This is a genomic window from Erwinia piriflorinigrans CFBP 5888, from assembly GCF_001050515.1.
GTDB classification, from domain to species: domain Bacteria; phylum Pseudomonadota; class Gammaproteobacteria; order Enterobacterales; family Enterobacteriaceae; genus Erwinia; species Erwinia piriflorinigrans.
The window spans coordinates 864187-921857 of record NZ_CAHS01000015.1 but is presented as its reverse complement, the minus strand read 5'-3'; the positions used below and the strand labels follow the sequence as shown (position 1 = coordinate 921857).

General features: G+C 51.8%; 52 protein-coding genes, 6 tRNA genes and 1 other RNA gene (1 of these 59 running past the window's edge). 29 read left to right on the top strand and 30 right to left on the bottom strand.

Going from position 1 to position 57671, the window contains the following annotated elements; all coding sequences use genetic code 11:
• The first annotated feature begins 238 nt into the window (after positions 1 to 238).
• Positions 239 to 1687, top strand: coding sequence for an L-asparagine permease (gene ansP / locus EPIR_RS12310; RefSeq protein ID WP_048697448.1), 1449 nt, complete (start codon positions 239 to 241; stop codon positions 1685 to 1687).
• A 112-nt stretch (positions 1688 to 1799) separates the two neighbouring features.
• Entirely contained in the window at positions 1800 to 2384 is a 585-nt protein-coding gene (gene nudK / locus EPIR_RS12305) for a GDP-mannose pyrophosphatase NudK (RefSeq protein WP_023655741.1), read from the top strand.
• Positions 2385 to 2431: 47 nt separating this feature from the next.
• Here nudK and EPIR_RS12300 read toward each other — a convergent pair whose 3' ends face one another.
• The 4 genes from EPIR_RS12300 to EPIR_RS12285 form a co-directional block, all read right to left on the bottom strand.
• On the bottom strand, positions 2432 to 3379 hold the full coding sequence (locus tag EPIR_RS12300) for a Csu type fimbrial protein (RefSeq protein ID WP_023655740.1): 948 nt from the start codon (positions 3377 to 3379) through the stop codon (positions 2432 to 2434).
• A complete protein-coding gene (locus EPIR_RS12295) occupies positions 3376 to 5751 on the bottom strand; it encodes a fimbria/pilus outer membrane usher protein (protein WP_023655739.1) in 2376 nt (791 codons plus the stop codon). The genes EPIR_RS12300 and EPIR_RS12295 overlap by 4 nt, the downstream gene beginning before the upstream one ends.
• A complete protein-coding gene (locus EPIR_RS12290; RefSeq protein ID WP_240987359.1) occupies positions 5748 to 6497 on the bottom strand; it encodes a fimbrial biogenesis chaperone in 750 nt (249 codons plus the stop codon). The genes EPIR_RS12295 and EPIR_RS12290 overlap by 4 nt, the downstream gene beginning before the upstream one ends.
• A 336-nt stretch (positions 6498 to 6833) precedes the next feature.
• The gene (locus tag EPIR_RS12285; protein ID WP_048697445.1) at positions 6834 to 7355 is read right to left on the bottom strand and encodes a Csu type fimbrial protein; all 522 of its coding nucleotides are present in this window, start codon (positions 7353 to 7355) and stop codon (positions 6834 to 6836) included.
• Positions 7356 to 9409: 2054 nt separating this feature from the next.
• On the opposite strand from EPIR_RS12285, the gene EPIR_RS18745 reads away from it, so the two are divergent.
• Positions 9410 to 9547, top strand: coding sequence for a hypothetical protein (locus EPIR_RS18745; RefSeq protein ID WP_023655736.1), 138 nt, complete (start codon positions 9410 to 9412; stop codon positions 9545 to 9547).
• Here EPIR_RS18745 and EPIR_RS12280 read toward each other — a convergent pair.
• From EPIR_RS12280 to amiA, 5 genes are all read right to left on the bottom strand, one after another.
• Positions 9537 to 10052, bottom strand: a complete 516-nt coding sequence (locus EPIR_RS12280) for a Csu type fimbrial protein (RefSeq protein ID WP_023655735.1) — start codon at positions 10050 to 10052, stop codon at positions 9537 to 9539. The genes EPIR_RS18745 and EPIR_RS12280 overlap by 11 nt on opposite strands.
• 2113 nt (positions 10053 to 12165) lie before the next feature.
• Positions 12166 to 14166, bottom strand: coding sequence for a transketolase (gene tkt / locus EPIR_RS12275; protein ID WP_023655733.1), 2001 nt, complete (start codon positions 14164 to 14166; stop codon positions 12166 to 12168).
• Between the two features lie 71 nt (positions 14167 to 14237).
• Positions 14238 to 15188 (bottom strand): transaldolase, encoded by a 951-nt coding sequence (gene tal / locus EPIR_RS12270; RefSeq protein WP_023655732.1) that lies wholly within the window; start codon positions 15186 to 15188, stop codon positions 14238 to 14240.
• Between the two features lie 414 nt (positions 15189 to 15602).
• Positions 15603 to 16511: an oxygen-dependent coproporphyrinogen oxidase gene (gene hemF / locus EPIR_RS12265; RefSeq protein ID WP_023655731.1), complete on the bottom strand. Its 909-nt coding sequence runs from the start codon at positions 16509 to 16511 to the stop codon at positions 15603 to 15605.
• A 46-nt stretch (positions 16512 to 16557) separates the two neighbouring features.
• Positions 16558 to 17415, bottom strand: coding sequence for an N-acetylmuramoyl-L-alanine amidase AmiA (gene amiA, locus EPIR_RS12260; RefSeq protein ID WP_023655730.1), 858 nt, complete (start codon positions 17413 to 17415; stop codon positions 16558 to 16560).
• A gap of 209 nt (positions 17416 to 17624) precedes the next feature.
• Here amiA and EPIR_RS12255 point away from each other — a divergent pair, with 209 nt between their 5' ends.
• From EPIR_RS12255 to EPIR_RS12210, 10 genes are all read left to right on the top strand, one after another.
• A complete protein-coding gene (locus tag EPIR_RS12255; protein WP_048697533.1) occupies positions 17625 to 18050 on the top strand; it encodes a GNAT family acetyltransferase in 426 nt (141 codons plus the stop codon).
• A 15-nt stretch (positions 18051 to 18065) separates the two neighbouring features.
• Positions 18066 to 18527, top strand: coding sequence for a DUF2919 domain-containing protein (locus tag EPIR_RS12250; protein ID WP_023655728.1), 462 nt, complete (start codon positions 18066 to 18068; stop codon positions 18525 to 18527).
• A gap of 72 nt (positions 18528 to 18599) precedes the next feature.
• Positions 18600 to 19220 (top strand): RpoE-regulated lipoprotein, encoded by a 621-nt coding sequence (locus tag EPIR_RS12245; protein ID WP_023655727.1) that lies wholly within the window; start codon positions 18600 to 18602, stop codon positions 19218 to 19220.
• Between the two features lie 291 nt (positions 19221 to 19511).
• Complete coding sequence (locus EPIR_RS12240; RefSeq protein WP_023655725.1) at positions 19512 to 20528, top strand: sulfate ABC transporter substrate-binding protein; 1017 nt, start codon at positions 19512 to 19514, stop codon at positions 20526 to 20528.
• Complete coding sequence (cysT, locus tag EPIR_RS12235) at positions 20528 to 21361, top strand: sulfate/thiosulfate ABC transporter permease CysT (protein ID WP_023655724.1); 834 nt, start codon at positions 20528 to 20530, stop codon at positions 21359 to 21361. Before EPIR_RS12240 ends, cysT begins: the two co-directional genes overlap by 1 nt.
• The gene (gene cysW / locus EPIR_RS12230; protein WP_023655723.1) at positions 21361 to 22236 is read left to right on the top strand and encodes a sulfate/thiosulfate ABC transporter permease CysW; all 876 of its coding nucleotides are present in this window, start codon (positions 21361 to 21363) and stop codon (positions 22234 to 22236) included. The genes cysT and cysW overlap by 1 nt, the downstream gene beginning before the upstream one ends.
• Positions 22226 to 23314 (top strand): sulfate/thiosulfate ABC transporter ATP-binding protein CysA, encoded by a 1089-nt coding sequence (gene cysA, locus EPIR_RS12225; RefSeq protein ID WP_023655722.1) that lies wholly within the window; start codon positions 22226 to 22228, stop codon positions 23312 to 23314. Before cysW ends, cysA begins: the two co-directional genes overlap by 11 nt.
• A 79-nt stretch (positions 23315 to 23393) precedes the next feature.
• Positions 23394 to 24275 carry a cysteine synthase CysM gene (gene cysM / locus EPIR_RS12220; RefSeq protein ID WP_023655721.1) on the top strand — a complete coding sequence of 294 codons (882 nt, stop codon included), beginning with the start codon at positions 23394 to 23396 and terminating at the stop codon, positions 24273 to 24275.
• Positions 24276 to 24456: 181 nt separating this feature from the next.
• Positions 24457 to 25137, top strand: coding sequence for a response regulator transcription factor (locus EPIR_RS12215; RefSeq protein ID WP_023655720.1), 681 nt, complete (start codon positions 24457 to 24459; stop codon positions 25135 to 25137).
• The gene (locus EPIR_RS12210; RefSeq protein WP_023655719.1) at positions 25134 to 26486 is read left to right on the top strand and encodes an ATP-binding protein; all 1353 of its coding nucleotides are present in this window, start codon (positions 25134 to 25136) and stop codon (positions 26484 to 26486) included. Before EPIR_RS12215 ends, EPIR_RS12210 begins: the two co-directional genes overlap by 4 nt.
• A 149-nt stretch (positions 26487 to 26635) precedes the next feature.
• On the opposite strand, the gene EPIR_RS18915 is transcribed toward EPIR_RS12210, so the two are convergent.
• The 7 genes from EPIR_RS18915 to cysZ form a co-directional block, all read right to left on the bottom strand.
• Positions 26636 to 26809, bottom strand: a complete 174-nt coding sequence (locus tag EPIR_RS18915; protein ID WP_023655718.1) for a hypothetical protein — start codon at positions 26807 to 26809, stop codon at positions 26636 to 26638.
• Between the two features lie 119 nt (positions 26810 to 26928).
• Positions 26929 to 27474, bottom strand: coding sequence for a hypothetical protein (locus EPIR_RS12205; RefSeq protein WP_072066032.1), 546 nt, complete (start codon positions 27472 to 27474; stop codon positions 26929 to 26931).
• Between the two features lie 181 nt (positions 27475 to 27655).
• Positions 27656 to 28159 (bottom strand): PTS glucose transporter subunit IIA, encoded by a 504-nt coding sequence (gene crr, locus EPIR_RS12200; RefSeq protein WP_012440843.1) that lies wholly within the window; start codon positions 28157 to 28159, stop codon positions 27656 to 27658.
• Positions 28160 to 28202: 43 nt separating this feature from the next.
• Positions 28203 to 29930 (bottom strand): phosphoenolpyruvate-protein phosphotransferase PtsI, encoded by a 1728-nt coding sequence (gene ptsI / locus EPIR_RS12195; RefSeq protein ID WP_023655716.1) that lies wholly within the window; start codon positions 29928 to 29930, stop codon positions 28203 to 28205.
• A gap of 204 nt (positions 29931 to 30134) precedes the next feature.
• Positions 30135 to 30392, bottom strand: a complete 258-nt coding sequence (gene ptsH, locus EPIR_RS12190) for a phosphocarrier protein Hpr (protein WP_004158914.1) — start codon at positions 30390 to 30392, stop codon at positions 30135 to 30137.
• A 394-nt stretch (positions 30393 to 30786) separates the two neighbouring features.
• Positions 30787 to 31758 carry a cysteine synthase A gene (gene cysK, locus EPIR_RS12185; protein ID WP_023655714.1) on the bottom strand — a complete coding sequence of 324 codons (972 nt, stop codon included), beginning with the start codon at positions 31756 to 31758 and terminating at the stop codon, positions 30787 to 30789.
• 215 nt (positions 31759 to 31973) lie between these two features.
• Positions 31974 to 32735, bottom strand: a complete 762-nt coding sequence (gene cysZ, locus EPIR_RS12180) for a sulfate transporter CysZ (protein ID WP_023655712.1) — start codon at positions 32733 to 32735, stop codon at positions 31974 to 31976.
• 220 nt (positions 32736 to 32955) lie between these two features.
• On the opposite strand from cysZ, the gene zipA reads away from it, so the two are divergent.
• From zipA to EPIR_RS12165, 3 genes are all read left to right on the top strand, one after another.
• On the top strand, positions 32956 to 33885 hold the full coding sequence (zipA, locus tag EPIR_RS12175) for a cell division protein ZipA (protein WP_023655711.1): 930 nt from the start codon (positions 32956 to 32958) through the stop codon (positions 33883 to 33885).
• A 65-nt stretch (positions 33886 to 33950) separates the two neighbouring features.
• Positions 33951 to 35963: an NAD-dependent DNA ligase LigA gene (ligA, locus tag EPIR_RS12170; RefSeq protein WP_023655710.1), complete on the top strand. Its 2013-nt coding sequence runs from the start codon at positions 33951 to 33953 to the stop codon at positions 35961 to 35963.
• Between the two features lies 1 nt (position 35964).
• Positions 35965 to 36183: a DUF3820 family protein gene (locus EPIR_RS12165; RefSeq protein WP_023655709.1), complete on the top strand. Its 219-nt coding sequence runs from the start codon at positions 35965 to 35967 to the stop codon at positions 36181 to 36183.
• A 75-nt stretch (positions 36184 to 36258) separates the two neighbouring features.
• On the opposite strand, the gene EPIR_RS12160 is transcribed toward EPIR_RS12165, so the two are convergent.
• Positions 36259 to 37278: a bile acid:sodium symporter family protein gene (locus tag EPIR_RS12160; RefSeq protein WP_023655708.1), complete on the bottom strand. Its 1020-nt coding sequence runs from the start codon at positions 37276 to 37278 to the stop codon at positions 36259 to 36261.
• A 94-nt stretch (positions 37279 to 37372) separates the two neighbouring features.
• Here EPIR_RS12160 and EPIR_RS12155 point away from each other — a divergent pair, with 94 nt between their 5' ends.
• Entirely contained in the window at positions 37373 to 38293 is a 921-nt protein-coding gene (locus EPIR_RS12155) for a LysR family transcriptional regulator (protein ID WP_023655707.1), read from the top strand.
• Here the strand turns inward: EPIR_RS12155 and EPIR_RS12150 are convergent.
• The 6 genes from EPIR_RS12150 to EPIR_RS12130 form a co-directional block, all read right to left on the bottom strand.
• Positions 38290 to 38634, bottom strand: coding sequence for a FlxA-like family protein (locus tag EPIR_RS12150; protein ID WP_023655706.1), 345 nt, complete (start codon positions 38632 to 38634; stop codon positions 38290 to 38292). The genes EPIR_RS12155 and EPIR_RS12150 overlap by 4 nt on opposite strands.
• 166 nt (positions 38635 to 38800) lie before the next feature.
• Positions 38801 to 38925, bottom strand: a non-coding RNA gene (locus EPIR_RS18305) — RtT sRNA.
• 30 nt (positions 38926 to 38955) lie between these two features.
• Positions 38956 to 39031, bottom strand: a tRNA-Lys gene (locus EPIR_RS12145).
• Between the two features lie 4 nt (positions 39032 to 39035).
• Positions 39036 to 39111: transfer RNA gene (locus EPIR_RS12140), tRNA-Val, on the bottom strand.
• A gap of 30 nt (positions 39112 to 39141) precedes the next feature.
• Positions 39142 to 39217, bottom strand: a tRNA-Val gene (locus EPIR_RS12135).
• Between the two features lie 58 nt (positions 39218 to 39275).
• Positions 39276 to 39351: transfer RNA gene (locus tag EPIR_RS12130), tRNA-Val, on the bottom strand.
• Between the two features lie 258 nt (positions 39352 to 39609).
• On the opposite strand from EPIR_RS12130, the gene gltX reads away from it, so the two are divergent.
• The gene (gene gltX / locus EPIR_RS12125) at positions 39610 to 41019 is read left to right on the top strand and encodes a glutamate--tRNA ligase (RefSeq protein ID WP_048697441.1); all 1410 of its coding nucleotides are present in this window, start codon (positions 39610 to 39612) and stop codon (positions 41017 to 41019) included.
• 53 nt (positions 41020 to 41072) lie between these two features.
• On the opposite strand, the gene EPIR_RS12120 is transcribed toward gltX, so the two are convergent.
• Both EPIR_RS12120 and EPIR_RS12115 read right to left on the bottom strand, forming a co-directional pair.
• Positions 41073 to 41423, bottom strand: a complete 351-nt coding sequence (locus EPIR_RS12120) for a YfeC-like transcriptional regulator (RefSeq protein WP_023655704.1) — start codon at positions 41421 to 41423, stop codon at positions 41073 to 41075.
• A gap of 148 nt (positions 41424 to 41571) precedes the next feature.
• Positions 41572 to 42360: a formate/nitrite transporter family protein gene (locus EPIR_RS12115; protein ID WP_023655703.1), complete on the bottom strand. Its 789-nt coding sequence runs from the start codon at positions 42358 to 42360 to the stop codon at positions 41572 to 41574.
• 347 nt (positions 42361 to 42707) lie between these two features.
• Between EPIR_RS12115 and EPIR_RS12110 the strand changes: the two genes are divergently transcribed.
• Positions 42708 to 42783: transfer RNA gene (locus tag EPIR_RS12110), tRNA-Ala, on the top strand.
• Between the two features lie 51 nt (positions 42784 to 42834).
• Positions 42835 to 42910 (top strand) — tRNA-Ala (locus EPIR_RS12105).
• A gap of 238 nt (positions 42911 to 43148) precedes the next feature.
• Here EPIR_RS12105 and EPIR_RS12100 read toward each other — a convergent pair.
• Positions 43149 to 44333 carry a NupC/NupG family nucleoside CNT transporter gene (locus EPIR_RS12100; RefSeq protein ID WP_023655701.1) on the bottom strand — a complete coding sequence of 395 codons (1185 nt, stop codon included), beginning with the start codon at positions 44331 to 44333 and terminating at the stop codon, positions 43149 to 43151.
• A 441-nt stretch (positions 44334 to 44774) separates the two neighbouring features.
• Between EPIR_RS12100 and EPIR_RS12095 the strand changes: the two genes are divergently transcribed.
• Entirely contained in the window at positions 44775 to 46016 is a 1242-nt protein-coding gene (locus tag EPIR_RS12095) for an Nramp family divalent metal transporter (protein WP_023655700.1), read from the top strand.
• Between the two features lie 174 nt (positions 46017 to 46190).
• Here EPIR_RS12095 and EPIR_RS12090 read toward each other — a convergent pair whose 3' ends face one another.
• Positions 46191 to 47180 (bottom strand): aldo/keto reductase, encoded by a 990-nt coding sequence (locus EPIR_RS12090; protein ID WP_023655699.1) that lies wholly within the window; start codon positions 47178 to 47180, stop codon positions 46191 to 46193.
• A gap of 204 nt (positions 47181 to 47384) precedes the next feature.
• Between EPIR_RS12090 and EPIR_RS12085 the strand changes: the two genes are divergently transcribed.
• Positions 47385 to 49037 (top strand): alpha-keto acid decarboxylase family protein, encoded by a 1653-nt coding sequence (locus EPIR_RS12085; RefSeq protein WP_023655698.1) that lies wholly within the window; start codon positions 47385 to 47387, stop codon positions 49035 to 49037.
• Positions 49038 to 49202: 165 nt separating this feature from the next.
• Entirely contained in the window at positions 49203 to 50168 is a 966-nt protein-coding gene (gene glk / locus EPIR_RS12080) for a glucokinase (protein ID WP_023655697.1), read from the top strand.
• A gap of 26 nt (positions 50169 to 50194) precedes the next feature.
• Here the strand turns inward: glk and EPIR_RS12075 are convergent, their stop codons facing one another.
• From EPIR_RS12075 to EPIR_RS12065, 3 genes are read right to left on the bottom strand one after another with little or no spacing between them, the layout of a single operon-like run.
• Positions 50195 to 50914, bottom strand: a complete 720-nt coding sequence (locus EPIR_RS12075; RefSeq protein ID WP_048697440.1) for a LytR/AlgR family response regulator transcription factor — start codon at positions 50912 to 50914, stop codon at positions 50195 to 50197.
• 1 nt (position 50915) lies between these two features.
• On the bottom strand, positions 50916 to 52634 hold the full coding sequence (locus EPIR_RS12070) for a sensor histidine kinase (protein ID WP_023655695.1): 1719 nt from the start codon (positions 52632 to 52634) through the stop codon (positions 50916 to 50918).
• Positions 52612 to 52836: a hypothetical protein gene (locus EPIR_RS12065; RefSeq protein ID WP_023655694.1), complete on the bottom strand. Its 225-nt coding sequence runs from the start codon at positions 52834 to 52836 to the stop codon at positions 52612 to 52614. The genes EPIR_RS12070 and EPIR_RS12065 overlap by 23 nt, the downstream gene beginning before the upstream one ends.
• 120 nt (positions 52837 to 52956) lie before the next feature.
• On the opposite strand from EPIR_RS12065, the gene EPIR_RS12060 reads away from it, so the two are divergent.
• The 6 genes from EPIR_RS12060 to EPIR_RS12030 all read left to right on the top strand — a co-directional run.
• Positions 52957 to 53484: a GNAT family N-acetyltransferase gene (locus tag EPIR_RS12060; RefSeq protein WP_023655693.1), complete on the top strand. Its 528-nt coding sequence runs from the start codon at positions 52957 to 52959 to the stop codon at positions 53482 to 53484.
• Between the two features lie 119 nt (positions 53485 to 53603).
• Positions 53604 to 54833 (top strand): alanine transaminase, encoded by a 1230-nt coding sequence (alaC, locus tag EPIR_RS12055; protein WP_023655692.1) that lies wholly within the window; start codon positions 53604 to 53606, stop codon positions 54831 to 54833.
• A gap of 444 nt (positions 54834 to 55277) precedes the next feature.
• Complete coding sequence (locus EPIR_RS12050) at positions 55278 to 55724, top strand: universal stress protein (protein ID WP_023655690.1); 447 nt, start codon at positions 55278 to 55280, stop codon at positions 55722 to 55724.
• Positions 55725 to 55771: 47 nt separating this feature from the next.
• On the top strand, positions 55772 to 56581 hold the full coding sequence (locus tag EPIR_RS12045) for a hypothetical protein (protein ID WP_048697529.1): 810 nt from the start codon (positions 55772 to 55774) through the stop codon (positions 56579 to 56581).
• Positions 56582 to 56835: 254 nt separating this feature from the next.
• Complete coding sequence (locus EPIR_RS12040; RefSeq protein ID WP_023655688.1) at positions 56836 to 57117, top strand: hypothetical protein; 282 nt, start codon at positions 56836 to 56838, stop codon at positions 57115 to 57117.
• 521 nt (positions 57118 to 57638) lie between these two features.
• Positions 57639 to 57671, top strand: partial view of an SMP-30/gluconolactonase/LRE family protein gene (locus tag EPIR_RS12030; RefSeq protein WP_023655685.1) — the beginning only. It continues 852 nt past the right edge of the window; the window shows 33 of its 885 coding nt (coding positions 1-33); its start codon is at positions 57639 to 57641; the stop codon falls past the right edge of the window.

Genomic DNA, 57671 nt, shown 5'->3' with positions numbered 1-57671 from the left:
CTCGACAAAAATCACATAAGCTCACGATTTCCACCGTGGATATTTTGCGTCATTTGATCATAAGGGTTAGGATGCATCGCCGCATTTTTCCTGAGAAGGTCAGAGATAAAATTCCAGCCCGCAGGGGAATTGTTCAAACATGTGCCAACAGAAGCAAACGTTTGGTTGGCTGATAAGAAAAAGGATACCCGGGACAGGTAACCGCATCGTATTGTGGACAGGACAACTAGGACTAAAAATGAAAGCAGATAAAAAAACGGGCGCAGAAAAACGCGCTGCAAGAAGACGTTGGTTAAACTCTCATGACTCCGGTTACCATAAAGCGATGGATAATCGTCATGTGCAAATGATTGCCATCGGTGGCGCAATCGGTACGGGCCTGTTCCTCGGTGCTGGTGCTCGCCTACAGGCTGCGGGGCCTGCGCTGGCGCTGGTCTATTTAGTGTGTGGTGTTTTCTCTTTCTTCATTCTGCGTGCGCTGGGTGAATTGGTACTACATCGTCCTTCAAGCGGCAACTTTGTCTCTTACGCCCGCGAATTCCTCGGTGAAAAAGCTTCTTATGTGGCTGGCTGGATGTACTTTGTCAACTGGGCGATGACCGGCATTGTTGATATCACCGCCGTAGCGCTCTATATGCACTATTGGGGTGCATTTGGCGATGTGCCGCAGTGGGTGTTCGCACTGGGTGCGCTGGCGATTGTCGGCACCATGAACATGATTGGCGTAAAGTGGTTCGCCGAAATGGAGTTCTGGTTTGCGCTGGTCAAGGTGCTGGCCATTGTCATATTCTTGGTGGTTGGCGTAGTGTTTCTCGGTAGCGGTAAGCCGCTGGACGGTAACGCCACCGGTTTTCATTTGATCAGTGACAACGGCGGTTTCTTCCCCAATGGCCTGATGCCTGCACTGGTGCTGGTGCAGGGGGTAGTGTTTGCTTTTGCTTCCATTGAGCTGGTCGGAACCGCTGCGGGCGAATGTAAAGACCCGAAAACCATGCTGCCAAAAGCGATCAACAGCGTTATCTGGCGTATTGGCCTGTTTTACGTGGGGTCGGTGGTGCTTCTGGTTATGCTGCTACCGTGGAATGCTTATCAGGCAGGTCAAAGTCCTTTTGTGACTTTCTTCTCTAAACTGGGCGTGCCATACGTTGGCAGTATTATGAACATCGTGGTGCTGAGTGCCGCGCTGTCCAGCCTGAACTCAGGTCTTTATTCAACCGGTCGTATTCTGCGTTCAATGGCGATGGGCGGTTCTGCACCGAAATTTATGTCCAAAATGAGCGGTCAGCAGGTTCCATATATGGGGATTCTGGTAACCGTTGGCGTCTATATTATCGGCGTATACCTCAACTATATCGTGCCTTCCAGCGTGTTTGAGATCGTCCTGAACGTTGCCGCGCTGGGCATTATCTCCTCATGGGCGTTTATCGTGATTTGCCAGATGAAACTGCGAAAAGCGATTAAAGAGGGCAAGGCGGAAGATGTTAGCTTTAAGCTACCGTGGGCTCCGTTTACCTCATGGTTGACGCTGCTGTTCCTGTTCAGCGTACTGGTACTGATGGCGTTTGACTATCCAAACGGCACCTACACGATCGCATCGATTCCGCTAATCGCGGCGGTGCTGATCCTTGGCTGGTTTGGTGCGCGTAAGCGTGTTCATGCCCTGGCGCAGGAAGAACATAATCATTAATTAATACCGGCCGGTGCCTGCAATGGCACCGCCGTCATGATGATTATTTCGTCGCCACATGCGACAAAATTCACTAGAATCAAAGGCTGCCGATTGTTCCTACGGAGCCTGTATGCCAGCCAAGATTGACGTCATTAAAAACAAAATCCTGTCAGAAAACTGGTTTGTCCTGCGCAATTATACCTACGATCTCACCGCTCAAAACGGCACTGTCCTGCGTCATAAACGCGAAGTCTACGATCGCGGCAATGGTGCCACCATCCTGCTTTATAACCGCGAAAAAAACAGCGTCGTGCTGACGCGTCAGTTTCGTATTGCGACCTGGGTAAATGGCAGTAATCCCGGAGGAGAACTGATTGAGGCCTGCGCCGGACTGCTGGATGATGACTCGCCGGAAGAGTGCATTCGCAAAGAGGCGATAGAAGAAACCGGTTATGCCATTGGTGAGGTGGAAAAGCTGTTTGAGCTTTTTATGTCGCCGGGCGGGGTCACCGAATTGCTCCATTTCTTTGCGGCTGAATACAGCGAGGCGCAGCGTGAAAATGATGGCGGCGGAGTAGAGGATGAAGCCATCGAGGTACTGGAGATGACTTTCCCACAGGCTTGGGAGAGGGTAAAAGATGGTCGCATTAAGGACGGCAAAACGGTGATGCTATTGCAGCATGCATTGCTGGCGGGAAAGCTGCGCCTGGATTAGCGGTCGGCAAGCCTGTGGGGGCTTGCCGACCCGCCTGACCTGAACGGCTAGTAGCTTACGGTGACAATAATGGTATCCGTGTAAGTCCCTGCGGGTTGCAAGGTCTGATTGGGATTCATCACATACGTATAAGGGATGGATTGTGGTGTGCCGCTGCCGACAAAACTTTGGCTGTCTGTTGTAATGACATTCCCCTGGGCATCCCTGACCTGATATTGCAGGTAGTGGGTGCCGCTACTTCCGCTGGAACTCATCTGTCGCCAGTCGCCATCGCTGCTATTGTTGCTGATAAGGGTGACCCCGTAGTTGGCATTTAGCGTACAGCGCACGTTGACGTCACTGGTGACAGTGTTGAACTGCGAAGGTAGGCCGGCGCTACCGAAATTTACGTCTGGCGTACTCACGATATGACAATCATTCAGCACAATCAGCGTCACCGCTATCGAGGTGGTTGGCGTGCCGTTTGTGTAGTTACACAGAGGATATACGCCGGCACAAATGTTGTAATTCCATTGGAGCGTTAGCATATCGCTATAAACACCGGCCGGAACGTTAACGGCACTACTGGTTACCAGCGTAATTGGCAGGTTGGCAGTCGAAGAGTTGAGCAGTGCCGTCAACGCATTGCCATACCAGTTTATCGTACTGCCCAGGGTATAGTTTGACGAGCAGGTGGTGTTATTACAAATCGAATAAGGCACATAGGTGCCGGTGATGGCGTTATACAGGCGTGGGGTATTACCACTGGCATTGGCTGAAGTGAGAAAAGTGGCGTTGAGCAAGTTGTCTGGAGCCAGTTCAAAGAGTGCACTAAGGCCGGTACAACCGAACGTGTTGGTGACCGTGACGCTTTGTGGCGTGGTCTCCAGGGCAAGCGAGCTGATTGATCCGAAACTCGCGCTGCCGCTGGCAGCGGTACAGGCGGCGTAGCTCTTTCCGACCAGACTCAGCAGGAAGGTTAAGAGAAGAAGTGGCAAAATCCGTGGATAACTCATAGGTGGGTTTCCTGAGTTGCGGGCAGAGAGCAAATAAACGGCGCTAACATATTTTGCTGGCTGTTATGTTCCGGGAGCGTGAAGCTGTGATGGCAGTTGCCCTGCGGTAGCTGTACCACAATTTCATTATCGGTCCCCAGCTGGCTGAACCAGGTTTTACCGTCATAACCCACCACCGCGGTTTGACCGCTGTGCGTTTCAGTGACGAGGGTACCCACCGGGAGCGGCTGGTGGTTTTGGTCTTGCAGCGTTAAGGTCACCGAGCGAACACGCTTAACCGGGAATTCCACCAGCGTGCCGCTGGCCTCGCGTACGGAGACAGTCTTGTCGACTGTTGGCGTAGAGATATCCAGCGGTAAATTCAGCGGATCGATACCCAGTTTTGCCGGATACCAGGATGTTACCGATGGAATAAGCAGATGGCCCCTGCTATCCGTTTTACCTGCCAGCTGATTTTCAAAGTTAACTGGAATATCCGGGTAGCCGCTGGTACTGACCAAAATAAACGAGTCATAAATCTTATTAGAGGCAAATAACGCGTTATCCATATAGATGATTGAACCGCTTAAATCTGCCCACTGGCTGTTGTTGCTTCCCTCGCCAAACACGCCTCCGCTCAGGGTCGCATACGGGGACTTCCAGCCGATATCGGCCTGGTGGTAATCGGTATTACCGTGATCGTAAGCCAGGTTCCAGCCCAAGCCACCTGCTAACGGTGTGCTTTGACTCATGGTTACGCGCTCAACGTAATTCCCCCTATTGTTACGCTGAAGCCCGACGGTGGCGTTACGGTCCTGGCCCAACGGAATGTTTATCTGCATCAGTCCGCTATAACCGCTTTCACCCAGCGTTTTATTGAGGGCCACATATAAACTGGTATCGCCCCACAGGCTGCGGCTCCATGACACATTGGCCAGCCGGGTATGGCTATTGTCACGGGCTTGAACATCAAAGTATCCCAGTCCTAAAGTACCATTACCTTCGCCCGGTACTATCAGAGAGAGAGTCGCCTGATCGGACTGGCGGCTGAGCTGTACGCTGGTGCCCAGTGTGCTGATATCGCTGTAACCATCGGTGCGCTGTTGATGCTGCAAGGCGATACTGAACAGGTTGGTATTGTAGGAGTAGCCGGTGACTAACTGTGAACCGTTGTTATTGGCCTGGCTTTGGCTCCAGGCCACGCTCAATGTTCCCCAGCGGCCAACGACCATATCGCTGCCTATGCCAGCGAGACCGAGTCCTCTGGCTCCTTCGCCATGCGCTGACAGGGTGAGCTTATCATTAAGACCATAGCGCCAGATCCCACTGGCTACCCCTTCACCATAGTCGGCGCTGCTGCTACCATAATTTCTACGTATCGCACCAGTGGTAAAATCGAAATCGCTCAGACCTTTTTGCAAAAGTTGGTTAGACACATAAAACGGTATGCTGGTCGAAACCCGTCGCCCCAACGCATCGGTAGTGACCACCGTGGCCTCGCCTGCGCCATTGATATAAGGCACACTGGTCAGAGTGAAGGGACCGGCATTCAGTTCGTTGCTGCTGGCTTTTGAACCATTGATAAACAGATCGACGCTACCAGGCACCGCAGCCGTTCCTGACAGGTTCATTAGCGGATAGGTAATCAGATCGGGGCGAACGCTGAAATTGCGCGCGATGCGAAGACCGCCGATGCGCGTTGAATTACTCCAGGTCAGGGAATTGTTGATCACATCCCCAACCTGCCAGGCGATCATATTTTTCTCGTCGTTATATTTCCAGTTGGTGTCATAACGAAGATAGCCCTCACGTATATTGGTCTCAGAGTTCTTTGACCAGTTGTTACGCCAGGTACCGGTATTTGACAGACTTCCTGCCGAACTGAACAGGCGCTGCTCCAGCCAGGTATTTGTTGTGCTCTGTCCCCCTCGGGTATGCAGGCTGTAGCTATCATAGCCCAGTAGCAGTCCGTTACCGCTTTCTGCTTGCTGGTAGCCTATGAGCGATTGTTTGCCAACCATTTGTATCGGCAGCCAGTTTTCCGGTACGGTCATGACCAGTCGCTGTTGCCCACTGTCATAATGGGTGGTGACCTGCGGCAGGGTGATAACATCCACCTTGCCGCTGGCTGAATTTGCGCGAACATACATGCGTTGCAGCGCATCAGCGGGGACCAGATACTGACTGCCGTGCACCTCGACCTGCGTCAATCGATCGTCGCTCCGCCCGTTTACCACCAGCGTCAGATAGAGTATGTAGCTGGTGGACATGCTGTTGGCCGCGTGCGGTGCGGCAGGAAGCTGGCCATAATCGGCAGCCATCAGGTCACGCGTCCATAGCGAAAGCATCACCATTGTTGCCAGTTGGGTGGGTACCAGAATGTTTTTTCTCATAGGGCATTCTTAATGGCGACTGGAGGGGTATTATCTTGCAGTTGGGCATAGAGGGTCTGGCCGGAGGGTACCGAGCGACTTCCCGCTAACGGAAAGGCCATTTTTTGCCCCGGTAGCACATAGCCGAGGTATCCATTTGACACATTGAATGTCGCCTGGTTTTGCTGATTGCTGCGGCCCCAGAAAACATTACTTAGCCTGGCATGGACTGCTCCCTGGTTATGCACAGTGAGCCACGTTTGCCCCGCGCGCTGTGTCAACGCCCAAGTGAGCAGGGGTTGTGTGCTGTTAGGGGCATTAATATTCATACCAGAGTCTGAGGTAGAGTGCAGGCCTTCTCCGTTCAGGAATAGGGGCAGTAAATAACGCATCTGTACGTTGATGCCCACACGCTGCGGTGCTGCTGTGGGTTTAACGCCTGGAATTTCATCAATGATCACTCGAAAAGCCTCCTCTTTACCGGCGGGCACCGTGCCGGTGCGTATTAAACGTACCATTTGGCGTTGGCCAGCAGGCACATGAGCGAAAGGGGGGCTGGCGACGACCGTTTGTTGTTCGGCGAAACGATCGTTCTGATCCTGTTGTTGCCAGGCCAGGACGCGTATCTGGAGATCCACCGCTTGGCTGCCTTGATTTTCCAACCAGAGGGCCGATCCCTGTTGGTCAGCATCAATTTTTTGATAAATTGGCCATACCAATACAGAAGCCGCTGCCAGAGTGAGTGGAGGAAACAGAGCAATGAGCAATAATGTTCCAGAAAAAAAATTATTTATCAGTTTCATAGGTATTTACCAGCCAGTAGTTGCCAAAAGCCTATCAGCGAAGGTCCTTACCGGAGCAAGGGTGTTTTGAGTGTTCAGTCGGGCACGATGTGGTCAGTCAAGGAGCCTGTTGCTGTTACCTGCTTTGCCATAGCTGGATACCCTGCGGGGTATCCAGCTTCTGCCATGACTCTTCAGTATCAGATACCGCTCACTGAAGACTTGACCTGATAAAAACAGTTTAGTGACAGCAAAATATCGTTATGAATGCTTGTAAAGATCAGCAGGTGCTGTCGCTTCCTTGTTGATGGTCATAGCCGTTTACCAACTGATGGTTGCCGTTACCGTATCGGTATAGGTGCCCGCAGCAGGGTAGCTTGTTTGGGAATTCAGCCTTGCGTAGATGGTGGTTTGAGAAGATACGGGCAGCGTAACAAAGTTATACGCGTTGGATCCTGTTCCCCACGCGACAGTGCGGGCGGGATTCTGGAAAAGCTGGTAGCTCAGAGTATTGGTACCACTTTTAAGCAGTCGCGCGGTGGTACTGGAGCTATTTAAACCCGCGTCCAGGGCAATAGAAGCGGGGATGCCCGGTGTACAAGTTAAAATGATGTTACCAGCGCCATTGCTGGTCGTGACATCAACGTTAGTGCTGAGACTGGTGACGTTGCCGAAGTCGATGGTGCCATAGTTAGTAGAAGCGCTATTACCGGGAATACCAAGCACACAGCCAGGGACGACCGTTGCCTGAACGGCGATAGGGTTAGTGACGGAACCAGCCACCGCATTACCAGAGACCAGAGTGCCTGCGATCAATAAACCACTCATTACACGATTACGCATAGGATTTACCACGCTTTAAGTTAACTAATTAGCTCGTTGAAAGTGAATAAACTCCGTTGCACGCGGCTAACCGACTGAAAAAAATATCACCCTTGACCAAGACAGACTCTGTTTCCAGTTGGTATTAAGGGAAAGGTATCATTACGTTTCCTGGCTTGTGCGAAAGTGAGTATAAGCACCAGATCGTCGGCTGACAATATGCTGCATAATCATTGTTCCTGCACTCGTCAGATTAAATTGGGGTGTAGTTTGATTGAGGGTTAGAGGGGGATGGGATTAATAAATTCTCCTTCTTCTTGGTTGATTCTGTATTGTTTAATGACAATCGTTTATTTTATCTTAAATAAATTTCGTTTTAATTTGATTATTCCCGTTCATTATTCCTAATCTCTAATCATAAGTTGGGGGCGTGTATTTTTTGTTTTTTATTGAGTGGCTTTTCGGGGGGGCGGGCGGGCTTGTATCATTAAAACCAAGATAAATAAATCATTTTTTGGGTGGTAAATAAACAGTGACAATACTCTTTTATGGCTAATAATAATAGCTAGTTAACGCATTCAGTCATGTCCGTCATTCCGATTGGTTCATTGGCATCATATTAGTATTCAATGTGGTCAATAAATTAATGTAATTGTTTCGACGGTGGGATGCAATGGACTTGCGTTCATGATCTGGGCAGAATCTGCCATCAAAATGGCAAAATATTTCACGTTCGGAACAGAAAAACTCACCACGAACGGCCTGACAGTGTGGACATATGCAGTAGTTTCAGGTGCAATAAAGTCAGAATCCCGCAGGCTGAAGCAGGGAATTAGGGGTTTTGGTACCAGCGTTAAGTAAAAAAATGACGTTTATCCTTGTGCCGGGGAGAAAGAGGGCGAAAATCCGAATGAGGTTTATCTGAGTTATATCGGTTAGCATGCAAGTTTTGTGAAATGTCTCAATTGGATTTTTATCTATCCTGAACGGTTGCTGCCAATTTCGACCGGGCTAATGATGTTTTTCTGTTACTGTCTCTCTAACGTCTGTGGTACTGGTGGGGGAGGGATTTACAACAGGAAATGATATTCAATAGTCATGTCAGTAACTGCATTTTTATCATTGTCTCTTATTTAAAAGCTATTATTAAATGCAGTTTACTATGATTCTTTAAATGGTTTCAGTAACAGTGTTATAAAGTTTAATTCAGTTGAGTGCAATAGTCATTATGTCAAACTATTTTTTTAAGTTATCTCCTTCCATGAATGGTTTTTTTGTGAATGCAAAAGTTTTTCCTGGTAATGGATTTTAGAACAAGTGTTAGATCTTATGATGTACAGTGACTTTAAATAAAGGGTGGTAGCCCAGAGTAACGTAGTTATTATTGGATGGCAGGGGGCTGTTAGCCATTACAGCGTGCCGTTATTGACGGGCCATTTTTTAACTGTCAGCATTTAGTTCTGCTGGGTTTGGGCAATATAATTTGAAAGGGAGGTATGCATTTTTCCAGTGATCATTTCGCAGGAAAAGGTTTTATCCTGTGAAAGGGACTTGCACTGAATATGAATAAATGGGCTTTAATAGTAAGTTTTTCTTGATATACATGAGATTGCTATTGGTAATTAGCTCAACAGGATGAAAAATTTAGCCCTATTAACTTCACAGTTATTTGTTTTGATGTCGTTGTATTTTTTGGTTAACAATAACGAAATTTATTTTAAAGTAGATTAAAATTCCAATGAGTTGTTGTATTTTAGTCATTTCAACTGTTATACATAATTTGTTACCTTCATGCAGATTTCTGAAATCTGATCCTTGTTGCCGTGGTGGTAGCCGTCAAAATGACGCAGTTGTAGCCAGTGCGTGTGCCACAGTCTGCCACCGGGCTGATCAAGCGCAGGGCTAATGTGGGAGGAGGGGAGGAAGCGAATGAGGATAAACATCCACAGTGCAAAGCGGACAGAGTTTGTCAGAGGTGGTCTGTCAGCCTTAACCAGGGATAGTGAAAGCGAGGGAGAACGGTAAACATCACATGACGGTACGGCACATGGCCGCAGCTGACAGGGCTGGGCGCGATGAGCCACCGCGCCCAGCCCTTGAGTCGTCAGCCAGACAAACGCCTGACGTTACCCGGTCAGGTTATTGCTCTGTACGAGCGTGATAATGTGTCGGGCAATCTTGTTTTGTCATGGCCAGCGTTATTTACCAACTGATCGTTGCTGTTACCGTATCGGTATAGACACCCGCAACAGGGAAGCTGCCTTGGGAGTTTAGCCTGGCAAAAATATTGCTGTTAGAGGGAATAGGCAAGGAGGTAAAGTGATAACTATCAGATCCCGTTCCCCATACAATAGTGTGGCCGCCATCCTGGTAAAGTTGGTAGCTCAAAACATTGGCACCGTTTTTCAGCAGTCGCGTGCTGGTACTGACACTGTTGAGGCCAGCGTCAAGGGCAATCTGCACGGGGATGCCTGGCGTGCAGGTCAGAAGAATAGAACCAGTGCCTATGTTGGTTAGAACGTCAACATTAGTGGAGAGGCTGGTGACATTACCAAAGTTGATGGTACCGAAGTTATCACTGCCGGCGGTGCCGTTACCGAGGACGCAGCCGGGGACCACCGTTGCCTGGACCGCGATAGGATTAGTTACGGACCCGGCCACCGCATTGCCAGCAACCAGACTGCCTGCGATTAATAAACTTATTACATGAATACGCATAGGTTTAACCACGCTTTAAGTAAGTAGTTTGAGAGTTAATAAACTGCGCTACACACAACGAATCGACAGAAAAGAAAGGACTTTATCTGAAAAGGCTGTGTTTCTAAGCTTATATTCAGGGCAGGCCATTTACAGTTCCTGACTTGTGCGAAATAAAGTATAAGCACCAATAAGAAGATTGCCAATATGCGTATGTGGAGTGATGTTTACTGTGTTATCGTCTGGTAAATTATAAGTTGAGGCTGCTTTAATCCTCTCTTTAAATATTAATCTCGCCGTTTTTAACAGCCTTTTCTGATTTTTCTTGATGAGCGGTTGTTTTTATATCGTTTAATTTGGTTTATTCAAAAGCGGCTCGTCGTTGCCCTATGCAGGGGAGGGTGGCCATCAGTCTACTGTCTGGAGATTGAAAAGATAATCTCTCTTGATGTAAGAAAAAGTATCAGTAAAAAGTTGTTGGTTGTCGAAATCTCTTTTTGATGGTGGTATGAATGATACGCCTGATGCGTGAAGTGTGTCGTTCAGGGATAGTTTATCGTCGGGTTGAATACATCGGTATGATGAGTCATGGTGTAAATGTGATTATTATAATCATTATTGGTTAATGGATTTACTGTATTAATCTGTTAACTTCCGGGTAACCTGGCCGGCAACAGACTGGCGTTAATTCCTGAAGTGAGTCTGCCGCTAATCCTGAAAAAAGGGTAATTGCGCGGCGGGCATATTTCTCGCTAACAGGTCTTCCATAAAGGGTATTCCAGCCGTTACTGCCCTGATAGGGTAGGATGTGGGGAGGCTAAGTCAGGCAAGGTCACTTTTTGATACCATCGCTAAGTGAAAAAGGGGGGCGTGTGACTTTTGCGGGAAGAGGCAGAAACCTGCGGGAGACGGAAAAATGGCTGACTGGCACAGTGCGATGTATAAAAATCACGCAAATTCTCAATCGGATTTTATTCTTTCCAGAGCTGTTGATGTCGGTGCTGGCCAGACTACGAAGATTTACAGGGTGACTTTATTTCTAACAATCGTGGTACTAGCCAATGTAGAGAGTAAGTGAGAACAATATCGAAAATATATATTGCGATTGAGGATTGTCATTATCGTAAATGCCAGGAGCATGCAGCGCTAAATGCAGCCGAATAAAACCTGATTTACTCTTTCAGATGCTGTAATGTTTATGTTGACGGTGGGAAGCGTAAATGAAATTGGGTCATTATATCAGGGTTAATTAAATCCGCCGGGTGCGGATGCATTTTTTGCCGGATGCGTTTAATTTCCGAGGGTAGAATGATTTTTTATATAGTATAAACGCAGAAGTGAAGTAGTACAGAATAGACATGATCATCCCGTTTTTAAAATTGATTATCGAGGATGTTAAAAAATAACCGATGGTGATAAGTTATGGAGCAACGGGAATTTATTATAGGCCGGTAAGTCGCTTTTTTGGGGAAGCACAGCGAATAATAAGTTATAAAGAGTTCGGATATTATCATTAAAAAAAGAGTGTGCCTGTGCTTTTTTTTGCGGCTCTCGATTTTGTATTAAGGGGCTATATTCTGTGAAAATTCCATACGCCTGATATTTGCAAGGATGGGTTGAATGAAAATTTTTTCTTAACATAAAGGCGTCCTGAGTAAGTCAATTCGCAAGGCTGTTTGAAAAATCACTCTTATTATTGATATGGTTTTTTATTCTTCCTGTAGTGAAATATTAGTAATAAATATCGTAATTTTTATTCTTTTAGGCTAAAAGAGTTATTTTTCTCGATTTTTCAGTTCTTGGTGCCACTGGACATAGTTTGTTACCTTCGTGCGAGTTTTTTGAACGATGGTCCTTGTTGCCGTGATGCCGGTCAACGATGTGGTCGTAGCAAACTCCCCGCCACGGTCTGCCATCGAGCGGATTAAGCGTATAAAGGAGCAGGAGGAGGGGAGGCATGTAAGGTTCGGTGAGCGCAACGCAGCATCACATCAAAGGCTCAGGCATGCCAGATAAAAACAGGGCTGGGTACGGTTTATCACCGAACCCAGCCCTTACGGTTAGCCAGCCATTTCCCCAAGCCTCATCCAGTCAGATGATGATGGCGTTGGGTCGTGATGCTTTGCCGGACAAATCAGTGCGGTTTGAGTAACGCCTCTGCATGGCTGACGATGTTTTCGACCGTAAAGCCAAACTCTGCGAACAGCTTGTCTGCCGGAGCCGACTCACCAAAGCCGGTCATACCGACGATTGCGCCATTCAGGCCAACATATTTGTACCAGTAATCCGCAATCCCGGCCTCGACCGCCACACGCGCCGTCACAGTCGATGGCAGTACCGATTCGCGGTAGGCGATGTCCTGTTTATCGAACAGATCGGTAGATGGCATGGAAACTACGCGGACCTTGTGGCCGCTGGCGGTGAGTTTCTCTGCCGCTCCGAGAGTGATTTCCACTTCGGAACCTGTGGCAATCAGAATCACTTCCGGCGTGCCATCGCTGTCTTTCAGCACATAGGCACCGCGCGAAATATTTTGCAGCTGCTCTTTACTGCGTGCTGGCTGCGCCAGGTTTTGACGCGACAGGATCAATGCAGTAGGCCCGTGGTGGCGTTCGATGGCATGTTTCCAGGCCACGGCAGTTTCCACCTGGTCACAGGGACGCCAGACGCTCATATTCGGCGTGACGCGCAGGCTGGCTATTTGCTCAACGGGCTGATGCGTCGGGCCATCTTCCCCCAGACCAATGGAATCATGGGTGTAAACCATAATCTGACGCGCTTTCATCAGTGCCGCCATACGTGCTGCGTTACGCGCGTACTCCACGAACATCAGGAAGGTCGCGGTGTAGGGGATAAAGCCGCCATGATGGGCGATACCATTGGCAATGGCCGTCATGCCGAACTCACGCACACCGTAGTGGATGTAGTTACCCGCAGTGTCCTCCTTAATCGACTTGGAACCGGACCAGATCGTCAGGTTGCTTGGCGCTAAATCGGCAGAACCGCCGAGGAACTCCTTAATCAGTGGGCCATAGGCTTCAAGCGCATTTTGTGAGGCCTTGCGGCTGGCGATTTTCTGCGGATTAGCCTGCAAATCCTCAATGTATTTCTGCGTTTCTGCCTGCCAGTTGTCCGGCATCCCGCCAGACATACGGCGAGTGTATTCCGCTGCCAGTTCAGGATGTGCGGCTTTGTAGGCGGCGAATTTTGCATCCCAGGCTTTCTCTGCTTTCGCACCCGCCTCTTTGGCATCCCAGCGAGCGTAAATCTCTTGCGGAATGTCGAACGGCGGATAGTTCCAGCCCAGCTGTTTACGCGTCAGCGCCACTTCTTCGTCGCCGAGCGCGGCACCGTGAGACTCTTCTTTACCGGCTTTGTTTGGCGAACCAAAACCAATAACGGTTTTACAGATAATCAGTGAGGGCTTATCCGTTACGCTCTGCGCTTCTTTAATCGCAGCGGCAACCGCTTCCGGGTTATGGCCATCGATATCGTGGATCACATGCCAGTGATAGGCTTCGAAACGTTTGGCGGTGTCGTCAGTAAACCAGCCGTCGGTTTCACCATCGATGGAGATGCCGTTGTGATCGTAAAAACCGATCAGTTTCCCCAGCCCCAGCGTACCTGCCAGAGAACTGACCTCGTGCGAGATGCCTTCCATCAAACAGCCATCGCCCATAAACACGTAGGTGAAGTGATCGACGATCTCGTGATCGGGACGGTTAAACTGGGCTGCCAGCGTGCGCTCAGCTATCGCCAGACCGACGGCATTTGCCAACCCCTGGCCCAGTGGCCCGGTGGTGGTTTCGACGCCAGGGGTATAACCGATTTCCGGGTGGCCCGGCGTTTTTGAATGGAGCTGACGGAAGTTTTTCAACTCTTCCATCGGCAGATCATAACCGGTGAGATGCAGCAGGCTATAGAGCAGCATTGAAGCGTGACCGTTGGAAAGGACAAAACGGTCACGATCTGCCCACGCTGGGTTGGTCGGATTGTGGTGCATAAAGTCGCGCCACAGCACTTCAGCAATATCAGCCATTCCCATTGGGGCGCCAGGGTGGCCCGATTTCGCTTTTTGCACCGCATCCATACTCAGCGCGCGAATGGCGTTAGCCAGCTCTTTACGTGAAGACATAATTTCTCCCGAAATTCACGGGGGCGGACGTTTAATCCACCCCGTTAAATATTGTTTTGATAAAAAAAGGATTACAGGCGAGCGGACAGCACATCTTCCAGCTTCTGCTGGTCAGCGGCGAACTGACGGATGCCGTCTGCCAGTTTCTCAACCGCCATAGGGTCCTGATTGTGCTGCCAGCGGAACTCGGCTTCGGTGAGCGGCGTTGGCTGGTTGAAGGCTTCGGTCGACGGGATCAGCTTGCGCTCAACGGGCGCGGTGCTTGCCTGCAACTCTTCCAGCAGGTTGGGCGACATGGTCAGACGGTCGCAGCCAGCCAGCGCCAGGATCTGCTCAACTTTACGGAAGCTGGCGCCCATGATAACGGTGTTATAGCGGTGCTGTTTGTAATACTCATAGATGCTGCGCACTGACTTCACGCCAGGATCTTCATCAGCAATGTAGGGGTCAAGCGGCTTACGGCTGTTGTACCAGTCATAGATACGGCCTACGAAAGGTGAGATCAGAAATACGCCCGCTTCGGCACAGGCGCGCGCCTGGGCGAAGGAGAACAGCAGTGTCAGGTTACAGTTGATGCCGTTTTTCTCCAGCTCTTCTGCGGCTCTGATCCCCTCCCAGGTGGAGGCCAGTTTGATCAGAATACGTGACCTGTCGATACCGTGCTCTTCATACATTCTTATCAGCTTTTCAGCTTTGGTGACGCACATTCCGCGATCGTAAGAGAGGCGCGCATCGACTTCAGTGGAGACACGGCCCGGAACGCTTTTCAGGATCTCCATCCCCAGATTGATATTCACTTTATCACTGGCATTAATGATCTGAGTTTCTTTGCTGCCACCCTGCTTTTTAGCGTAGTCGATGGCATCGGTGATCAGATGTTTGTACGAGTCGAGTGCGGAGGCTTTCAGGATCAGAGACGGGTTGGTGGTGGCATCTTCCGGGTGATAATGGCGTATGGATTCAATGTCGCCACTGTCAGCCACCACGGTGGTGAATTGTTTCAGTGCGTCTAACTGGTTCATCTAAGCTCCTTGGTAAGCAATCGGTAATGCAAAGGTAAGCGTGACGTTGTCAGTACGGTAGTTAAGGTCAGAGGGAGACAATAACGCGACCCGCCACGGCTGAATACGGTGAGGTAAACATTGCATCAGACCTGTAACAATGGAAATGCGTTTTCTCTGATTGTTGCGATGGGTTCGCCCAATGGTCCGGCTACAGAGCCAGAAATACCGTTACTAAAAGTGTAGCAGTTAGTGCAAAAAATGTGACGCGGATGACGGGCAGTGGCACATAAGGCTTAATTTTATGCTGTCACTGGAATGTTGGCGTCGGTGCGGATGTGGTAACCAGTGGATGCGGCGGGAGAAGGGAAGGAAGCAAACCGCCGCAGCTTGAATTGTTAACGGGCAGGCAGGGCACCGACCCGTTTTGTTAGCTTAAAGCCACTCTTTAACGACGATGAAATTACGGTAAAGCGCGGCTTCCGGGCTGCCTTCCAACGGCTGGTAATCATATTCCCAGCGCACCAACGGCGGCATCGACATCAGAATCGACTCGGTACGCCCGCCGGTTTGCAGACCAAACAGCGTGCCGCGATCCCACACCAGATTGAACTCGACGTAGCGGCCACGGCGGTAGAGCTGAAAATTGCGCTCGCGCTCACCCCACGGCAACGCTTTACGGCGCTCGACGATGGGCAGATAAGCATCGCAAAAGCCATGGCCAACCGCCTGCATAAAGCGGAAGCTCTGGTTGAATCCTTCGGCATTAAGATCGTCGAAAAATAGCCCGCCAATACCGCGCTGCTCGTTGCGGTGCTTCAGGTGGAAATAGTCATCGCACCATTTTTTGTAGCGTGGATACACATCCGCGCCAAAAGGCTGGCAGAGGTCAAAGGCCGTCTGATGCCAGTGCACGGCATCCTCGGTGAAGCCGTAAAATGGGGTGAGATCGAAACCACCGCCAAACCACCAAACCGGGTCAGCGCCGGGTTTTTCGGCGATAAAGAAGCGCACGTTGGCGTGGCTGGTGGGAATATAGGGGTTCTCCGGATGGATAACCAGCGAGACGCCCAGCGCTTCAAAGCTGCGCCCTGCCAGCTCGGGGCGATGGGCGGTGGCGGAGGCAGGCATCTCATCGCCGTGAACGTGAGAGAAATTAACGCCTGCCTGCTCAAACACGTGACCCTGACGCAGCACGCGGCTTCGTCCGCCGCCGCCGCCGGGGCGCTGCCAACTGTCCTCGACAAAGCGGGCGGTGCCGTCTGCCTGTTCCAGCTTCTGACAAATTTCATCCTGCAGGTTAAGTAAGAACTGTTTGACCTGGGCGATATCCGGTGTGTTCATAACAAGATCCTGTGCAAAAAGACGCACGGATTATACGTCATTTGCTTCAGCCTGTGCGTCTGGTCGTCTCGTATCGATCAAAAAAGCTCACGATACCCTCGGCGATGGCCCCGGCAATTTTCTGTCGAAACGCCGTGGTGCCAAGCAGTTTTTCTTCGGCGGGATTGGTAATAAATGAAGTTTCTACCAGCACCGAGGGAATCGACGGTGACTTCAGTACCGCAAAAGCCGCCTGCTCGGTATGCTGGCTGTGTAGATGGTGTACCGGGCGGATCTGTCCCAGCAGATGTTGCCCGAGGATCAGGCTGTTCTTAATGGTATCGGTTTGCACCAGATCAAACAGCACCTGCTGTAAATAGTGATCTTTGGCGGCGGCCTGCACGCCGCCGACCTTATCGGCGGCGTTTTCTCTTTGCGACAGATAGCGCGCCATCGTGCTACTGGCTCCTCGATTTGACAGGGCAAAGACGGAAGCTCCGTTGGCGCTTGGGCTGGTGTAGCCGTCGGCGTGCACCGACATGAACAGGTCGGCCCCGTGTTGATGGGCGATCTCGACCCGCTCACCCAGCGGAATAAAGTGGTCGCTTTCACGGGTCAGGCGAACCTCAATATGCGGATGAGCGCTAAGATGCTGACGGATATGGTTAGCGATCTCCAGCACCACATGCTTCTCTTCCGAGCCTTCGTGTCCCACTGCACCGGAGTCAATCCCGCCGTGGCCCGGATCGATCATCACGATTTTTTTGCCGTGAGTTGACGGCTCAACCGGGTTTTTTGGCGGGCGCAGCACCTGCTGTTCCGCCCAAGCGGGGGCTGGCCTGCTCGCCAGTAGCGCCAGCGCCAGCCCGGAGAGCAGAAGCTGGCGGCGGCTGGTCAGCGGCGTCATCTGGGATATTTTTTTCATCTCGGCGTCCGGTAAGCAAGTATATTCACTGTTATAGCGTAACTCGTTCACGGCGGCGAGAAGGGAACTATTTCAGGCTTTTACCAATTATTTCAGTCAGCTAACCGGTCTTATCATCTCTTTTTTTTCTTAATGCCTGCCAATGGACTTGCACAGGCAGAAGAATGCGTGATAATCAGCTAATTAAGCTAAATAACAGGCCAAATCTGATGGAAATTCGTGCATTCCGGCAAGATGATTTTGAAGAAGTGATCACCCTTTGGGAACGTTGCGATCTGTTACGCCCGTGGAACGATCCTGAAATGGATATTGAGCGTAAGTTGAATCACGATGCAGACCTGTTCCTGGTGGCCGTGGCTGGCGGTGAGATCGTCGGTACATTGATGGGCGGCTATGACGGTCACCGTGGCTCGGCCTACTACCTCGGCGTGCATCCGGATTATCAGGGGCGCGGCTTCGCCAACGCGCTGATTAACCGCCTGGAGAAAAAACTTATCGCCCGTGGCTGTCCGAAAATTAATGTGATGGTACGTGAAGAAAACGATGCGGTAACCGGGTTCTATGAAAAGCTGGATTATGAGACGCAGGACAGCCAGCTGTTAGGTAAGCGGCTGATTGAAGATCGTGAGTACTAATTTCTCATCATCTTTATGAAACGGTTAAATGTGAAATATCTTCCGGATGATTACGATCATAAAGGCCAGCTGCGGCTACCGCTCTCTTTTTGGGCGATATTGCTCTTGCAGGCGCGCACCTGGCTGCTGTTTACGATGGCGGGTGCTTCAGGGCAGCAGGGTTCGCAGCTGCTTGAACTCTGTTACCCGGATAAACACAGCTTCTGGCTGGGATTATGTCTGGGCGTGCCGGCCGTGTCAGGGCTGCTGTTAACCGGCTATCGGCAGCGTCTGCCGCGTCTTTGGCAGGCGTGGCGCTGGATATTGCTACTGACTCTGGTACTGACGTTGCTGTTACAGTGCGCACGATTGTGGCAGGACGATACTGGCGCTGCCGATCTGCTGCTACTGACATCTGTGCTGGACGGCATGGCACTGCTGGCGCTGATCTACTATCGACGGCTGCGCGACTGCTTCGATCCCGCTGAAAATCACTAAATAAAACTTTTATGCCGATTAGTACTCCAACAAGCTAATCAGGAAATCCTGTTAATACTATCTGGAGTTGTCATGAATATTACTCGACCAGCGTTGCTGGCAGGCTGTGTGCTGCTGGCAGGCTGCGCCACTTCCTCTTCCCAGCCCGCAAGCGCTTCTTCTGCAACATGGTGGAACCCCATCTCCTGGTCTTGGTCCAGCCTGTCACCGTTGAACTGGTTTTCCTCCCCCTTACAGGTCAGTGAGCAGGGGGTTGGCGGGATAAATGGCACAACTCTGCTACAGCAGCAGACACTGACTGACGGCCTGAATGGCAATTACCAGCTGCGACAAGGGATGCGTACCGCAGACGGCACTATTGTTCACTTCTGGCAGGCGCTGGACAGCGACAAGCAGGTGAAGCTGGAGTTGACCGGGCAGAGCACCGTCAGCCGTATTGATATCTCCGATAGCAAGATTGCCACCGCCAGTGGCGTGAAAACAGGCGCGCCGTTCAGCTCTCTGTACAAAAAGGCCTTTGATAACTGTCAGAAAGGGAGCGGGGCAGACAGCGCCAGCGTGGAATGTAAAGCGCCGGACAGTCAGCATATCAGCTACGTGTTTAGCGGCGACTGGCACGGGCCGGAAGGATTAATCCCTGCAGATGAAAGCCTACAAAACTGGACCCTGAGTAAGATTATCTGGCGGCGTTAGTTCAGCCGCAAACAGTGAGAGGCTGTTCAGCCTTCATTTCCCCGGCACTGAATCTGGCTGGTGTGCAATACGCTAAGTCGGATGTCGGGGGAAAGCCGTTTGCGACATATTCAATCTTTTATTGTCAGTTCCACGCCTTTCCCGGCTGCGACATAACCAATTCCACAGGCTTATAGCGTTTTCTCATTGCAAAGCACCAAACGGTATATAAAACCGCTACGTCTTTGCCTCAGGTTATCAATAAACTTAATGCACTTTTTCCGCTCAACTGGCTCATCTTCCGGGGGCATCATGACGTTACCGACGATCAAAAGAGTTGTATCAGCCAGTGCATTCTCGTTGCTGTTGAGTGCGGGCGTTCAGGCGACAGAGCTGCTCAACAGCTCATATGACGTCTCGCGTGAGCTTTTTGCCGCCCTGAATACCCCGTTTGAAACGCAGTGGGCGCAGGAGCATCCCGGAGATACGCTGACGATCAAACAGTCTCATGCCGGTTCGTCCAAGCAAGCGCTGGCGATTTTGCAGGGGCTTAAAGCCGACGTGGTCACCTACAACCAGCTGACCGATGTGCAGATCTTGCATGACAGGGGCAATCTGATCCCGGCCGACTGGCAACAGCGTCTGCCGAACGGCAGCTCGCCGTTTTATTCAACGATGGCATTCCTGGTGCGCAAAGGGAACCCAAAGCACATCCAGGACTGGAACGATCTGGTACGTAGCGATGTGAAGCTGATTTTCCCTAATCCGAAAACCTCCGGTAACGGGCGCTACACCTGGCTGGCCGCCTGGGGTGCGGCCGATCGTGCTGATGGCCATGATAAAGCGAAAACTGAAAAGTTCATGACGCAGTTGCTGAAAAACGTAGAGGTGTTTGATACCGGAGGCCGTGGAGCGACGACAACATTCGTCGATCGTGGCTTGGGTGATGTGCTGATCAGCTTTGAATCCGAGGTGAATACCCTTCGCGATCGCTATGTACAGGATGGCTATCAGGTGATTGTGCCGCCGACCAATATCCTGGCGCAGTTTCCGGTGGCCTGGATTGACAAAAATACCCAGCAGAATCATAGCGAAGAGGCCGCCAAAGCCTATCTTAACTACCTCTATACGCCATCCGCCCAGCAAATTATTACGCGCTTTTACTATCGCGTGGATAACCCGCAGCTGATGGCGCAGCAAAAAGATCGTTTCCCGCACACCGAGTTGTTCAGGGTCGAGCAGGCTTTCGGCAGTTGGGACGACGTAATGAAAACGCATTTCGCCAGCGGTGGCGAACTTGATAAGCTTTTATCGGCGAGGCGTGAGTGATGTTGGCAACACGGAGTAAACGCGTACTGCCCGGATTTGGTATCAGCCTGGGCAGCAGCCTGTTTTTCACCTGTCTGATCCTGCTGCTGCCGATTAGCGCCCTGCTGATGCAGCTTTCGCAGATGACGCTGGCGCAGTACTGGCAGGTGATCACTAACCCGCAGGTGATGTCTGCCTATAAAGTGACGCTGATCGCCGCCGGTGTCGCATCTGTTTTCAACGCGCTGTTTGGCATGCTGATGGCGTGGATTTTGACGCGCTATCGCTTTCCCGGCCGTGCACTGCTTGATGGGCTGATGGATCTGCCATTTGCCCTGCCAACGGCAGTGGCCGGGCTGACGCTGGCCGGGCTGTTTTCCGTCAACGGCTGGTACGGCCAGTGGCTGGCGCAGTTTGATATCAAGGTATCTTACACCTGGCTTGGCATTGCCGTGGCGATGGCGTTTACCAGCATTCCTTTTGTGGTGCGCACCGTGCAGCCAGTATTGGAAGAGCTGGGGCCAGAGTATGAAGAGGCCGCTGAAACACTCGGCGCGACGCCGTGGCAGAGCTTCCGCCGCGTAGTGCTGCCGGAAGTCGGCCCGGCTTTGCTGGCAGGAACGGCGCTTTCATTTACCCGCAGCCTGGGCGAGTTTGGCGCGGTCATTTTTATCGCCGGTAATATCGCCTGGAAAACCGAAGTGACTTCGCTAATGATTTTCGTTCGTTTGCAGGAGTTTGATTACCCGGCGGCCAGCGCGATCGCTTCCGTGATCCTGGCGGCGTCGCTGCTGCTGCTGTTTGCCATCAACACCTTACAAAGCCGCTTTGGCCGTCGTATTGGAGGTCACTAATGGCGGATGTTAGCGATTTTAAAAACCTGGGCCGGGCACGAGTTCAGTGGGGAAAATGGGCGCTGATAGGCACTGGCGCATTAATATCTCTGTTGTTGCTGGTCGTGCCGCTGGTGGCGATATTCGCCACTGCTTTCTCCGAGGGGTTACTCGCGACGTTCAGTAATCTGCGCGATGCCGATATGCTGCACTCCATCTGGCTTACGCTACTGATCGCCCTGATTGCGGTGCCGGTGAACCTGGTATTTGGTACGCTGCTGGCCTGGCTGGTCACGCGCTTTACCTTCCCAGGCCGCCAGCTGCTGTTGACGCTGTTCGACATCCCCTTTGCCGTCTCGCCGGTCGTGGCGGGTCTGATGTATCTGCTGTTCTGGGGAGTGAACGGCCCGGTTGGTGGCTGGCTCGATGCGCACAGTATCCAGCTGATGTTCTCGTGGCAGGGCATGGCGCTGGTGACGATTTTTGTTACCTGCCCGTTTGTGGTGCGTGAACTGGTTCCGGTGATGTTGAGCCAGGGCAGCCACGAAGATGAAGCTGCGGTGCTGCTGGGAGCATCCGGCTGGAAAATGTTCTGGCGCGTGACCTTGCCGAATATTCGCTGGGCGCTGCTTTATGGCGTTGTGTTGACCAACGCGCGCGCCATCGGCGAGTTCGGCGCGGTCTCGGTGGTGTCAGGGGCGATTCGCGGCGAAACCTATACGCTGCCATTACAGGTTGAATTACTGCATCAGGATTACAACAGCGTTGGCGCGTTTACCGCTGCTGCCTTGTTAACTCTGATGGCGATAGTGACGCTGTTTCTGAAAAGTGCCGTACAGTGGCGCTTAGAGAGCCAGCAACAGCGTTTGCAACGGGAGGGGAACCATGAGCATTGAGATCGGCAACATCAATAAATCCTTCGGCCGGACGAAAGTCCTGAACGATATCTCTCTGGATATTCCTTCCGGGCAAATGGTGGCGTTATTGGGGCCTTCCGGCTCGGGTAAAACCACGCTGCTGCGCATTATCGCCGGACTGGAAAACCAGAACAGCGGTCGTCTGAGCTTCCACGGCAAAGACGTCAGTCGGGTACATGCCCGTGACCGCCAGGTGGGATTTGTCTTTCAGCATTACGCGTTGTTTCGCCATATGACGGTATTCGACAATATCGCCTTTGGTTTGAACGTTTTGCCACGCCGTGAGCGCCCGTCAGCGGCTGACATTAAGCAGAAAGTGACCCGCCTGCTGGATATGGTGCAGCTGGGGCACCTGGCCGGACGTTTTCCGGCCCAGCTTTCCGGTGGGCAGAAACAGCGCGTTGCTCTGGCGCGTGCGTTGGCGGTAGAGCCGCAAATTCTGCTGCTGGACGAGCCTTTTGGCGCGTTGGATGCCCAGGTGCGCAAAGAGCTGCGCCGCTGGCTGCGCCAGCTGCATGAAGAGCTGAAATTTACCAGCGTGTTTGTCACCCATGACCAGGAAGAGGCGATGGAAGTGGCGGATCGCGTGGTGGTGATGAGCCAGGGTAATATTGAGCAGGTCGGTACGCCGGATGACGTATGGCGCGACCCTGCAACCCGCTTCGTGCTGGAATTCCTCGGGGAAGTGAACCGTTTTGACGGCGAAGTGCATGGTTCTCAGTTCCACGTTGGCGCGCACCACTGGCCGCTGGCCTATACCCCCGCGCATCAGGGGGGAGTGGAGCTGTTTCTGCGCCCGTGGGAAATAGACGTCAGTCGTCGGAGTAGCCTGGAAACACCACTGCCAGCCAGGATTGTAGAGATGAGCCCGCGCGGGCATTACTGGCAGCTGGTTCTGGAGCCAGCCGGATGGAGCGCCGAGCCGCTTACCGTAGTGATGGAAGGTGACCAGATTGCCCCGCAGCGCGGCGAACGTCTGTTTGTCGGCCTGCAAAATGCCCGGCTGTATCATGGCGATACGGCATTACGCCCGGTTGCCTTTGCTGAAAGCGCCTGATACTTTCCTTCTCTGACTCTTATTTCCGCAAGGGGCTGGTTGATGCCAGCCCCTACGACTTCATGCCGGGAAGCCTGACTTGATCACACTTGAAAACACGATTGGCAACACGCCATTAATCCAGTTACAGCGCCTTATGCCGGATAATGGCAGTGAGATATGGCTAAAAATGGAAGGTAACAATCCTGCCGGTTCGGTCAAGGATCGTGCGGCGTTATCCATGATCCAGCAGGCGGAATTGCGCGGTGAAATCCACCCTGGTGATGTCCTGATCGAGGCAACCAGCGGCAACACGGGTATTGCTCTGGCGATGATCGCCGCAATGAAAGGCTATGTGATTAAGCTCCTGATGCCGGAAAGCATGAGCGTTGAGCGCCAGGCGGCGATGCGCGCTTACGGGGCAGAGTTGATCCTTGTCAGCCGCGATCAGGGCATGGAGGGCGCGCGGGATTTAGCGCTGGAGATGGCCGCACGCAGTGAAGGCAAGGTGCTGGATCAGTTTAATAACCCCGATAACCCGCTGGGCCATTTTCTCACCACCGGGCCAGAAATTTGGCAGCAGACGGGCGGGCGTTTGACGCATTTTGTCTCCAGTATGGGAACTACCGGCACCATAACCGGCGTGGGGCGTTTTCTCAAACAGCAAAACCAGGCGGTGGAAATCGTCGGACTACAGCCGTCCGAAGGCAGCAGCATTCCGGGCATTCGCCGCTGGCCCGCAGCCTATGTTCCGGGCATTTTCCGCCCCGAACTGGTTGACCGCCTGTTAGATATGTCGCAACAGGAAGCAGAAGAGACCATGCGTCTGCTGGCCAGGAAGGAAGGCATATTCTGCGGCGTCAGCTCTGGCGGTGCCGTTGCCGGGGCGTTGCACATCGCCCGAGCTCATCCAGCCAGTGTGATCGTGGCTATTATCTGCGATCGCGGTGACCGCTATCTGTCAACCGGCGTTTACTCATAACGTCTTTGCGGATCGGCGTTAACTGCCGTTCTCACTGCGTGAATGCGCGTCACTTCACCCTCTGTCCGGTAAATAGCCGACGAGTGGTCTACTCTTGTCATACTGTAAGGATTGGGTAAAAGGGGCTGCGCGTTGCCCGTTAACAGGTGAAAATGACGTCTGTATCACAGAGAGATCGCGTATGAAAATTTTATTGGTCGACGACGACCTTGAGCTGGGCACCATGCTGAGTGAGTACCTGATTGCCGAAGGTTTCGATGCGTCATTAGTGTTAACCGGCAAAGCGGGAGTGGAAAGGGCGATTACCGGCGACTACAACGCGATGATCCTCGATATCATGCTACCGGATATGAGTGGCATTGATGTTTTGCGCCAGGTGCGACAGCACGGCCGTCTGCCGGTGATCATGCTAACGGCGAAGGGAGATAACATCGACCGCGTGATCGGACTGGAAATGGGGGCGGATGATTATATGCCCAAACCCTGTTATCCGCGTGAACTGGTCGCACGCCTGCGCGCCGTGCTCCGGCGTGTTGAAGAGCCGCCGGTTTCTGCAAAAAACACCGATGTGGTGGCATGGGGCGAACTGACGTTAAACCCGGCAACGCGCATCAGCGAATGGCAGAATAAGCCTTTTGATCTCACCGCGTCTGAGTTCAATTTGCTCGATCTGCTGTTGCGCTCCGCTGAACGTGTGGTATCGAAAGATGAGCTTTCGGAAAAGGGATTGGGCCGCCCGCGTGAGGCTTACGATCGCAGCGTGGACGTGCATATCAGTAACATTCGTCAGAAACTGGCGGCGTTAACCCATGATACGATCAATATCGAGACGGTGCGCAGTATCGGCTACCGTATCCGATGAAATCTGGCTTCCGTGGGTTTCTGTTCTGGAAAATCCTGCTGGGTTTCTGGTTGACCTTTATTGCCATTACGCAACTTCTGTGGCTGGGTTTTAGCTTATACGGCAAACATCATGAACCTCCGGAAAATCTTGCCACCAGACGGATGATTAATCTGCAAATGACCTCTGCCGTGTCCGTGTTGCAACGCGGTGGCCCGGACGCGCTGAATAATATGTTGGTGGACTGGCCGCCGGAGGATCGGCAGTTTTTTTCGGTGCAGCGAACCGATAGTTTGCCGCCAGCCGGGACGTTGCCGGATGAGCTGAATCAGGTTCTGCCACCTGGAGAATTCCCGGAGACGATCATCGAATCGGTGAGCGGGGCAGACGGACATCGCTATCAGCTGCGCTATAACGTGGCTGGTATGCGAGCGGATAGCGGTATGGCGCATCGACCGCACAGCATTCTTAATATGCCGCAGCCGCTGTTTATTGCCGGCGGTGTTTGCGGACTGTTATTCAGTCTGTTTCTGGCCTGGAACCTGACGCGTCCCATGCGTCAACTGCGAGCAGGCTTTGCCCGTGTCTCGAAAGGCGATCTATCCGTACGCCTGTATCCGCAAATGCGCCGACGCTACGACGAGCTGTCGGCGGTGGCGCAGGATTTTGATGCGATGGTGGAGCGGCTTTCGGTACTGGTCAGCGCGCGCGAAGAGCTGCTACACGACGTTTCTCACGAACTGCGTTCACCGCTGGCACGCCTGCAGCTGGCAACCGGGTTAGCGCGTCAGACGCCCAGCTCCGTTAGCGCTTCACTCGACAGGATCGATGAAGAGGCACGTCGTCTGGATAAGATGATCGGCGAGCTGCTTACCCTGTCGCGGGCGGAACATAAGGATCTGCCCGATGAACAATACCTGGATTTGCTCGGGCTGCTGGAAGCAGTGGCTAACGATGCGCGTTACGAGGCGCAGGTGCCGGGCGTTGAGATCTTGCTTGAAGCCGACAGACATCATGATTACACCGTCAAGGGGGATGCCAACCTGATTCGTTCCGCGCTAGAAAACGTGGTGCGTAACGCGCTGCGTTTTTCAACCCGGGGCCAACAGGTGCTGATTAACCTGCAACAGGAAAACGGCTGGCTGGTCATTGGCGTACGCGATCGCGGTCCGGGAGTGGATCCTGATAAACTTTCCAGTATTTTTGACCCGTTTGTGCGCGTCAATTCACCGTTGTCAGGCAAAGGCTACGGACTTGGCTTGTCCATTGTGCGTAAAGTGGTGATCGCTCACGGAGGGGAGGTCAGCGCGTTGAATGCTCGCGAAGGTGGTCTGGAGCTGATCATTCGTCTGCCGCATTGGGAGATTTAATCGGTCTGAATGAACGCCAGCTTTCTGGCACAGGTAAACCGGCTTTTGAGTTCAGATGTCGTGGCCAGGCAGCGTGTTCTCTGCGGTGGATGAACTGGCAGAAATGAATAAGACTCCCAATGGAAGTCTTATTCAGCATATTAAATGGATTAGCCTTGGTGGATCGCTTTTTCCATTTTCCTCGGGCCTACCAGATCCATTTCCTTCTCTTTGAGGCCTGATTTGGCAAGTTTATTGCCATCGATTGTTGCCCAAAAATCTAAGGAACGTTGAGTAGCGACCATCGCTGCCGATGAATCGATTTTTTTTATTTGTTTCAACATAACGCCTCCTCGTCGACTATTGACCATTTAGTATAATTTTACATCAGTGCTGCTCATTTTACAATTATTAGCCCTGTTCCCCTATTGGGGGTCAGATTACTCATCAAGGTCTGCACCACTCACCTTACTTTGAATGAGCTGTAGTATATCTGATACATTTGCCGACATTTATCGTGGTCATCCCATACCTGGGCGAAGCCATAAGACACATAACGTGGCTTCGCATCTGATGTCGGGTCTTGAATGTAAATCTCGCTAAGTTCTGCTACTTCGCAGAACGTTGTCGAGTAAATAAGCGCTATGATAAGCACTTTGCCAGTAAGTGCCGATGCCACAGCGCTGATGAAATTCTCTAACATACAGATAGAGAACTGTTCGCGGGACTCATCGTATTTACAGATAATCACGGCGTGTAACGCGTCCGGCTCGTCATGTTCGATAACCTTTAGCGATATGTTCGGTATGCCATTGTCGGCATCACCTCTGTATCGGTCCATTGCCCATGCCCAGTTGAGCACAGAGTTGTTGATACCTTCTTCGAGCTTACATTTATCGCCATTGCTCAACGTGGTGAGCGAAATAGTGTGCCAGCCAAAACGCTGAATAACATGTTGCGTTGTAATAAGACACCGATCGTGGATTTCATAAATGGATATATGGCTCATATTAGCCAAACTTCGTTAGCTAATTTTTCCCGAACAAGATAGCACAGGATTAGCACAGATAAGTTAACGAGGGAGTATAAGGTTGTCACTCGAGCGGATCTAAATATCGAATCATGGCAGTACGATTGTCCAAAAAAAAGCCCACTGAATGTATCCAGTGGGCTTTTTCTCAGGAGCGCGATTATTTTTTAATACGAATAACCGGGGTCTCACCGACCACAACGCTACCCGTCAACTTAACCAGCTCTTTGATCTCATCCATATTCGAGATCACTACCGGCGTCAGCGTTGATTTCGCTTTTTCTTCCAGCAAGGCAAGATCGAATTCGATCACTACGTCGCCTTTCTTCACTTTCTGCCCTTCTTCCGCGATACGCTTGAAGCCCTCACCTTTCAGCTCAACCGTATCAATCCCGAAATGGACAAAAAGCTCAATGCCGTTGTCAGATTCGATGGAAAACGCATGATTGGTTTCGAAAATTTTTCCGATGGTGCCATCAACTGGCGCAACCATTTTATTGCCTGTAGGTTTGATCGCGATGCCATCGCCAACAATTTTCTCCGCAAAAACCACATCCGGTACGTCTTCGATATTAACGATTTCGCCCGATAGCGGTGCTACGATCTCAATAGCACCCGATGCAGAATCTGACTTATCGCCAAAAAGTTTTGAAAACAACCCCATGTTCTTCTCCTAAGCAGTAATGTTGTGCCAGCGTCTCTCAGTTTCAGCAGAGTGTTTTTTCTTCGATGAACTTATTCACCAGGTTCATCAGTTCGTCCGCTGTCGGCTGAGCCAGAGCTTGCTCTGCTAACGCCTTCGCATCTTCAAAATTGGTATTACGAATAATTTTCTTGATGCGTGGGATAGAAATGGCACTCATGCTGAATTCGTCCAGCCCCATTCCTAATAACAGTAGTGTAGCACGTTCGTCACCTGCCAGCTCACCACACATGCCGGTCCACTTACCTTCAGCGTGAGAAGCATCAATAACCTGCTTAATCAGCGTGAGGACAGAAGGGGACATAGGATTATAGAGATGCGCAATCAGGTCGTTACCACGATCTACCGCCAGAGTATACTGTGTCAGGTCGTTTGTCCCAATACTAAAGAAGTCGACTTCTTTAGCCAGATGATGGGCAATGACCGCAGATGCTGGGGTTTCCACCATAATACCGACTTCGATCTGCTCGTCGAAAGCTTTACCCTCTGCGCGCAGCTGGGCTTTCAGGGTTTCCAGTTCAGCTTTCAGGAAGCGAACTTCCTCAACGGAGATCACCATCGGGAACATGATACGCAGTTTGCCAAAGGCAGAAGCGCGTAGAATAGCACGCAGCTGCGCATGCAGAATTTCGGTACGATCCATCGCAATACGGATGGCGCGCCAGCCGAGGAATGGGTTGTCCTCTTTCGGCAGGTTCATATATGGCAGGTCTTTGTCGCCGCCGATGTCCATCGTACGCACGATGACAGCCTGAGCGCCCACCGCTTCCGCTACGGCTTTGTAAGCCTGGAACTGTTCATCTTCGCTCGGCAGAGATTCCCGATCCATAAACAGGAATTCGGTACGGTACAAACCAACGCCTTCAGCGCCGTTGCGTTCTGCTCCCGCCACGTCACGTACGGTACCGATGTTGGCACAGACTTCAACCTGATGCCCGTCAAGAGTGATGGCCGGCAGGTCTTTCAGTTTCGCCAGCTCATTTTTTTCGCTGGTGTACTGATGCGCAACGGCTTTTAACTCGTCCACTTTTTCTGGCGTTGGGTTGATGTAAACCTGATTGTTCACGCCGTCAAGGATCAGGAAATCATCGTTTTTCACCTGGCTGGTGACGTCACCGGTGCCAACAATGGCCGGCAGCTCCAGCGAGCGAGCCATAATGGAGGTATGCGAAGTCCGACCGCCAATATCGGTGATAAAGCCTAATACTTTTTTCAGGTTCAGCTGGGCCGTTTCTGACGGAGTCAGATCTTTAGCAATAAGCAGAACTTCTTCGTTGATGGCGCTGAGATCGACGATGTGCAGACCGAGAATGTTTTGCAGCAGGCGTTTGCCGATGTCACGAACGTCGGCAGCGCGCTCTTTCAGATACTCATCATCCAGCTCTTCCAGCGCTTTCGCCTGGCCATCAATAACAGAAAAGGCAGCGGCGTCGGCGGTGGCGTGCTCATCTTTGATCAGCGCGATGATTTCCTGCTCAAGCTCTTCATCTTCCAGCAGCATGATATGCCCTTCGAAGATCGCTTCTTTCTCTTCACCGAAGGTTTCACCGGCTTTGATTTTGATCGCCGCAAGCTGCGTGGCAGCTTTTTGACGACCATCAAGAAAACGCTGAACTTCCTGATCGACCTGGTCGGCAGAAATCTTTTTCCGGTTAATAACAATCTCATCTTCTTTCAGCAGAAGCGCCTTGCCGAAAGCGATACCCGGTGATGCTAAAATGCCTGAAATCATAACCCTACCTTTTCTCTTTCTGATTATCGTCTGAAGAGGAATACACAGATAACTTCTGCGGTAGCCCACTCAGCGAGTCAGACGAATAATGCAAACCGATTTGTCAAATTTCGGTCATTTTACCAAAGCGATATCGCGAACTACCTGTCCGCGATCAACATTGCAATATTCTGTCTGAGTGTACTGCGCTGGATAGCGAACTGATTACTCAAGCTCGGCCATCAGTTTGACCAGATGCTCAACGGCTTTCTGCTCGTCTTCACCTTCTGCAGACAGGGTCACTACGGTGCCCTGCGTCAGACCCAGGGTCTGTAATTTGAACAGGCTCTTCGCGCTGGCAGATTTGCCGTTAGAAGTAACGGTGATGTCAGAGGCAAATGCCTTAGCTTCTTTAACGAACTGAGCAGCTGGACGAGTGTGCAGGCCATTTGGTGCAGTAATGGTGACTTCTTGCTGGAACATTATGTTTCCCCAACTTAATTAGGTTTGGTGTTGTTGATCTAAAGCCTGGCCAAAAATGGCGGGCTTTAACCTGTAGTGAGTCGCACTGGCAGCGTACAAAACCATGCCAAAAATGCGCTGGTAAGGTGGAGTAAAGGTTAAGAGAAAATTCTGGATCTTCGCCTCATTCATCCACTTCTCATTATGCCGCGATTTCTCTTGCTGCGCCAAATTAGTAAATCGATTCAGCCAGCTCTAATTTATGACCGATTAATTTTTCGGATCGAAATAATTGCCAGCTTAAATACCAGACGATGGAGGGTAAAATCAATCTTTCGAGTGATAAAAGTTTGACGCACTCCACAAAAAAGCACCCTCTCAGGTGCTTTTTTAGGCGGTTTGGCGTGCCCCGCGTTTACTGTTGCAGCTCTTTCTCGGTAAACAAATCGGCGAACAGTGCGGTAGACAGATAGCGCTCACCGGAAGAGGGAAGTACGACTACGATATTTTTGTCTGCGAATGCAGCATCTTCCTGTAACTTTAATGCGGCAGCAACGGCTGCACCCGAAGAGATACCGGCCAGAATACCTTCTTCTTCCATCAGGCGGCGTGCGGTTAAAATCGATTCTTCGTTGGTGATGGCGATAACGCGATCGATCAGGTTGAGCTCGAGGTTCCCCGGGATAAAACCTGCGCCGATGCCCTGAATTTTATGTGGGCCGGGCTTGATCTCTTCCCCTGCCAGCGCCTGAGCAATGACCGGTGAGTCGGTGGGTTCTACCGCAACCGAAATCAGATCTTTTTTACCTTTGGTATTTTTAAGGTAACGAGTGACCCCGGTTAGCGTGCCGCCAGTGCCCACACCGGCAATAAACACGTCGACTTCGCCATCGGTATCTTCCCAGATTTCCGGGCCGGTGGTCTTTTCGTGAATTTCTGGATTTGCCGGATTGCTGAACTGCTGCAACAGGACAAACTTATCTGGATTACTGGCGACGATCTCTTCCGCTTTGCTGATGGCGCCCTTCATGCCTTTGGCACCTTCGGTCAGCACCAGGTTTGCCCCCAGTGCTTTGAGTAATTTGCGGCGCTCGACGCTCATGGTTTCCGGCATCGTCAGCGTCAATTTATATCCGCGCGCTGCCGCAACGTAGGCCAGAGCAATACCGGTGTTGCCGCTGGTGGGTTCAACCAGCTCAATGCCCGGCTTCAGAATTCCGCGTTTTTCTGCATCCCAAATCATATTGGCACCGATACGGCATTTGACGCTGAAGCTTGGGTTACGTGACTCAACTTTTGCCAGAATGCGTCCATTACCGATACGGTTCAGTCGAACCAGCGGCGTATGACCGATTGTTAAAGAGTTGTCTTCATATATCTTACTCATAGCCTGTCCTTAACTGTATGAAATATTGGGAACACATAGAGCATACCTTGTTCAATCAGCCCGTGAAGTGAAGAAATCGAATATAGATATGTTTAGCAGAAATAAGCCCGACCGAAATGGCATAAGCCTGAAAAAAAGGCGAACCGGGCGGTGGTAACACCACCCGGAATGCCGTTTCGTTGCAAGGTAAATCGCCAGCGCGTGAATATCTTAACTTAACGAGACGCGCGCAGCTGTGAGCGGTAACGCTCTACCCACATGGCGGTGGCTCCGCATACCGCGACCGGCATGATCACCAGATTGAGGATCGGGATCATGGTGAACAGGCTGACCAAAGCGCCAAACTGCATACTCATGGTTTTGTTCTGCCCCATAGCGGAACGCATCTGGCGGAAGCTCACTTTATGATTGTCGAACGGATAGTCGCAGTATTGGATTGCCATCATCCACGCGCTGAACAGGAACCACAAAACCGGGGCGACGGTCTGCCCAAATCCCGGTAAAAAATAGAGCACCAGCAGCCCCAGCGCCCGTGGAAGATAGTAAGCCAGCTTTTGCCATTCACGTTTCAGAATACGCGGCAGATCTTTTACCAGCCCACTCCAGCCGCTGTCTGGCAGGGGATTACCTGCCAATCTTCCCTCAAGCTGTTCAGCCAGCAGTCCACAGAAAGGTGCGGCAATCCAGTTAGCGATGGTGGAGAAAAAGTAGCTGAAGACCAGAATGATTGAAAGCACCAGTAGTGGCCAGAGCAGATAGCTTAGCCACTGTAGCCAACCTGGCACCATCGCCATCAGCTCGGGGACCCATTGTCCCAGACGCTGGAATAGCCATATAAAGGCCCCCCCCATCAGGAGAATATTGACCAACAGCGGCATAATGACAAAACGGCGAATACCCGGCAGGCGGATCAGCTTCCAGCCGACGCTGAAATAGTGTACGCCGTTAGGTGACGGGTCAAAATTGTGTTGTGGCATGAACGGTATTTCTCCTTAATACGGGAAGGCTGTGGCTATCATAACCCACCTTTTTCTGCTCACCAGAGGCCGTGTGAGTAAAAAAACAGCAAATAAGTCCCCCAAAAGCGGGATATTTGTCAGAAAATAGTGCCCGGACTTGCACTTGTGTACTCTGGCAAATACAGTTAGAGGATAAAGTTTGCCGCGGTGGCAAGGTACTGGAACAACAGAGAATACAATGATGCAGGATTTGCGTCTGATATTAATCGTTGTTGGCGCGATCGCCATAATAGCGCTTTTACTACACGGCCTGTGGACCAGCCGTAAAGAGCGCTCATCCGTTTTTCGCGATCGCCCGCACAAGCGTTTAAAACAGGACAGAGAAGAAGCTTTCGAGGATGAAGATGAAGGCGTGGGTGAAGTGCGTACGCACCGTCCCTCCGCTGAAGCGTCGGAGCCTTCCCTGGGGGAATTGGAACCCGAAGATGCGCCTGCGCGTCACAGCAAAGCGCAGCCCGTGCCGGTACGCCATCAGCCTAAGGTCGATGAGCCGCAAGATGAGGACCCGTTGTTTGGTGGCGAGTCGTCACACAGCTCTCATCCGCAGCCCGAAACGCATAAGCCAGCTCGTCAGCCGGAAGTGAGCCGCCCGGCGGCTCCTCCAGCGGAAGAGGCTGCCCCGGTTGCACCAACAGCGCCGGTGCGGAGTCAGGAAGCGCCTGCACCAGAAGCGCGCGCCAAGCAGAAAGAGACCGTCCTGGTTCTCCACGTTTCGGCTCACGCTGGCGGGAGTATCGACGGTGAAGCGCTGCTGCAGGGCGTACTGCAGGCTGGTTTCCAGTTCGGTGAGATGAATATTTTCCATCGTCATCTTAACCCATCAGGCAGCGGCCCTGTGCTGTTTAGCCTGGCGAATATGGTGAAGCCGGGGTCGTTTAATCCAGAAAATATGTCTGAATTTTCCACTCCGGGCGTGTCCATCTTTATGATGGTGCCGTCTTATGGCGATGCCCATCAAAACTTTAAGCTGATGCTGCAATCCGCTCAGCGAATCGCTGATGATGTCGGCGGTGTCGTACTTGACGATGAGCGCCGTATGATGACGCCGCAAAAGCTGGAGACGTACAAAGCACGTATCCGCAACGTGATTGACGCTAACAGTCACTAAATCACCCTGACTAACCTCTCCAGGCCCCCGATCTTCGGGGGCTTTTTATCTCTAATGGTGCCGCTATGGAATCCGTACAAGACAAAATTACCCATTTGCGAACCCTGCTTCGCCATTATGAATATCAGTATCATGTGCTGGATGAACCGGCAGTACCGGATGCGGAATACGATCGCCTGATGGGCGAACTGCGGGAATTGGAAACTGAACATCCAGAACTGTTGACCACGGACTCACCGACTCAGCGCGTGGGGGCAGCCCCGCTCAGCGCTTTTGAACAGGTACGTCATGAAGTCCCTATGCTGTCGCTCGACAATGCTTTTGATGAAGAGAGCTACCTGGCATTTAACAAGCGCATACAGGATCGGCTAAAAAGCGGTGACGATCTCACCTTTTGCTGTGAGCTGAAGCTGGACGGCCTGGCGGTCAGTTTGCTGTATGAGCAGGGTGAACTGGTACGGGCAGCGACCCGTGGCGATGGCACCACCGGAGAGAATATTACCGCTAACGTGCGCACCATCAGAGCTATTCCACTACGTCTGAGCGGTGACAACATTCCTGCACGTCTCGAAGTGCGTGGCGAAGTGTTCATGCCGCTGGCAGGGTTCGAGCACATGAACGATCGAGCGCGTCGCGGTGGGCAAAAGGTGTTTGCTAATCCGCGTAATGCCGCCGCCGGTTCTTTGCGCCAGCTCGATCCGCGTATCACCGCGACACGTCCGCTCACCTTCTTTTGCTACGGCCTCGGCCTGTTGGAAGGGGGCGAAATGCCGCGCAGCCATATGGGGCGTCTGCAACAGTTCAAGGCCTGGGGGCTACCGGTTAGCGACCGCGTGCGCCTTTGTCACAGCCCGTCAGAGGTTCTGGCCTTCTATCATCAGGTTGAGGCAGATCGTCCGGCGCTCGGCTTCGATATTGATGGCGTGGTGATTAAAGTGGACAGCCTGGAGCAACAGGAGCAGCTGGGTTTTGTCGCACGGGCGCCGCGTTGGGCCGTGGCGTTTAAATTCCCTGCGCAGGAGCAGATAACAACGGTACGTGACGTCGAATTCCAGGTTGGTCGTACCGGAGCCATTACCCCGGTTGCCAGGCTGGAACCGGTGCTGGTCGCCGGAGTGATGGTGAGTAATGCCACCCTGCACAACGCCGATGAAATTGAGCGACTGGGGCTGAAAATCGGCGATCGCGTGGTTATTCGTCGCGCCGGAGATGTTATTCCCCAGGTCATGAGTGTGGTGGAGTCTGCCGACGGCGCGCGTGAGATTGTTTTTCCAACGCACTGCCCGGTGTGCGGTTCGGACGTGGAGCGTGTCGAGGGCGAAGTGGTGGCGCGTTGCACCGGTGGCCTGATTTGCGGCGCGCAGCGCAAGGGAGCTTTAAAACACTTTGTTTCACGCCGGGCGTTGGATATTGACGGCATGGGTGAGAAAATTATCGACCAGCTGGTGGATAAAGAATATGTCAAAAACCCGGCAGAGCTGTTTGAGCTGACGGCGGGTAAGTTGACCGGACTTGACCGTATGGGGCCGAAATCGGCACAGAACGTGGTGGACGCGTTGGCGAAAGCGAAGCAAACCACCTTTGCCCGTTTCCTGTATGCGCTTGGCATCAGCGAAGTTGGGGAAGCAACTGCGGCTAATCTGGCGGCTCATTTTGGCACGCTGGAAGCGCTGATGGCAGCCGATATTGATGCGCTGATGGCGGTACAAGATGTCGGTAAAGTGGTTGCCAGCCATGTGCGCAACTTCCTTGATGAAGAGAGTAACCGCGAAATTATCCGCCTGCTGGTGGAGAAAGCCGAGGTGAGCTGGCCAGACGTGGTGGTGGTCAAAGCGGAAGAGATCGACAGTCCATTTGCCGGGAAAACCGTGGTACTGACGGGTTCACTGAGTATCCTTTCCCGTGATGATGCCAAAGAGCGTTTGCAGGCATTGGGTGCTAAGGTCAGCGGCAGCGTGTCGAAAAAAACCGATCTGGTTATCGCCGGAGAAGCCGCAGGCTCTAAGCTGGCTAAAGCCCAGGAGTTGGGGGTTAAGGTGATAGATGAGCAGGAAATGATGCGTTTATTCGGTGAGTGACATGGAAAAACAGCACCTGATTGAAATGGCCAACACCGTCATGCCCTTTGGTAAATACAAAGGTTGCGTTTTGATCGATCTACCGGAGGAGTATCTGCTGTGGTTTGCCCGCAAGGATGAGTTTCCTCAAGGACACCTCGGCGAACTGATGCAGATGACTTTAGCCGTAAAAATTGAAGGATTAGAGGGATTGATCAAACCGCTGAAGCAGCCGCATTAAAATCGGTTTTTTGACCCTGAGCCGCCAGACATCCTCAAAGGCCGGGTGCAATCTCTGCCCCCGGCCTTACTACCATTATTTCCGCTGTCCGACTAACGCCTGGCTATTGGCTTCTTCCTGCTGAAGGAGCCGTTTCTCTTCGGCCTTTCGATAACGCTGTGCCAGCATTGAACAGACCATCAGCTGTACCTGATGGAAAATCATCAGTGGCAGCACGATAATCCCGACTGCGGCAGAAGGGAACAGGATATTGGCCATCGGCACGCCATTGGCCAAACTCTTTTTCGAACCGCAGAACAGAATGGTGATTTCATCGGCGCGGTTAAAGCCAAACAGACGTGCGGCAGTGAGGTTAATCGCCAGTACCACAAAGAGCAGGGCCAGGCTGCCGACAACAATCCACACCAGCGTCATCACGCCTACCCGATGCCAGATACCGTTCACCACCGCTTCACTAAAGGCCGAATAGACCACCAGCAAAATCGAAGCCTGGTCAGTTTTACCAATCAGGCCACGATTTCTCTCCACCCAGTTCGCGATCCAGCGGCGGGATAAATGCCCGACAATAAACGGCACCAGCAGTTGCAGCATAATCTTACCAATTTGTTCAAGGCTGCCACCCGGAACATCGCTGTGTACATTCATCAGCAGGCTGACCAGCAAAGGGGAGATAAACACCCCCAGCAGGCTGGACGCCGATGCGCTGCACACCGCCGCCGCAACATTGCCTCCGGCCAGTGACGTCAGGGCTATCGACGACTGTACGGTGGCAGGGAGTATCGACAGATACATAAAGCCGGTATAGATTTCATGGCTTAATTGCAGGGGATGCCACCAGACAAACAGCACACCCAGCGCGGGGAACAGCACAAAAGTACTGAACATCACCCATAAATGAAGACGCCAGTGTCCACCACCGGCAATGATTTTTTCGCGTGACAGTTTTGCGCCGTGCATAAAGAACAGCAGGGCAATAGCAGCGGTAGTCAGCCACTCAAATACTTCAATAAAATGACCGCGAGCGGGCAGAAACGATGCCAGCAGCACGGTGATGATCAGTTTCAACATCAGTGGATCGATACGGAAAATACCCATTGTTAATACCTGGTTAAAAACAGATAGGGCTATTGTGCGCCGCACGGTTTTAGAAATAAAATTAATTTATTGAATTCATATATGAGAAAAAAAGATGAATTACACATTACGTCAGCTGCGCGTCTTTGTTGCCGTCGCCCGGCAGGGAAGTTTCAGTCAAGCAGGGCAGTTAATTGGGCTAAGTCAGTCTGCCGTCAGCCACAGTATTAAAGAGCTGGAGGGCGAAATGGGGATTCGTCTGCTTGACCGCACTACGCGTGAAGTGTTGTTGACTGAGGCAGGTGAACAGCTTGCCAGTCGTCTCGAACGGATGCTGGAAGAGCTGAATACGACTCTCCTCGACGTGCGCAGCTACGGGCAGCAGCGTAGTGGAACGGTACGGGTGGCTGCCAGTCAGACCATTTCTGCACATCTGATGCCGCAGTGTCTTGCCAGCGGTCAGTTACACTACCCGGAGATCAAAATCATGCTGCGTGACCGCCCGCAGCAGTGGGTTTTACAGAGCATTCGTCATGCGGAGGTTGATTTTGGCATTGTGATCGGGCCGTTGCAGGCAGACGATTTGCAGTGTGAAGCGATTCTCGAAGAACCATTCCTGCTGCTGTGCCGACAGGACGATCCTTTGGCGCAACGGCAAACGATTTACTGGCCCATGTTGAATCAACGCACGCTGGTGTTACAGGACTACTCATCCGGTAGTCGGGTGCTGATCGATGAAGCGCTACGGTTGCAGCAGGTGCAGGTTGAAATTGTCCAGGAAATAGGCCATCCAGCCACGCTCTATCCTATGGTCGAAGCCGGGATTGGTATCAGTATCCTTCCCGCGCTGGCGCTGCCATTACCGCAAGGCAGACCGCTGATGGTGAAACGCATCTTACCGGAAATAAATCGCACCATTATGCTGGTGAGGCGTAAAAACCGCTCACTGACGCCAGCCGCAGAGGTCATCTGGCAGGAAGTGCGCCAACAGGCTGAGGTGCTGACACAACAACGTGCCAACACCTCACCATTTTAAATATAGACGTTTAGTTTATTCGTTTCTGTCGGGCGGTTGACGCCATCGGCAACTTTGCTGCTACCGCTGTCTGCCGCTTTGTTTTCTTGCTGTTGCTCGGCTGCCTGCTGTTGCTGCTGTTGTTGAATCTGTGCCAGCTGGGCTTCCAGCATGGCTATCTGACTTTCTATCATCTGCTGCTGTTCTGCTTTCTGCTCTTCCGTCAGAGACGTTTCATCGCCGAGGTTTTTAAGCTGTTCTTGCAGTTTGATAATTTGTTTGTTGATGCTGGCCGTTTGCGAAACTGAACCGCTTCCTGCAGAACCGGTGGATACGCTGGTACTGCCACTTATTGCTGTCATCTTTCTCTCCTGTTGTGATTAACCCTATGGGTTATCGGAGTGAAACGCCCCAGACTTGAGGTAGGAAATCGTAAAATAAGTGATAAGAAAATGAAAGGAAGGCGGGATGGCTCGGCTTTGCCTCGCCTGAATAGCAAAAAGGCGCCTTCAGGGCGTCTTTCTACATTGGTGGGTCGTGCGGGATGACTTCGGCTGCGCCTCGCCCTACGGGTCGTTGCCGCTGGCAACGCTGTCTCGCTGCGCTCGACTCGACCTGCTGCAGGTTCAAACCCTGCCCGAATCTGCATGGCAAAAAGGCGCCTTTAGGGCGCCTTTCTACATTGGTGGGTCGTGCAGGATTCGAACCTGCGACCAATTGATTAAAAGTCAACTGCTCTACCAACTGAGCTAACGACCCGATATGGTGGGTGATGACGGGCTCGAACCGCCGACCCCCTCCGTGTAAAGGAGATGCTCTACCAACTGAGCTAATCACCCATATCGTACTGCAACCGGAATAAGGAAATATGGTGGGTGATGACGGGCTCGAACCGCCGACCCCCTCCGTGTAAAGGAGATGCTCTACCAACTGAGCTAATCACCCATACTACGATATCCGGGTACTGCTTTTTCTATCTTAGCGGGCATCATTCATTAAAGAATGGTGGGTGATGACGGGCTCGAACCGCCGACCCCCTCCGTGTAAAGGAGATGCTCTACCAACTGAGCTAATCACCCCCGCTGTGTGGAGTCGCATTATAGGGAAGCCGTGATATGAGTCAACGCTTTTTCAGCGTAAAAGGTGTGTTCGTCGTAAAAATAGCCACCATGTCTTCATTTCAGCCAAAAACAGAGAGTTGCCAAAAGAATTGCACGTCAGGAGCGACCCGCAAACATGGATTGGCGTTGAGGATTCGCCCGCAGGTGTTAGAATGTGTCCCACTAAAATTCTGTGCTGACTCAGGCCAAAGCCTCCGCGTAATAAGGCATTCATTAATGAAAATCAAAACCCGCTTCGCTCCCAGCCCAACTGGCTATCTGCACGTTGGCGGCGCTCGTACCGCATTGTATTCATGGTTGTTTGCCCGTAATCAGGGCGGTGAGTTCGTGTTGCGTATTGAAGATACCGACCTGGAGCGCTCAACTCAGCAGGCTATCGATGCCATTATGGATGGCATGAACTGGCTTAACCTCGACTGGGATGAAGGCCCGTACTACCAGACTAAGCGTTTTGACCGTTACAACACGGTTATCGATCAGATGCTGGAAGCCGGTAGTGCCTATAAATGCTACTGCTCGAAGGATCGTCTGGAAAAACTGCGAGAAAACCAGATGGCCAACGGCGAAAAGCCGCGTTATGACGGCCGCTGCCGTGACAGCCATGAACATCATGCGGAAAATGAACCTTGCGTCGTGCGTTTCCGCAACCCGCAGGAAGGTTCAGTTATCTTTGACGACCAGATCCGCGGCCCGATTGAGTTTAGTAATCAGGAGCTGGACGATCTGATTATTCGCCGTACTGACGGTGCACCAACCTATAATTTCTGCGTGGTTATAGACGACTGGGATATGGAAATCACCCACGTTATCCGTGGTGAAGATCATATTAATAACACCCCGCGTCAGATCAACATCCTGAAAGCAATTGGTGCTCAGGTGCCGGTTTATGCGCACGTATCGATGATCCTGGGCGACGATGGTAAGAAATTGTCAAAACGCCACGGCGCAGTAGGGGTAATGCAATATCGCGATGATGGCTACCTGCCCGAAGCGTTGCTGAATTATCTGGTGCGTCTGGGATGGTCCCACGGCGATCAGGAAATCTTCAGTATTGATGAAATGAAAAAGCTGTTTGATCTAGATGCAGTGAGCAAGTCTGCCAGTGCCTTTAATACTGAAAAGTTGCAGTGGCTGAATCATCATTATATCAATTCCCTGGCTCCAGAATATGTGGCGACTCATCTCCAATGGCACATTGAACAGGAAAAAATTGATACCCGCACCGGCCCGCAGCTGTCACAGCTGGTGAAGCTATTGGGTGAGCGTTGTAAGACCCTTAAAGAGATGGCCACGTCCTGTCGCTATTTCTATGAAGAGTTCGACGAGTTTGATGCTGACGCCGCGAAGAAACACCTGCGCCCGGTGGCACGTCAGCCGCTGGAAGTCGTACGTGATAAGCTGGCTGCCATGAACGACTGGACGGCAGAAAGTGTTCATCATGCCATTCAGGCAACGGCTGATGAGCTGGAAGTGGGAATGGGCAAAGTGGGGATGCCACTGCGCGTTGCCGTGACCGGAGCGGGACAGTCTCCGGCGCTGGACGTGACCGTACATGCTATTGGTCAGACACGTAGCGTGGCGCGTATTGAAAAAGCGCTGGCCTATATCGCCAACCGCGAAGCGTAATAGTTATTAAAGTGCAATAAAAAAACCGGCCATTATTTTGGCCGGTTTTTTTACTAACTATCAATTCCTAACCGCTGCAATATCCCCTGAATGCCCTCACGTAACAGCATCGCTGCCAGCTTCTCCTGTTCTTCACTACTCAATTGTTGTACCGAGGTGACTAACAGTGCAGGCAGTGAATTTTGATTCACACGGTAGTGAGCGCCTGGCTCTGTGGCATGTCGTGTGGATTTGAGGAAGATTTTGACGCGTTCATCAATATGGATCATACGCGCTTTTCCACCCTGAACTCCGGGTTTCGGTGCGGTAGTCCAGTTCTCTTTCTTGACCCACTTATTAATTGTCTGTCTGCTGAAACCTGTTTGCTGTGCCAGTTCTTCCGGCGTTAACCAATCCTTTTTCATTTTGTATATCCCTTTTGCCGAATAAGTCCTCAACTATATTACAGCAATTCATCACACGAACAACTAACACAAATCACTAACGTTGAGATAATAGATAGCAAATAGACTGAAAGGTAAATTAGCCCCTGATGTCACAGGGGCGGGGTAATTAGCGGGAAATAGTGCTTGTTTCGGCAGGTGCGCGGAAGGCGACGAAGTAGGCCAGACCGACAAAGATTGCACCGCCGACGGCATTTCCGAGGAATACGGCGACAAAATTCGGCAGATATTCACCCCAGCTAAGATAACCGGCAAATATGGCGGCAGGAACAATAAACATATTCGCGACAACATGTTGGAAACCGATAGCAACAAAAGCCATCACCGGTAACCACATGCCGAAAATCTTGCCAACCACATCCTTACTGGCAAAAGCCAGCCAGGTTGCCAGGCAAACCAGCCAGTTACAACCGATACCGGAAATGAAAGCGTGCAGGAAATCAGCGTTCACTTTCGCACTGGCGACGGCCACCGTTTTCTTCATAAAGTCACCTTCGGTCAAACCTAGCATATGGCCAAAGAACCAGGCGATGGTAATACTGCCAATAAAATTGGCGATAGTTACCCAGAACCAGTTGCGCAGTACGCTCCAGGCACTGATCTGGCGGGCAAACCATGCTATCGGCATCAGCATCATATTCCCTGTCAGCAGCTCGCCACCGGCGAGGACGGTCAGGATAATTCCAACCGGGAATACCGCCGCACCCAGCAGCGTGCCGAATGACCCCCATTCTGCCGGCAGCTGCGTCACCACGCGGAGGTATAACAGAAAGCCAAATGAGATAAAGGCACCGGCAAGAAAACCGAGGATCAGTAAAGAAGAAACAGGAGTACGACTTTTGATGACGCCTGCCTGAACGGCGACAGCCGAAATTTCTTTTGGAGTGTGCAAAGACATAATAACTCTGGTGTGATAAATACGGGAAAAGTGCCAGATTCCGCAGCTTACTGAGTGACAGATACGTCCTGCGCAGTATGGGGCTGGCAGCCAAAAACCGCCGCAGTTTTGCACGGTGGATTAACAAAAACAAGTTTATTCCGATAGCTTTTTAACGCGAGATTAACAAGGGCTGGCGTGGTGTATCATGTTGATAATTCATACTGGGAATAAACAGCTGAATAGCGCTTTATTCACCGCTTTGACGGCTTTTTCGGCGATCGCACGCAGATTACTAATTTGACGTTGACACCACCCCCGGCGTTTCATATTATCCCCGCCGTCAACACGACACGGTTTTTCGGCTTGGGGGTATAGCTCAGCTGGGAGAGCGCTTGCATGGCATGCAAGAGGTCAGCGGTTCGATCCCGCTTATCTCCACCAAATCTTCTCCAGCAGATTAGGTGGCTCCGAAAAACTGATACTTTCTGTAGTGGGGGTATAGCTCAGCTGGGAGAGCGCTTGCATGGCATGCAAGAGGTCAGCGGTTCGATCCCGCTTATCTCCACCAAATCATAAAGAAATCATCAATTCCCTATCAATCTGCTCAGGCGGATTTTTTCTGTTTGGTTTTTCCAGCGCGAATATCTGCGTTATTGCCCAGCAGCCGCTCGCTGCCGCGCGTACCTTCTTGTATCAGCTAAACTACGTGGTGAACAGGCGATGCTCATCATACTGGTGCGGCAGGAGGAGTCGAATGGCGTTGGTCGTGAAGAGTGTTGCGGGGCCAGGCAGCCCCGCATCCGTGGTTAAAGTACCAGTCCGGCAATCGATGCCGACAGCACACTCACCAGCGTTGAACCGTAAAGCAGTTTCAGACCAAAGCGTGCAACCACATTTCCTTGTTGTTCATGCAGCCCTTTGATCGCACCGGCAACGATACCGATTGAAGAGAAGTTGGCGAACGAGACCAGAAACACCGACAGGATGCCTTCAGCGCGCGGCGACAGCGTGCCGGCGATTTTTTGCAGATCCATCATCGCAACAAACTCATTGGAAACCATTTTGGTTGCCATAATGCTGCCTACCTGTAATGCCTCACTGCTTGGTACACCCATCACCCAAGCAAAGGGGTAAAAGGCGTAGCCGAGAACACCCTGGAAGCTGATGCCGAAAATGGTGTCGAACAGCGCGTTAATTCCGGAGATGAGTGCGATAAAGCCGATGAGCATCGCTGCTACGATCACCGCCACTTTGAATCCGGCGAGGATATATTCGCCAAGCATTTCAAAGAAGCTTTGTCCTTCATGGGTATTACCCAGCTTCAGCTCTTCTTCACTATCGACGCGGTAGGGGTTGATTAACGATAAAACGACAAAGGTACTGAACATATTCAGAACCAGCGCCGCCACCACATATTTCGGCTGTAACAGGGTCATATAAGCACCAACAATCGACATGGAAACGGTCGACATGGCTGTGGCTGCCATCGTGTACATGCGGCGCTCAGACATTTTGCCGAGGATATCTTTATAGGCAATAAAGTTTTCTGACTGTCCTAAAATCAGCGAGCTTACTGCGTTAAAAGACTCCAGTTTACCCATTCCGTTAATCTTCGACAGGATCGTGCCTAACGCACGGATGATAATGGGCAGAATGCGAAAGTGTTGCAGAATACCGATCAGCGCAGAGATAAAGACGATAGGGCACAGTACGTTAAGCCAGAAGAATGCCAGACCTTTCTCGCTCATATTACCAAAGACAAAGTTAGTCCCTTGTGCCGCGTATTTTAATAATTTCTCGAACAGATCCGAAAATCCTTTAACAAACCCCAGGCCAGCTTCGGAATGGAGGAAGAACCAGGCCAGCAAAACTTCAATCACAAGCAGTTGGATGACGAAACGGATACGGATATTTTTACGGTCGCGGCTGACCAACAGCGCCAGTAGTGTGACCACCACCAGTGCCAAAGCAAAGTGTAGAAAGCGGGACATGATTGCTCCAAAATTGAGGGCTGTTTTATTTCGTTGCACATTCTATGTAACAAGAGGCGGAAAAACGAGATCTGTGCTGCAATATAATAATTCGCTATTGTCGCAAAATTCATTTAATCCACCTTTGTCACACAAGTTAACGTTAATGTAACAATGAGGGCGAAACGGTCAGCATTTGATTATTAATTTACTAACAATAAAAATCCCCTCGCGCTTAAAATATAACCATAAAACTGGTAAGTCATTTCCGAATATCCTACTCTGTAAAGAGTTGCCAGGAAGGTCGGGTTAGCTTTTTTTTTGCTATAGATATAGCCATTGCTATACCTTATAGCGCTGGCTATCACAGTGATACCTGTAATCAATATCGATTTACTGGATAATCTTTGTCTTTGAAAGGGCAACATTGCCGTCAGGCGTAAGGCAGCAGGGGTGTTAATTATGTCGGAAAGCCGCACCGTGGAGCAGAGCGTCCGCAGTAATCGGAAAATCAAGTTTGCCTTGATGGGGCCAGCCTTTATCGCGGCCATCGGCTATATCGATCCCGGCAACTTTGCCACCAATATTCAGGCGGGGGCTTCCTACGGCTACCAGCTCCTGTGGGTCGTGGTTTGGGCCAATGTGATGGCGATGGTGATCCAGCTTATGTCGGCCAAGCTCGGCATCGCTACCGGAAAAAACCTGGCTGAACATATCCGCGATCGTTTTCCTCGTCCGGCGGTCTGGTTCTACTGGGTGCAGGCGGAAATTATTGCTATGGCTACCGATCTGGCGGAGTTTATCGGTGCTGCTATTGGTTTCAAGCTGGTGTTCGGCGTGAGTTTGTTGCAAGGCGCGATGCTGACCGGGGTGGCAACATTTCTGATACTGATGCTGCAAAACCGAGGTCAGAAACCGCTGGAGCTGGTGATCGGGGGCCTGCTGTTGTTTGTTGCGGCGGCCTATGTCATTGAGCTGTTCTTCTCACAGCCCAAAATTGTCGATTTGCTACAGGGCATGGCGGTGCCATCGCTACCCACGTCGGACGCCGTGCTGCTGGCGGCGGGCGTGCTTGGGGCGACCATCATGCCGCATGTTATCTACCTGCACTCCTCGCTGACGCAAAACAGCGGCAATGACGGCACACGTTCTGAACGTTACTCCTCGACCAAACTCGATGTGGCGATTGCGATGACAATTGCCGGTTTTGTCAATCTGGCGATGATGGCTACGGCGGCAGCCGCCTTCCACTTCAGCGGTCACAACGGGATTGCCGATCTCGATCAGGCTTATCTGACGCTCGATCCGCTCCTGGGGAAAGCTGCGGCGCTGGTGTTTGGCCTGAGCCTGCTGGCTGCCGGGTTATCCTCCACCGTGGTCGGCACGATGGCCGGGCAGGTGGTGATGCAGGGCTTTATCCACTTCCACATTCCGCTGCTGGTGCGGCGCGTTATCACCATGCTGCCATCATTTATCGTCATTATGGCGGGTTGGGAACCGACGCGGATTTTGGTCATGAGTCAGGTACTGTTAAGTTTCGGTATTGCGCTGGCGCTGGTGCCATTACTGGCGTTTACCGGTAACGCCGCGCTGATGGGCGATATGGTCAATTCGCGTCTGATGCAGAATTTTGGGCGATTGATAGTCGTGGTGGTGGTGGCGCTCAATGGCTATCTGCTGGCCGCAATGGCGTTAAATCTGTAAACGCGCATATGACGCGGAGCCAGAAATCTGGCCCGCGTAAGGACATATCGGCGGTCACAACCACCCTAATACAGGGCCATTATTGGTAAGAGCCAGGCGAAGTAAAAAAACGCCCGTCAGCGCGGTCACTTTTCAGTATTTCTGGCATGACCTGACAGAGACCCAGGTAGACTTTCAGCGCAAAATAGCTTCAATGTTTTCCAGCTCATGCGCAGTAAAGTCGCGATTAGCCAGCATCTGCATGGCATCATCAATCTGACTGGTTTTACTGGCTCCAATCAGAACGGAGGTGATGCGGCGGTCTCTCAGTACCCAGGCCAACGCCATTTGCGACAGCTTCTGGCCGCGCTGAAGAGCGAGAGCGTTCAGGCGCTGCACCTTGTCCATTTTCTCCGGCGTCAGCTGTTCACTGTTGAGAAAGCGGCTGCCGCTGGCCGCGCGGGAGTCTTGCGGGATGCCGTCCAGATAGCGGTCGGTCAGTATGCCACCGGCTAGCGGAGAGAATGCGATACTGCCCACTCCGTTTTTTGCCAGCACATCTAGCAGGGCCTCTTCAGGCGCGCGGGTGAACATGGAATACTTTGGCTGATGGATCAAACAGGGCGTACCGAGATCTTTCAGTAGCGCAATTGCCGCTGCCGCCAGCTCTGCCGGATAATTAGAAAGGCCGACATACAGCGCTTTTCCCTGGCGCACCAGATGATCGAGTGCGGTCATGGTTTCTTCAAGCGGTGTCTCCGGGTCTGGGCGATGATGATAAAAAATATCCACATACTCAACCGCCATACGTTTCAGGCTTTGATTGAGGCTTGAGACCAGATATTTGCGAGATCCCCAGTCCCCGTATGGCCCTTCCCACATGGTGTATCCCGCTTTACTGGAAATAATCAGCTCATCGCGGTAGCCAGCGAAATCTTCGCGCAAAATACGACCGAAATTCTCTTCAGCTGAACCGGGAGGCGGCCCGTAATTATTCGCTAAATCAAAATGAGTGATACCGTTATCAAAGGCGTGACGCAGCAGGTCACGGCTGTTATCGACTCGCGTACTGTCACCAAAATTGTGCCATAAACCGAGTGAAATAGCCGGGAGCTTGAGGCCGCTGTGTCCACAACGATGCCAAGTCATTTTGTTATAACGCTGTATATCTGCCTGATAGACCATAAATAAACCCTATAATCGATACGATAGCGTGTTAAACGGCCTGTCAGTGTATACGTTTACATCAATTTAAAGAGCGTGACAGATCGCAACTTAGCAATGGTGATAAGGGGTGTAACGTTCAGTTGCCATATTCTTATCGTGATTCCTAAAACAGTTTATAAATATCGCTAATACTCAGATCACAGACCCGAAAGGAGTAGCGTGATGAAAAAGTATACCGTTGGCGATTATCTGCTTACACGTTTAAACGAGATCGGTATTGGTCACCTGTTTGGCGTGCCGGGCGACTACAATCTGCAATTCCTTGATCATGTGATCGATAACCCCGATTTGGTTTGGGTTGGCTGCGCCAACGAACTAAACGCTGCCTACGCTGCCGATGGTTATGCGCGTTGTCGCGGCGCGGCGGCGCTGTTGACGACCTTTGGCGTGGGGGAGCTGAGTGCGATAAACGGCGTGGCGGGCAGCAGCGCGGAGTATCTGCCGGTCGTACACATCGTCGGCGCACCGTCACAAACGTCACAAAACAACGCCGAGCTGCTGCACCATACGCTTGGCGATGGCGACTTCGGTCATTTTATTCGTATGCAACAGGAAATTTCCGTCGCCAGCAGCATACTGACCCCGACCAATGCCGCCGCCGAAATCGATCGGGTGCTGGTCGAGGCGCTGACCAGGCGTCGCCCGGTCTATCTTCTGCTGGCGACAAATGTGGCAGAGAGCCCGCTATCTCCGCCTTCGTCACCGCTTCAGCGGCGGCTGGATTGCGATAACGAACGGCTGGCGGCCTTTGTCGATGCGGCACAATCACTGCTGGCGGCTGCCAACAGTGCGGCGCTGCTGGCAGACTTTCTGGCCGATCGGGCTCAGCAGCAGCAAATATTGCAACGTTGGCTAACGGAGGTTCCAATGCCTTTTGCCACTCTGCTGATGGGCAAAAGCGTGCTGCCGGAGATGCTCTACGGCTTTGCCGGGACCTATGCCGGGGCATCCAGTGCTGACAGTACGCGTGAGGTGATTGAAAACAGTGATGTATTAATCAGCGTGGGCGTTAAATACACCGATACCATTACCGCCGGTTTTACTCAACGGATTGCGCGCAGTAAAAATATTGATGTCGGCCTGCATGCCAGCAGTGTCGGCGGCCGGAATTTTGAGCAGATTCCGATGGCCGCTGCGCTCAAGGCGCTGCATCAGCTGGCGCTGAAATATGGTCAGGGCTGGCAGCGCGGCATTGTGGCCCCGCCGGTCAGTGAGGTGCAGCCGTCAGACAGTTTGACGCAAAATACTTTCTGGCATGCGATACAGGATTTTCTACGCCCTGGCGACATTGTGCTGGCCGATCAGGGAACGGCCGCGTTTGGCGTCGCAACCCTGCGCCTGCCGCAGGACGTCCGGCTGCTGATACAGCCGCTATGGGGCTCAATAGGTTACACACTCCCGGCGGCATTTGGTGCGCAAACCGCGCGGCCGCAGCAGCGGGTGGTGCTGATTATTGGTGACGGCTCCGCCCAACTGACGGTGCAGGAGTTAGGGAGCATGCTGCGTGACGGGCAAAATCCGGTTATCTTCCTGTTAAATAATGATGGCTATACCGTAGAGCGCGCGATACATGGGGCACAGCAGCGTTATAACGATATTGCTCACTGGGACTGGACACGCCTGCCGCAAACCCTTGATATTGACAGTCATGCTCAGAGCTGGCGTGTGACGCACACGGCACAGCTACGCGAAATCATGCAGCGGCTGGAACAAAGTGAGCTGCTTTCGCTGGTGGAGGTGGTTCTGTCGAGGCTTGATGTGCCGCCGCTGCTGGCGTCAGTCAGCCGCGCCCTGAACCAGCGCAATAGCAGCTGAACGTGCCTTTTGGGTGCAATTCAGACTCTTGCCCGTGGGCAACCGCATTGAACATGGTTAATGTAGCGGAAGGGTTTAACGCTCACCTTTTTTCCGGTGGGCGTTGTTGTTTCAGCGGGGGAAATTTATAGTGTGTCTAATTGACGTAAGCGGAGAAAAATAACAATGACTAAGTATGCTTTGGTGGGAGATGTCGGCGGCACTAACGCGCGTCTGGCTCTGTGTGAAATAGATAACGGCGCCATCTCCCAGGCCAAAACGTTCTCCACGGCAGATTATGACAGCCTGGAAGCGGTGATCCGCGCTTATCTGGCTGAGCAGCAGCAGGATATCAAACACGGCTGTATCGCCATTGCCTGCCCAATCACTGAAGACTGGGTTGAGATGACCAACCACGATTGGGCATTTTCCACCAGCAGCATGAAAGCTAATCTCGCCTTCGAATCGCTGGAGATCATTAATGATTTCACCGCCGTTTCAATGGCTATCCCGATGCTGTCAGAGGAACATCTGATGCAGTTCGGCGGCACCACGCCGGTTGCCGATAAGCCCGTTGCGGTTTATGGTGCCGGAACCGGTCTTGGGGTGGCGCACCTGGTGCATGTTGATAAACGCTGGGTCAGCCTGCCGGGCGAAGGAGGGCATGTCGACTTTGCCGCTAATAGCGAGGAGGAAGATCTGATCCTCGAAGTGCTGCGCGAAGAGCTGGGGCACGTTTCCGCCGAACGAATTCTCTCAGGTAATGGGTTGGTTAATCTTTACCGGGCGATTGTTAAGTCTGATAACCGTCAGCCTGAAAACCTCAAGCCTCGCGATGTGACCGAACGCGCATTGCAGGATACCTGCACCGATTGCCGTCGTGCGTTGTCGATGTTTTGCGTCATTATGGGGCGCTTTGGCGGCAATCTGGCGCTGAACCTCGGCACCTTTGGCGGCGTTTATATTGCCGGTGGCATCGTGCCGCGCTTCCTTGAGTTCTTCAAAGCCTCCGGCTTCCGCGCGGCGTTTGAAGACAAAGGTCGCTTTAAAGATTATGTCGCGCCAATCCCGGTCTATCTGATTACCCACGATTATCCGGGGCTGCTGGGTTCTGGTGCGCATCTGCGTCAGACGCTGGGTCGCGTGCTGTAACCGCCAATGCCCCTGTTGCGGCCCTTTCACAACCGCATCAGCTGGCGAAATGCCTTCACCTTACTGCGGCTGACCGGTACCTGAAAGGCCAGGTCGCGCAGCTTGAGGATGTAAGTGTTGTTAAACCAGGGTTCGATCTCATGAATTTTGTTGAGGTTGATACAGTACGAGCGATGGCAGCGGAAGAAATGCTCATCCGGCAGGCGACTGCAAAATTCGCTCATATTCATCGGCATCACATACTCTTCACGCCGTGTATAGACAAAAGTCAGTTTCTCATGCGCTTCGGCGTAATAAATATCGCTGATATCGGTGACGATAATGCGTTCGTCTTTGACCAGATTAATGCTGTGTGATGCACGGGTAGTGAGCCGATCGCTGTTTTGATGCGCCTGGTTTTCCAGTTTACGCAGCAGGGTGATGATGCGCATTTCTGACCATGGTTTCAGAATATAGTCAAAGGCTTCCAGCTCGAAGGCGTCCACCGCGTGCTCTTTACAGGCGGTAATAAAGACGATCAGCGGTCTTTTGGCGAACTGACTGATATTGTGCGCCAGCAGCATACCGTCGAGAGACGGTATATTGATGTCGAGGAATATCACGTCAACATGACTGGTTTGTAAATATTTCAGCACCTCCAGCCCGTCATCAAAAATACCCTCGATGGCGATCTGGCTGTGCTGACGTATCAGCCAGCTGAGCTCCTGTTGGGCAAGGTATTCATCTTCAACAATAATGGCTTTCACATCATTTTCCCGCGTTATGCTGGTCGAATATCGGATTGAATGCCGGGCCGGCTGCATTTTTAGTGATACAAAAGGCAATCTCCGTGCCGGGTTCAAGTCGCCGGATAAGCAAACCTTCACCGTAAAGCAGCTTAACCCGGTGATGGACGTTTAACAGCCCGATTTTATTACCGGGCATCTGGTTGCTTTTTACGCGCGCCAACACATCCTCGCTGATGCCGTGACCGGTATCACGCACCGCAATTCGTATGTGGGTGTCCACATCGTGGATGGTTAACGTCACCACGCCTTTACCCCGGCAGGGGTGAATACCGTGGACAATGGCATTCTCCACCAGCGGCTGAATAAGCAGGCTGGGAAGAGAAAAATTGATATCTTCATCAATATCGTAAATCACCGTCAGCTTATCGCCAAAGCGTGCCTGCTCAATGGCGATATAGTCTTTGATCTGGCACAGCTCTCTTTTGATATTGATGATTTCATCATCGTTTAGCTCCAGGTTGTAACGCAGATAGCGTGACAAATTGGTAATGAGCTGGCGAGCAGTATCAGGATTGAGGCGGATTGACGCAGAGACGGCATTCAGCGCGTTAAACAAAAAGTGGGGGTTAATTTTGCTTTGCAACGCGCGCAGCTCGGCTTTATTCGCCATTTCGCGCAGCTGTTCGGCGCGTGAAACCTCCAGTTGCGTCGAGATAATCTGCGACAGCCCTACCGCCATCTCCTTCAGCGACCAGGTAATGCGGTGTGCATGACGGTAGTAGATCTTGAGCGTACCGGTGACTTCACCTTTCTCCCAAAGCGGTATCACGATCATGGAGCGGATTTCAGGAGTACGGTGTGCTTCATCATTGTTTTTGATGATGATTTTTCCTTCCTCGATCGCTTTTCTGGTGGTCGGGCTGATGCTTTTATCACCATGATGGTAATTATTCTCACCGATACCCGTATAGGCCAGAACCTTGCTCGTATTGGTCATGGCAACGGCATCGGCATGAATATCACGGCGGATAATGTCACACACCTGGCGCAGCGAATCGCTGTTGACCTGACGGAACAGGGGCAGGGTCTTATTGGCAATATCCAGTGCCAGCTTCGCCTGACGGGCGGCAATCGCCTCTTTTTCCCCTTCAACGCTCTGCACCAGCAGCACGATCAGCCCAATACTCGCCGTGCCGAGGATCATCGGAACGGCGATCTCCGCGACGATATCCAGTCCGCGTACTTTTGGCAGCGTCCACAGTACGATAAGCAGCATGGTCAGTGACTCACAGGCGATACCGCCGATGATCCCCGCGCTCCAGCGTTTCTGTTTGGCGACTTTAATATTTATCCAGCCAGAAACGATCCCGGCGATAATGCTGGTCACCAGGCAGGGTACAGAGGTTACGCCATGAATATCGATCAGGAAACGATGTAGACCGGCAATCACGCCGGTGGCAATACCGACCCAGGGGCCAAACAGGATGCCGCCGGACATAATCGCAATGGTGCGCACGTTGACCAACGATCCTTCCACATGGATGCCGGTCCAGGTACTGAAAAGGGCAAACAGCGAGAAAATGGCGGTGACCGCGAACAGCTCCTGTCGCGAGTGCTGCTCTTTTTGCAGCAGCTGGCGGAAATGTCGGGTACGGGTGAGAAAGAACAGGCAGATTAACATCAGTGCTGCACGGTCAAAAACCGCAAGCAGCATCTCAAACATCGAATACACGGGCATCTCGGCTGCTGGGAAACAGGTCTATATCATAAGGAAAGCTCCAGAGATGTGCCAGCAGCAGGCGCGGTGACAGGGCGATCTGGCGACGCATATCAGCATCCAGTTCAGCAAAGACTTCACGATAATTCGCTAACTGCCTACGCAGTTCTGTTTTGCTGGCACAAATGGCAGCGGGGAGGTTGTCGATTTTAAGATGCATCATCTTCGTACTCCTGTCACAAACGGGTTATTGTTTTGTAGGAACGGTGTCCATGACAGGGCGAAAAAGCGGCGGTTAAAAGAGATCTTTTTTTAGCCTTTTTTCCCCATTTAAGGCAGGCATATGAAACTAACCACACCACGGCTGATCCTCACCCGACTGCAACCTGAAGACTGGCAGCTGTTTCTTAAGGTACATAGTGATGCCACCTGCATGGAATTTATCAGTGCGGTGCCGCAGCTGGCCGATATCCGCCAGCGTTTTCAGGACAGGCTGATGCCGTGGCAAGCCACCAGTTTTCATATGCTGTGCCTGGTGGTGCGTTTGAAGCAGGGTGGGGAGGGCATAGGTTTAATGGGGGCAACGGCTGAATGGATGCCGCATCGTCAGGTGGAGGTGGGTTATTCGCTGCTGAGTGAGCATTTTGACCAGGGCTACAGCAGCGAGGCGTTGGGTGCGCTGTGCGATTTTCTTTTTGAACAGTGCGGATTTCATAAGCTGAAAGCGCAGGTCGTGGAGGGGCACCAGGCTTCGCGCCGGGTACTGGAAAAGAACCACTTCGCGCTGGAAGGAACATTGCGAGATAATTATCTGTTAAATGGTCAGTGGGTGAATGACTGGCTGTTTGGACGCATCAATCCGCGCGATTGAAATATTTTATTCTGCCTCTCGACAGCTTCAGGGCGGTTACGTTATGTTCATGACTCGACCGCGTAGAGTGGTCTGCGTCGCTCGGACGGTCCGGGCGCTTACGTAAATCAGAGGATGCTATGACTGACAACCAATCCCCCCGTCGTTTCTCCCGTATTGAACGACTGCCGCCGTATGTTTTTAATATCACTGCGGAACTGAAGATGGCTGCACGCCGTCGTGGTGAAGACATCATCGATTTCAGTATGGGCAACCCTGATGGCCCGACCCCACCTCATATCGTGGAAAAATTGTGTACCGTGGCACAGCGTGAAGACACGCACGGTTATTCCACATCGCGCGGTATTCCCCGTCTGCGCCGCGCTATTTCGCGTTGGTATGCCGACCGCTACCAGGTTGATATTGACCCGGAATCCGAAGCCATTGTGACTATTGGCTCCAAAGAGGGGCTGGCCCATCTGATGCTGGCCACGCTTGACCACGGTGATACGGTGCTGGTGCCAAATCCCAGCTATCCGATCCATATCTACGGCGCGGTGATTGCTGGTGCGCAGGTGCGTTCTGTGCCGCTGGTGGCAGGGGTGGATTTCTTTAACGAGCTGGAGCGCGCCATTCGTGAAAGCTATCCCAAGCCGAAAATGATGATCCTTGGCTTTCCTTCCAATCCTACCGCGCAGTGCGTGGAGCTGGACTTTTTTGAGCGAGTTATCGCCCTGGCGAAGCAGTACAACATACTGGTTATCCATGACCTCGCCTATGCTGATATTGTTTATGACGGCTGGAAAGCCCCTTCGATTATGGAAGTACCCGGTGCGCGGGACGTGGCGGTTGAATTCTTCACCCTGTCGAAAAGCTACAATATGGCCGGTTGGCGTATTGGTTTTATGGTTGGTAATAAAGAGCTGGTGGCAGCCCTGGCGCGCATTAAAAGCTATCACGACTACGGTACTTTCACCCCGCTACAGGTGGCAGCCATCGCGGCGCTGGAAGGGGATCAGCAGTGCGTGCGTGATATTGCGGAGAAATACAAACGACGCCGGGATGTGCTGGTGAAAGGGCTGCATGAAGCGGGCTGGATGGTGGATAACCCCAAAGCCTCAATGTATGTCTGGGCGAAAATTCCCGATCGCTATGCACATCTGGGCTCGCTGGAGTTTGCCAAGCTGCTGTTGCAAGAGGCAAAAGTCTGCGTGTCACCGGGCATTGGTTTTGGCGATTACGGTGATACGCACGTACGTTTTGCACTGATTGAAAATAGCGACCGTATTCGCCAGGCGGTCAGAGGAATTAAAGGCATGTTCCGCGCCGAAGGCGTGTTGCCGGTCGCAACCAAAACCGGCGACAAGTAACCCTGCGGGTATAAAGGTGCCAGCCAGGCCGACTGTCTGGCACCTTGATCGATACTTATCACCACCACATTCTAAAAAAATACACAGCTATATCAATAGGATAAAGGTATTTTCTTCACGCCTTTTCACCGCGCAACGCCTCTGAACGCCTTTCATTTTGGTGAGCCAAATCAGCACAGACACAGGTTCACTATTATCAGTTGTATCATAAGTGCCTGGCGACTGAATATGTCGCTATATCGTCATATTCGCGGCTAAGAGCTCGAACAGTGATACAGTTAGGGTCTCTTATGTTTAAGATAATCACAATGTCTCTAAGACCTGGCCTGTGCAGTAGCGAACCTGCTGGCACTGTTCCTGTCATTAAGTGCATGGCGAAAATGCCAGAATGCGCTACGACACAAGCCGGGAAATGCAGCGAAATGTGACTGACAGGAGAAGCAGATGAAAACGCTTTTAGTCGCCATCGATACATCAATGATTGCCCGTAAAGTGGTTGCACTGGCCAGCACCCAGGCACTGGCCTTGCAGGCTCCGGTGGTGGTGTTGTGCTGTGTCGACGCCAGTTTTGCCTGTGGGCCGCTGGAGATTGAAGCTGGCGAAGACCCCAGCGATTACGGTGTGGCGCGGGATGAGCAAAACACCGCCGAAGCGGCGGTGCGTCAGGCGTTGGCCGAGTTACAGCGATCTGGAGTGACGGCGCGTGGGCGTGTAGTGGCCGGAGAACCGGCACCCACGATCGTTGCTGAAGCCAACGGCCTACAGGCGGCGATGATCATAATGGGGCGTCGCCATCTCACTTCGTTTAATCGCCTGCTAAAAGGCTCATGCAGCGCTGCCGTAATCGAACACGCCAGCTGCCCGGTATTGATCGATGTGCGCGTTGACTAAGTTAATTAACATTGCCGCACCCGCTCTGCTGATTTCAGGAAACCATGTTGACTTCAAACGCTATTCTTATTTCGATCTTCTCCACGGTATTTTGGCTGATGCTGACTCGATGGCTGTGGAAAAGTAAAAAACTGACCGCCCCTGCGGCAATATTGCTATTTTTGCTGCCAATTCTGGCAGGCAATATCGGGTACTACCGCTGGATGGCTCCACAGCGTCAGCAAGAGGCAGCCATTGACTATGCCCGAACGCAGCTGGCTTCTCTTCCCGTTTGGCGAACCATCAAGGTGCAGCAGCCGGCGCTGTATCAGCAGGCCAGTGATGAGCTGATTGGGTATCTGCGTAAGGGAATGCCGTTGCGTCAGGCGGTTGAACTTTTGCGACCGCTGGCCGCCGATCTGCTGAATCAGCGTATTAATACTGCCCGTGATAAAGATTTAATTGCCTATATGCAGATTTCGCTGGAGGAGATGAAACAGATCCGACAGCTCAGCCCCGGACAGTGTTTCCGTTTCCTGTTTCCACAGGTGAAAGGGGGAGTGAATATCGCTGAACTGCTGCCGCAGGATCTGATCGCGCGTGACCTGGTGGCGATGGATAGCTTGTTGCAGCATAGCAATGGTGCCGCGCCGCCAGATGATTTATCCCGAGGGCGGCAACAGCTACAGAAAGTGGTACAGGGGCTTTATAACCGCTGGGGGAGTGATTTACAGACGCTGAATACGCCGGGTGAGCCGGGCGCAGATGAAACGAAGCTTTGTGACATGACGATTGATCTTTATCAGTCTGTTCTGGCACTGACAGATAAGGATTCGGCAAACGTTTTGCGTATAATTATTGGCGGTACGGATAACTGAAATCTTAAAAAAAGCCCGCTCAATGCGGGCATAAGATTATTTTATTTTTTTTTTAAATCCCTGGTGTTGTGCAGACTTAGTGCGTTGTCTGGCAGCATATTCGCATTGATATTCAGACAGCGCTACACGGAACCCTGAATCAATTCAATTGGTGAAACATTGCATTAGTTAAGTAAAATTTTGCAAATGCGCCGATGTCTGATGGTTGTCACTGTAGGGATTGTTATGATGCGGCATCAGAAAAAGGAGCAATAATGAAAAAAGAAGCGATCGGTGCATTAGCCCTGTTACTGTTAGCGGGCTGTACGTCAAGCAAACCAGGTGCTTATGAAAGGGTGGATGAAGATCCGGCGGTCAATAGCGTTCAGTACCGTTTTAAACCCGAAAAAGTTGATATGACCGCGATGCAAAAAGACGTTGAGCATTACTGTTCCGAACGGGGTTTTGATAAAGTGGAAGCACTCGACCCGCAGGAAAGCCATATTCCCGGGTTAATGAAAGCCTGGTATCAGTGTAATTACCGTATCAAAAGCTAAACATGGGGGCGGGTTAAAATATGCCCGCCCAGTGTTGGAAGTGTGAAAGATTTTATTGTTACCTTGCATCTGCCGCCTTTGACGGCACGTACTGTTAAATACCGGCCAACTATTACCAGACCCGATGCGGGTAGCCTCAATAATAATAGCCGTCATAATAGCCAGCACCATGCCAGGGCGGGGCAATGATACAGCTATTGAGCATGAGAGTTGCAGCGGTAATAGAGGCCGCTTTGATGAGATTCATCATGACGATCCTCCTGCGCATTTTACTGACTAAAGTCTACGGGCACAAAGTGGAGAAATGATGCTGCGCGTGTAGGATTATTTAATGAGGTATTGCAAATCAATTTTTCAGACTTTATTCCTGCTTATCATTACGGCTGATTACCTTCATATCTATATCGATAAGGCGAATCGCCAGCGCCTGCTCATCCTTGATAAATCTGTCTACACTATCCTGCGGCATCCTGAAAAATAACCTAAACTTTAGCCAAAAATAGACCAGCAAGGAGCTGAAGATGGCCTACCAGGTAGAAAATGTGTTGTCAGTA

Coding starts and splice junctions, on each gene's coding strand:
- EPIR_RS12085 (WP_023655698.1), top strand. CDS start 47,385: ATGAAAAAGTATACCGTTGGCGATTATCTGCTTACACGTTTAAACGAG.
- EPIR_RS12250 (WP_023655728.1), top strand. CDS start 18,066: ATGAAACGGTTAAATGTGAAATATCTTCCGGATGATTACGATCATAAA.
- cysW (WP_023655723.1), top strand. CDS start 21,361: ATGGCGGATGTTAGCGATTTTAAAAACCTGGGCCGGGCACGAGTTCAG.
- cysA (WP_023655722.1), top strand. CDS start 22,226: ATGAGCATTGAGATCGGCAACATCAATAAATCCTTCGGCCGGACGAAA.
- ptsH (WP_004158914.1), bottom strand. CDS start 30,392: ATGTTCCAGCAAGAAGTCACCATTACTGCACCAAATGGCCTGCACACT.
- EPIR_RS12240 (WP_023655725.1), top strand. CDS start 19,512: ATGACGTTACCGACGATCAAAAGAGTTGTATCAGCCAGTGCATTCTCG.
- nudK (WP_023655741.1), top strand. CDS start 1,800: ATGCCAGCCAAGATTGACGTCATTAAAAACAAAATCCTGTCAGAAAAC.
- EPIR_RS12285 (WP_048697445.1), bottom strand. CDS start 7,355: ATGCGTAATCGTGTAATGAGTGGTTTATTGATCGCAGGCACTCTGGTC.
- EPIR_RS12300 (WP_023655740.1), bottom strand. CDS start 3,379: ATGAGTTATCCACGGATTTTGCCACTTCTTCTCTTAACCTTCCTGCTG.
- ligA (WP_023655710.1), top strand. CDS start 33,951: ATGGAATCCGTACAAGACAAAATTACCCATTTGCGAACCCTGCTTCGC.
- crr (WP_012440843.1), bottom strand. CDS start 28,159: ATGGGGTTGTTTTCAAAACTTTTTGGCGATAAGTCAGATTCTGCATCG.
- cysK (WP_023655714.1), bottom strand. CDS start 31,758: ATGAGTAAGATATATGAAGACAACTCTTTAACAATCGGTCATACGCCG.
- cysZ (WP_023655712.1), bottom strand. CDS start 32,735: ATGCCACAACACAATTTTGACCCGTCACCTAACGGCGTACACTATTTC.
- zipA (WP_023655711.1), top strand. CDS start 32,956: ATGATGCAGGATTTGCGTCTGATATTAATCGTTGTTGGCGCGATCGCC.
- EPIR_RS12050 (WP_023655690.1), top strand. CDS start 55,278: ATGAAAACGCTTTTAGTCGCCATCGATACATCAATGATTGCCCGTAAA.
- tkt (WP_023655733.1), bottom strand. CDS start 14,166: ATGTCTTCACGTAAAGAGCTGGCTAACGCCATTCGCGCGCTGAGTATG.
- EPIR_RS12210 (WP_023655719.1), top strand. CDS start 25,134: ATGAAATCTGGCTTCCGTGGGTTTCTGTTCTGGAAAATCCTGCTGGGT.
- hemF (WP_023655731.1), bottom strand. CDS start 16,511: ATGAACACACCGGATATCGCCCAGGTCAAACAGTTCTTACTTAACCTG.
- EPIR_RS12280 (WP_023655735.1), bottom strand. CDS start 10,052: ATGCGTATTCATGTAATAAGTTTATTAATCGCAGGCAGTCTGGTTGCT.
- EPIR_RS12255 (WP_048697533.1), top strand. CDS start 17,625: ATGGAAATTCGTGCATTCCGGCAAGATGATTTTGAAGAAGTGATCACC.
- EPIR_RS12120 (WP_023655704.1), bottom strand. CDS start 41,423: ATGAAAAAGGATTGGTTAACGCCGGAAGAACTGGCACAGCAAACAGGT.
- ansP (WP_048697448.1), top strand. CDS start 239: ATGAAAGCAGATAAAAAAACGGGCGCAGAAAAACGCGCTGCAAGAAGA.
- EPIR_RS12040 (WP_023655688.1), top strand. CDS start 56,836: ATGAAAAAAGAAGCGATCGGTGCATTAGCCCTGTTACTGTTAGCGGGC.
- EPIR_RS12115 (WP_023655703.1), bottom strand. CDS start 42,360: ATGTCTTTGCACACTCCAAAAGAAATTTCGGCTGTCGCCGTTCAGGCA.
- EPIR_RS12090 (WP_023655699.1), bottom strand. CDS start 47,180: ATGGTCTATCAGGCAGATATACAGCGTTATAACAAAATGACTTGGCAT.
- ptsI (WP_023655716.1), bottom strand. CDS start 29,930: ATGATTTCAGGCATTTTAGCATCACCGGGTATCGCTTTCGGCAAGGCG.
- EPIR_RS12150 (WP_023655706.1), bottom strand. CDS start 38,634: ATGACAGCAATAAGTGGCAGTACCAGCGTATCCACCGGTTCTGCAGGA.
- EPIR_RS12065 (WP_023655694.1), bottom strand. CDS start 52,836: ATGATGCATCTTAAAATCGACAACCTCCCCGCTGCCATTTGTGCCAGC.
- EPIR_RS12245 (WP_023655727.1), top strand. CDS start 18,600: ATGAATATTACTCGACCAGCGTTGCTGGCAGGCTGTGTGCTGCTGGCA.
- EPIR_RS12160 (WP_023655708.1), bottom strand. CDS start 37,278: ATGGGTATTTTCCGTATCGATCCACTGATGTTGAAACTGATCATCACC.
- EPIR_RS12070 (WP_023655695.1), bottom strand. CDS start 52,634: ATGCCCGTGTATTCGATGTTTGAGATGCTGCTTGCGGTTTTTGACCGT.
- EPIR_RS12205 (WP_072066032.1), bottom strand. CDS start 27,474: ATGAGCCATATATCCATTTATGAAATCCACGATCGGTGTCTTATTACA.
- EPIR_RS12100 (WP_023655701.1), bottom strand. CDS start 44,333: ATGTCCCGCTTTCTACACTTTGCTTTGGCACTGGTGGTGGTCACACTA.
- gltX (WP_048697441.1), top strand. CDS start 39,610: ATGAAAATCAAAACCCGCTTCGCTCCCAGCCCAACTGGCTATCTGCAC.
- EPIR_RS18745 (WP_023655736.1), top strand. CDS start 9,410: ATGAGCCACCGCGCCCAGCCCTTGAGTCGTCAGCCAGACAAACGCCTG.
- EPIR_RS12215 (WP_023655720.1), top strand. CDS start 24,457: ATGAAAATTTTATTGGTCGACGACGACCTTGAGCTGGGCACCATGCTG.
- EPIR_RS18915 (WP_023655718.1), bottom strand. CDS start 26,809: ATGTTGAAACAAATAAAAAAAATCGATTCATCGGCAGCGATGGTCGCT.
- alaC (WP_023655692.1), top strand. CDS start 53,604: ATGACTGACAACCAATCCCCCCGTCGTTTCTCCCGTATTGAACGACTG.
- tal (WP_023655732.1), bottom strand. CDS start 15,188: ATGAACCAGTTAGACGCACTGAAACAATTCACCACCGTGGTGGCTGAC.
- cysT (WP_023655724.1), top strand. CDS start 20,528: ATGTTGGCAACACGGAGTAAACGCGTACTGCCCGGATTTGGTATCAGC.
- amiA (WP_023655730.1), bottom strand. CDS start 17,415: ATGAAAAAAATATCCCAGATGACGCCGCTGACCAGCCGCCGCCAGCTT.
- EPIR_RS12295 (WP_023655739.1), bottom strand. CDS start 5,751: ATGAGAAAAAACATTCTGGTACCCACCCAACTGGCAACAATGGTGATG.
- glk (WP_023655697.1), top strand. CDS start 49,203: ATGACTAAGTATGCTTTGGTGGGAGATGTCGGCGGCACTAACGCGCGT.
- EPIR_RS12165 (WP_023655709.1), top strand. CDS start 35,965: ATGGAAAAACAGCACCTGATTGAAATGGCCAACACCGTCATGCCCTTT.
- EPIR_RS12095 (WP_023655700.1), top strand. CDS start 44,775: ATGTCGGAAAGCCGCACCGTGGAGCAGAGCGTCCGCAGTAATCGGAAA.
- EPIR_RS12060 (WP_023655693.1), top strand. CDS start 52,957: ATGAAACTAACCACACCACGGCTGATCCTCACCCGACTGCAACCTGAA.
- EPIR_RS12155 (WP_023655707.1), top strand. CDS start 37,373: ATGAATTACACATTACGTCAGCTGCGCGTCTTTGTTGCCGTCGCCCGG.